At 59.6% G+C, this 55,251-nt stretch carries 57 protein-coding genes and 1 pseudogene (2 of these 58 running past the window's edge); 28 read left to right on the top strand and 30 right to left on the bottom strand.

Annotated features, from left to right (window positions below; all coding sequences use genetic code 11):
- Window positions 1–56 carry the 3' portion of an alpha/beta hydrolase gene (locus PY650_RS08670; RefSeq protein ID WP_133706014.1) on the top strand. Its footprint begins 622 nt before the window's first position, so the window shows 56 of its 678 coding nt (coding positions 623–678); its start codon lies off the left edge, out of view; the stop codon is at window positions 54–56.
- A 164-nt stretch (window positions 57–220) separates the two neighbouring features.
- Here PY650_RS08670 and PY650_RS08665 read toward each other — a convergent pair whose 3' ends face one another.
- Window positions 221–739, bottom strand: coding sequence for a GNAT family N-acetyltransferase (locus PY650_RS08665; protein ID WP_285878697.1), 519 nt, complete (start codon window positions 737–739; stop codon window positions 221–223).
- A gap of 171 nt (window positions 740–910) precedes the next feature.
- Entirely contained in the window at window positions 911–3,349 is a 2,439-nt protein-coding gene (locus PY650_RS08660; protein ID WP_432761505.1) for a caspase family protein, read from the bottom strand.
- Between the two features lie 285 nt (window positions 3,350–3,634).
- Between PY650_RS08660 and tyrS the strand changes: the two genes are divergently transcribed.
- Window positions 3,635–4,891 carry a tyrosine--tRNA ligase gene (tyrS, locus tag PY650_RS08655; protein WP_285878694.1) on the top strand — a complete coding sequence of 419 codons (1,257 nt, stop codon included), beginning with the start codon at window positions 3,635–3,637 and terminating at the stop codon, window positions 4,889–4,891.
- 203 nt (window positions 4,892–5,094) lie between these two features.
- On the top strand, window positions 5,095–5,421 hold the full coding sequence (locus PY650_RS08650) for a hypothetical protein (RefSeq protein ID WP_285878693.1): 327 nt from the start codon (window positions 5,095–5,097) through the stop codon (window positions 5,419–5,421).
- Window positions 5,422–5,528: 107 nt separating this feature from the next.
- Here the strand turns inward: PY650_RS08650 and PY650_RS08645 are convergent, their stop codons facing one another.
- A complete protein-coding gene (locus PY650_RS08645; RefSeq protein WP_285878692.1) occupies window positions 5,529–8,945 on the bottom strand; it encodes a YhdP family protein in 3,417 nt (1,138 codons plus the stop codon).
- Between the two features lie 145 nt (window positions 8,946–9,090).
- Here PY650_RS08645 and PY650_RS08640 point away from each other — a divergent pair, with 145 nt between their 5' ends.
- The 5 genes from PY650_RS08640 (at window position 9,091) to PY650_RS08620 (ending at window position 14,016) form a co-directional block, all read left to right on the top strand.
- Entirely contained in the window at window positions 9,091–9,558 is a 468-nt protein-coding gene (locus tag PY650_RS08640; protein ID WP_285878741.1) for a peroxiredoxin, read from the top strand.
- Window positions 9,558–10,400 (top strand): ferritin-like domain-containing protein, encoded by an 843-nt coding sequence (locus PY650_RS08635; protein WP_285878691.1) that lies wholly within the window; start codon window positions 9,558–9,560, stop codon window positions 10,398–10,400. Before PY650_RS08640 ends, PY650_RS08635 begins: the two co-directional genes overlap by 1 nt.
- A gap of 110 nt (window positions 10,401–10,510) precedes the next feature.
- Window positions 10,511–11,884: a peptidoglycan DD-metalloendopeptidase family protein gene (locus PY650_RS08630; RefSeq protein ID WP_432761504.1), complete on the top strand. Its 1,374-nt coding sequence runs from the start codon at window positions 10,511–10,513 to the stop codon at window positions 11,882–11,884.
- Between the two features lie 123 nt (window positions 11,885–12,007).
- Entirely contained in the window at window positions 12,008–13,579 is a 1,572-nt protein-coding gene (locus tag PY650_RS08625; protein WP_490390925.1) for a DEAD/DEAH box helicase, read from the top strand.
- A gap of 14 nt (window positions 13,580–13,593) precedes the next feature.
- Window positions 13,594–14,016, top strand: coding sequence for an NUDIX domain-containing protein (locus PY650_RS08620; protein ID WP_285878688.1), 423 nt, complete (start codon window positions 13,594–13,596; stop codon window positions 14,014–14,016).
- Between the two features lie 3 nt (window positions 14,017–14,019).
- On the opposite strand, the gene PY650_RS08615 is transcribed toward PY650_RS08620, so the two are convergent.
- The 7 genes from PY650_RS08615 to PY650_RS08585 all read right to left on the bottom strand — a co-directional run bounded on the left by PY650_RS08615 (window position 14,020) and on the right by PY650_RS08585 (window position 19,845).
- Window positions 14,020–14,340 carry a TfoX/Sxy family protein gene (locus tag PY650_RS08615; protein WP_285878687.1) on the bottom strand — a complete coding sequence of 107 codons (321 nt, stop codon included), beginning with the start codon at window positions 14,338–14,340 and terminating at the stop codon, window positions 14,020–14,022.
- Window positions 14,341–14,343: 3 nt separating this feature from the next.
- Complete coding sequence (locus PY650_RS08610; protein ID WP_285878686.1) at window positions 14,344–15,978, bottom strand: NTP transferase domain-containing protein; 1,635 nt, start codon at window positions 15,976–15,978, stop codon at window positions 14,344–14,346.
- Window positions 15,975–16,682 (bottom strand): XdhC family protein, encoded by a 708-nt coding sequence (locus PY650_RS08605; RefSeq protein WP_285878685.1) that lies wholly within the window; start codon window positions 16,680–16,682, stop codon window positions 15,975–15,977. The genes PY650_RS08610 and PY650_RS08605 overlap by 4 nt, the downstream gene beginning before the upstream one ends.
- Entirely contained in the window at window positions 16,682–17,011 is a 330-nt protein-coding gene (locus PY650_RS08600; protein ID WP_285878684.1) for an XdhC family protein, read from the bottom strand. Before PY650_RS08600 ends, PY650_RS08605 begins: the two co-directional genes overlap by 1 nt.
- Window positions 17,012–17,018: 7 nt before the next feature.
- The gene (locus PY650_RS08595; RefSeq protein WP_285878683.1) at window positions 17,019–18,266 is read right to left on the bottom strand and encodes a vWA domain-containing protein; all 1,248 of its coding nucleotides are present in this window, start codon (window positions 18,264–18,266) and stop codon (window positions 17,019–17,021) included.
- Window positions 18,267–18,270: 4 nt separating this feature from the next.
- Complete coding sequence (locus tag PY650_RS08590) at window positions 18,271–19,203, bottom strand: AAA family ATPase (protein WP_285878682.1); 933 nt, start codon at window positions 19,201–19,203, stop codon at window positions 18,271–18,273.
- A 123-nt stretch (window positions 19,204–19,326) separates the two neighbouring features.
- A complete protein-coding gene (locus PY650_RS08585) occupies window positions 19,327–19,845 on the bottom strand; it encodes a flavin reductase (protein WP_285878681.1) in 519 nt (172 codons plus the stop codon).
- Between the two features lie 144 nt (window positions 19,846–19,989).
- Between PY650_RS08585 and PY650_RS08580 the strand changes: the two genes are divergently transcribed.
- The 4 genes from PY650_RS08580 (at window position 19,990) to purB (ending at window position 23,762) form a co-directional block, all read left to right on the top strand.
- Window positions 19,990–21,072 carry a branched-chain amino acid ABC transporter substrate-binding protein gene (locus tag PY650_RS08580; protein ID WP_285878680.1) on the top strand — a complete coding sequence of 361 codons (1,083 nt, stop codon included), beginning with the start codon at window positions 19,990–19,992 and terminating at the stop codon, window positions 21,070–21,072.
- Window positions 21,073–21,165: 93 nt separating this feature from the next.
- Entirely contained in the window at window positions 21,166–21,852 is a 687-nt protein-coding gene (gene rpe, locus PY650_RS08575; RefSeq protein WP_285878679.1) for a ribulose-phosphate 3-epimerase, read from the top strand.
- Window positions 21,839–22,360 carry a hypothetical protein gene (locus PY650_RS08570; RefSeq protein ID WP_285878678.1) on the top strand — a complete coding sequence of 174 codons (522 nt, stop codon included), beginning with the start codon at window positions 21,839–21,841 and terminating at the stop codon, window positions 22,358–22,360. Before rpe ends, PY650_RS08570 begins: the two co-directional genes overlap by 14 nt.
- Before the next feature lie 100 nt (window positions 22,361–22,460).
- Window positions 22,461–23,762, top strand: a complete 1,302-nt coding sequence (purB, locus tag PY650_RS08565; protein WP_285878677.1) for an adenylosuccinate lyase — start codon at window positions 22,461–22,463, stop codon at window positions 23,760–23,762.
- A 12-nt stretch (window positions 23,763–23,774) separates the two neighbouring features.
- Here the strand turns inward: purB and PY650_RS08560 are convergent, their stop codons facing one another.
- Together PY650_RS08560 and PY650_RS08555 are read right to left on the bottom strand one after the other, a co-directional pair.
- Window positions 23,775–24,245: a low affinity iron permease family protein gene (locus PY650_RS08560; protein ID WP_285878676.1), complete on the bottom strand. Its 471-nt coding sequence runs from the start codon at window positions 24,243–24,245 to the stop codon at window positions 23,775–23,777.
- Between the two features lie 166 nt (window positions 24,246–24,411).
- Complete coding sequence (locus tag PY650_RS08555) at window positions 24,412–25,230, bottom strand: DUF2189 domain-containing protein (protein ID WP_285878675.1); 819 nt, start codon at window positions 25,228–25,230, stop codon at window positions 24,412–24,414.
- A 172-nt stretch (window positions 25,231–25,402) separates the two neighbouring features.
- On the opposite strand from PY650_RS08555, the gene PY650_RS08550 reads away from it, so the two are divergent.
- The 5 genes from PY650_RS08550 (at window position 25,403) to PY650_RS08530 (ending at window position 28,565) form a co-directional block, all read left to right on the top strand.
- The gene (locus PY650_RS08550) at window positions 25,403–25,957 is read left to right on the top strand and encodes an RBBP9/YdeN family alpha/beta hydrolase (protein ID WP_285878674.1); all 555 of its coding nucleotides are present in this window, start codon (window positions 25,403–25,405) and stop codon (window positions 25,955–25,957) included.
- A gap of 261 nt (window positions 25,958–26,218) precedes the next feature.
- Window positions 26,219–26,983: a phosphoribosylaminoimidazolesuccinocarboxamide synthase gene (purC, locus tag PY650_RS08545; RefSeq protein ID WP_015340039.1), complete on the top strand. Its 765-nt coding sequence runs from the start codon at window positions 26,219–26,221 to the stop codon at window positions 26,981–26,983.
- Between the two features lie 17 nt (window positions 26,984–27,000).
- A complete protein-coding gene (gene purS / locus PY650_RS08540; RefSeq protein ID WP_285878673.1) occupies window positions 27,001–27,243 on the top strand; it encodes a phosphoribosylformylglycinamidine synthase subunit PurS in 243 nt (80 codons plus the stop codon).
- Window positions 27,244–27,346: 103 nt separating this feature from the next.
- The gene (purQ, locus tag PY650_RS08535; RefSeq protein ID WP_285878671.1) at window positions 27,347–28,018 is read left to right on the top strand and encodes a phosphoribosylformylglycinamidine synthase subunit PurQ; all 672 of its coding nucleotides are present in this window, start codon (window positions 27,347–27,349) and stop codon (window positions 28,016–28,018) included.
- A 142-nt stretch (window positions 28,019–28,160) separates the two neighbouring features.
- Complete coding sequence (locus PY650_RS08530) at window positions 28,161–28,565, top strand: hypothetical protein (protein ID WP_285878670.1); 405 nt, start codon at window positions 28,161–28,163, stop codon at window positions 28,563–28,565.
- A 441-nt stretch (window positions 28,566–29,006) separates the two neighbouring features.
- On the opposite strand, the gene PY650_RS37105 is transcribed toward PY650_RS08530, so the two are convergent.
- On the bottom strand, window positions 29,007–29,309 hold the full coding sequence (locus PY650_RS37105; RefSeq protein WP_349644479.1) for a DUF1127 domain-containing protein: 303 nt from the start codon (window positions 29,307–29,309) through the stop codon (window positions 29,007–29,009).
- 42 nt (window positions 29,310–29,351) lie between these two features.
- On the opposite strand from PY650_RS37105, the gene PY650_RS08515 reads away from it, so the two are divergent.
- The 4 genes from PY650_RS08515 (at window position 29,352) to PY650_RS08500 (ending at window position 34,175) form a co-directional block, all read left to right on the top strand.
- Complete coding sequence (locus PY650_RS08515) at window positions 29,352–30,770, top strand: aminotransferase-like domain-containing protein (RefSeq protein ID WP_285878669.1); 1,419 nt, start codon at window positions 29,352–29,354, stop codon at window positions 30,768–30,770.
- A gap of 158 nt (window positions 30,771–30,928) precedes the next feature.
- Window positions 30,929–31,537, top strand: coding sequence for an acyloxyacyl hydrolase (locus PY650_RS08510; RefSeq protein WP_285878668.1), 609 nt, complete (start codon window positions 30,929–30,931; stop codon window positions 31,535–31,537).
- 155 nt (window positions 31,538–31,692) lie between these two features.
- Window positions 31,693–33,924 carry a phosphoribosylformylglycinamidine synthase subunit PurL gene (purL, locus tag PY650_RS08505; protein ID WP_285878667.1) on the top strand — a complete coding sequence of 744 codons (2,232 nt, stop codon included), beginning with the start codon at window positions 31,693–31,695 and terminating at the stop codon, window positions 33,922–33,924.
- 17 nt (window positions 33,925–33,941) lie between these two features.
- On the top strand, window positions 33,942–34,175 hold the full coding sequence (locus tag PY650_RS08500; protein ID WP_004108912.1) for a BolA family protein: 234 nt from the start codon (window positions 33,942–33,944) through the stop codon (window positions 34,173–34,175).
- Here the strand turns inward: PY650_RS08500 and PY650_RS08495 are convergent.
- Window positions 34,161–35,366, bottom strand: a complete 1,206-nt coding sequence (locus PY650_RS08495; protein ID WP_285878666.1) for a hypothetical protein — start codon at window positions 35,364–35,366, stop codon at window positions 34,161–34,163. The two genes, PY650_RS08500 and PY650_RS08495, sit on opposite strands and share 15 nt — an antisense overlap.
- Before the next feature lie 147 nt (window positions 35,367–35,513).
- Window positions 35,514–35,840, bottom strand: coding sequence for a hypothetical protein (locus PY650_RS08490; protein ID WP_285878665.1), 327 nt, complete (start codon window positions 35,838–35,840; stop codon window positions 35,514–35,516).
- Window positions 35,841–36,213: 373 nt separating this feature from the next.
- Between PY650_RS08490 and grxD the strand changes: the two genes are divergently transcribed.
- From grxD to PY650_RS08475, 3 genes and pseudogenes are all read left to right on the top strand, one after another.
- Window positions 36,214–36,549, top strand: a complete 336-nt coding sequence (gene grxD / locus PY650_RS08485; protein WP_285869682.1) for a Grx4 family monothiol glutaredoxin — start codon at window positions 36,214–36,216, stop codon at window positions 36,547–36,549.
- Window positions 36,550–36,688: 139 nt separating this feature from the next.
- Window positions 36,689–37,922: pseudogene (locus tag PY650_RS08480) on the top strand (multidrug effflux MFS transporter).
- A gap of 13 nt (window positions 37,923–37,935) precedes the next feature.
- Window positions 37,936–39,216 carry a multidrug effflux MFS transporter gene (locus tag PY650_RS08475; RefSeq protein ID WP_285878664.1) on the top strand — a complete coding sequence of 427 codons (1,281 nt, stop codon included), beginning with the start codon at window positions 37,936–37,938 and terminating at the stop codon, window positions 39,214–39,216.
- 100 nt (window positions 39,217–39,316) lie between these two features.
- Here PY650_RS08475 and PY650_RS08470 read toward each other — a convergent pair whose 3' ends face one another.
- From PY650_RS08470 to PY650_RS08440, 7 genes are all read right to left on the bottom strand, one after another.
- Window positions 39,317–40,234 (bottom strand): adenylate/guanylate cyclase domain-containing protein, encoded by a 918-nt coding sequence (locus PY650_RS08470; protein WP_285878663.1) that lies wholly within the window; start codon window positions 40,232–40,234, stop codon window positions 39,317–39,319.
- Between the two features lie 126 nt (window positions 40,235–40,360).
- Window positions 40,361–41,185: an inositol monophosphatase family protein gene (locus PY650_RS08465; protein ID WP_285878662.1), complete on the bottom strand. Its 825-nt coding sequence runs from the start codon at window positions 41,183–41,185 to the stop codon at window positions 40,361–40,363.
- Between the two features lie 14 nt (window positions 41,186–41,199).
- Window positions 41,200–42,030 carry an inositol monophosphatase family protein gene (locus tag PY650_RS08460; protein ID WP_285878661.1) on the bottom strand — a complete coding sequence of 277 codons (831 nt, stop codon included), beginning with the start codon at window positions 42,028–42,030 and terminating at the stop codon, window positions 41,200–41,202.
- An 89-nt stretch (window positions 42,031–42,119) separates the two neighbouring features.
- A complete protein-coding gene (gene ttcA, locus PY650_RS08455) occupies window positions 42,120–42,992 on the bottom strand; it encodes a tRNA 2-thiocytidine(32) synthetase TtcA (protein WP_285878660.1) in 873 nt (290 codons plus the stop codon).
- A 60-nt stretch (window positions 42,993–43,052) separates the two neighbouring features.
- Window positions 43,053–43,982, bottom strand: coding sequence for a glutaminase (locus PY650_RS08450; protein WP_285878659.1), 930 nt, complete (start codon window positions 43,980–43,982; stop codon window positions 43,053–43,055).
- A 71-nt stretch (window positions 43,983–44,053) separates the two neighbouring features.
- Window positions 44,054–44,671 carry a 30S ribosomal protein S4 gene (gene rpsD, locus PY650_RS08445; RefSeq protein ID WP_285878658.1) on the bottom strand — a complete coding sequence of 206 codons (618 nt, stop codon included), beginning with the start codon at window positions 44,669–44,671 and terminating at the stop codon, window positions 44,054–44,056.
- Window positions 44,672–44,766: 95 nt separating this feature from the next.
- Window positions 44,767–45,045 carry a hypothetical protein gene (locus PY650_RS08440; protein ID WP_285878657.1) on the bottom strand — a complete coding sequence of 93 codons (279 nt, stop codon included), beginning with the start codon at window positions 45,043–45,045 and terminating at the stop codon, window positions 44,767–44,769.
- A gap of 81 nt (window positions 45,046–45,126) precedes the next feature.
- Between PY650_RS08440 and PY650_RS08435 the strand changes: the two genes are divergently transcribed.
- Window positions 45,127–45,327, top strand: a complete 201-nt coding sequence (locus PY650_RS08435; RefSeq protein ID WP_285878655.1) for a type II toxin-antitoxin system RelE/ParE family toxin — start codon at window positions 45,127–45,129, stop codon at window positions 45,325–45,327.
- On the top strand, window positions 45,327–45,704 hold the full coding sequence (locus PY650_RS08430) for an XRE family transcriptional regulator (RefSeq protein ID WP_285878654.1): 378 nt from the start codon (window positions 45,327–45,329) through the stop codon (window positions 45,702–45,704). The genes PY650_RS08435 and PY650_RS08430 overlap by 1 nt, the downstream gene beginning before the upstream one ends.
- Window positions 45,705–46,049: 345 nt before the next feature.
- Here the strand turns inward: PY650_RS08430 and PY650_RS08425 are convergent, their stop codons facing one another.
- The 6 genes from PY650_RS08425 to PY650_RS08400 form a co-directional block, all read right to left on the bottom strand.
- Complete coding sequence (locus tag PY650_RS08425; RefSeq protein ID WP_285878737.1) at window positions 46,050–47,567, bottom strand: helicase HerA domain-containing protein; 1,518 nt, start codon at window positions 47,565–47,567, stop codon at window positions 46,050–46,052.
- Between the two features lie 138 nt (window positions 47,568–47,705).
- Entirely contained in the window at window positions 47,706–48,851 is a 1,146-nt protein-coding gene (locus tag PY650_RS08420) for an alpha-hydroxy acid oxidase (RefSeq protein WP_285878653.1), read from the bottom strand.
- A gap of 87 nt (window positions 48,852–48,938) precedes the next feature.
- Entirely contained in the window at window positions 48,939–49,403 is a 465-nt protein-coding gene (locus PY650_RS08415) for a GNAT family N-acetyltransferase (protein ID WP_285878736.1), read from the bottom strand.
- A 2-nt stretch (window positions 49,404–49,405) separates the two neighbouring features.
- The gene (gene murI, locus PY650_RS08410; RefSeq protein ID WP_285878652.1) at window positions 49,406–50,206 is read right to left on the bottom strand and encodes a glutamate racemase; all 801 of its coding nucleotides are present in this window, start codon (window positions 50,204–50,206) and stop codon (window positions 49,406–49,408) included.
- On the bottom strand, window positions 50,187–51,029 hold the full coding sequence (locus PY650_RS08405; RefSeq protein ID WP_285878651.1) for an RNA methyltransferase: 843 nt from the start codon (window positions 51,027–51,029) through the stop codon (window positions 50,187–50,189). Before PY650_RS08405 ends, murI begins: the two co-directional genes overlap by 20 nt.
- Before the next feature lie 175 nt (window positions 51,030–51,204).
- A complete protein-coding gene (locus tag PY650_RS08400) occupies window positions 51,205–51,795 on the bottom strand; it encodes a hypothetical protein (RefSeq protein ID WP_285878650.1) in 591 nt (196 codons plus the stop codon).
- Between the two features lie 236 nt (window positions 51,796–52,031).
- On the opposite strand from PY650_RS08400, the gene PY650_RS08395 reads away from it, so the two are divergent.
- Both PY650_RS08395 and PY650_RS08390 read left to right on the top strand, forming a co-directional pair.
- Window positions 52,032–53,246: an NADP-dependent isocitrate dehydrogenase gene (locus PY650_RS08395; RefSeq protein WP_285878649.1), complete on the top strand. Its 1,215-nt coding sequence runs from the start codon at window positions 52,032–52,034 to the stop codon at window positions 53,244–53,246.
- Window positions 53,247–53,380: 134 nt separating this feature from the next.
- Window positions 53,381–54,007 (top strand): glutathione S-transferase family protein, encoded by a 627-nt coding sequence (locus PY650_RS08390; RefSeq protein ID WP_285878647.1) that lies wholly within the window; start codon window positions 53,381–53,383, stop codon window positions 54,005–54,007.
- Between the two features lie 46 nt (window positions 54,008–54,053).
- Here PY650_RS08390 and PY650_RS08385 read toward each other — a convergent pair whose 3' ends face one another.
- Both PY650_RS08385 and alaS read right to left on the bottom strand, forming a co-directional pair.
- Window positions 54,054–54,905 (bottom strand): AraC family transcriptional regulator, encoded by an 852-nt coding sequence (locus PY650_RS08385; protein WP_285878646.1) that lies wholly within the window; start codon window positions 54,903–54,905, stop codon window positions 54,054–54,056.
- A 138-nt stretch (window positions 54,906–55,043) separates the two neighbouring features.
- Window positions 55,044–55,251 carry the 3' end of an alanine--tRNA ligase gene (alaS, locus tag PY650_RS08380; RefSeq protein ID WP_285878645.1) on the bottom strand. 2,453 nt of this gene lie beyond the right edge of the window, so only the last 208 of its 2,661 coding nucleotides appear in the window; the start codon falls outside the window, past its right edge; the stop codon is at window positions 55,044–55,046.

Below are 55,251 nucleotides of genomic sequence, written 5' to 3'. Positions count from 1 at the left end.
ATCGTCGCCTGAACGGTGAATTGGTGCCGGAGCCGGCCGCCAAACGGATCAGGTGAAGATCCCCTTCTCCCTCGGGGAGAAGTGGCAAGAACGGCGGCTTGGAGGCTCGCCGCATCGCGGCGAGCGGCTGAGAGCACCACCAAGAGACCTCTCATCTTTCAATGGCGCCCCTCAACCGCAGCTTCGCTCCACCTTCTCCCGGTTCGGGCGAAGGTATGGGTTAGCGCGACATCTGAAAACTTGGACATACGATCCCGTCGATCAAAATCGAGGCGCGCGGCTGCATACCGATCTTGCGGAGAACGCGTTGCGAGGCGGCGTTTCTCGGATGCGTCAAGGCAATGAACTGGCGGGCGAAGCCGCGTTTGAAAAACCACTCCGCCAGCGCGCTTGCAATCTCGGTCGCATAGCCGTTTCCCCAGGCTTCCCGGCGGATGGAATAGCCAAGCTCGAATTCGCCGCGTTCGCGCTCCTGCTCAAACCGCGAAAAGCCAGCTCGGCCGATGAAACGGCCGTCGTCGCGCCTGAGCAGCTTGTATTTGGTCACGCCGTCGCGCGCTTGTTCGCCGAACCAGGTCTTCAGGCGTTCCTCGGCCTTCTCCAGGGTCCATGGGACGGCACCGGAAAGATAGCGCGTCGTTTCCAACGTCGAATGCAGCTGCCTGATCATTTCGGCATCACGCTCGTCCCACATCGTCAGAACGAGGCGCGGGGTTTCAAGTATGATGGTGTCGCTCATTTGCCCGCCTGTTTTTCTCGATAAATCTGAAGCACGCGCCAAGCGTGCGACCGTACCGGTTCGCATAAGTGCCAAACGCACAGCGTGATTTCAACAAGCGCGTCGGAGCGACAATCCTGATAGCGAAGGCCCGCCGGAGCGGGCCTTCAGATCATCGGCGGATATAATCGGTCATTTGCATGCAGGCTGGCCCGGAGCACCGCACGGCTTCTTTGGCGGAGGTTTCTGTGGCTGAGCAGCCGGAGGCTTCTGCGGCGCGGGCGTCGGTCTCACCTGCTGCTGCATGACCCTTGGCTGTGGTTGCGGCCTCGGTTGAGCCTGCGGTTGGGGTTGCGGCCTCGGTTGAGCCTGCGGTTGGGGTTGCGGCCTCGGTTGAGCCTGCGGCTTCGGAGCGGGCGGCGCCTTCGGCTGTGCAGCAACACGCGGCGCCGGCTTTGGTTGAGCAGCCGGCGGATTGGCTTGGCGTGGCGGTGCGGCAGCGACAGGAGGCTGGTTGCTGACCGGCGGCTTATTGACCGCTGCGGGTTTCGCCGGAACCTTGGCGACAGCAGCAGGCGCAGGCGGCTTCACGGTCTGGGCACGAACATTGGGCTTCGGCGTGCCAACAGCGGTATTCCGCTGAACGCTTGGTGCGGTCTGAGGTGCTGGAGCAATCTGATTTTGACCTTTCGCCGCAGGCGCGCTGCCGACGGGCGGCAGCGGTTGCCCTGTCGAACCGGGAATCGCGCGCGCTTTGGCATTTGCAGCTGGCTGTGCAGGTTGAGGAGCTACGGCCGGATTTTGCGCGGCATTGGGTGCTGCCTGAGGCGGTTGTGCCGGTTTGGCCTGAGGTGCTGCTTGATTGCTCGGCAGCTTGCCGGCCGGCGGCAGCGGCTGGCCGCTGGCACCTGGAAGCGCATGAGCGGCGTTCCCGCCCTGCGGCAGAACCGAAGGCGCCACCGCAGGTCCGGTTGCCGGCGCTGTTCTTGCTGCTGGCGCTGGATTTTGCTTCTGCTGAACCGCGGCCTTCTTCTGCACCGACGGCGGCAAGGCGACATGCAGGGCCGCAGCACCTGCGCCGGCGATGACGGCGGCGGCGCCGAGCTTCTGTCCCGTCGTCAGTCCCGGCGCAGCAGGTGCGGCCGGTGCAGCGCCGTTCTCGTTGACGGTCGTATTGTTGTTGACGACCGTGTTGTGGATGTTGTTGAAAATGATGTCATTTTGGGGCGGCGCCACATTGCGTGGGGGCTCGACCCAATCTTGAACCGGAACGAAGACCGGTGCCGGCAAAACGTAGATGTCGTCCGAATACTGCGGTGGCGCCAGCACGACGAAATCCGGTGGCGGCGGTGCCAGGAAGACGACGGGCGGCGGCGGCGCATAGCCGAAGTCGGAATCATCGAAATAAAGGTCACGCCGTTCGACATAGACGATTTCCGGCGGCGGCGGTGGCGGCACGTCGTATTCGATCACGGTAAACGACTGCGGCGGCTCAAGTGCCGCTTCGAAATGTTCGAGGCGACGGCGAGCATCCCAGACATGGGGACCGCGCGGATAACGTCTGAGATAGGACCAATAGGCCTCCGGCGTGTCCGCAGCCCAGGTCTCGCGCCAGGTAATAGCTTCGCGACGGGCGGCAATGATGGCGCGCACCCGCTTTGCCATGGCGTCGTGCGGATAGGCGGCGAGGAAGTCTTCGTAGCCCTCCATCGTGTCTCGGTCGAGCGCGGCAAAATAGGCATCCCGCTCGTTGAATTCGCGGATCGCCTTCGTCCGGATTGCAGCACTATCGTAGCTGGAGAGCTGAGCGGCTGGCGCATTGGGGCCGCGATCGAAGAAGGTGAAATCATTGTTGAATTTCGAGGCATCCCACGAAATCTGCGCGCCCTTGGTCAAATCGCTGACCCGCAGGCGTGTCCGATCGAACACGTCGCCGAGCGACAGACCGCCGGCACGGATCATCTCCGCCAGCGCATGCGCATAGGAACCATAGGGGCCCGGCTCCTGCGGCGCGACCGTACCGGGTGCCGCATTGAAGGCGATCAGCTGATTGGCGTCTGGCTCGACCAACGCCAGGCCGCTGGCCAGCGGTTGATTGGACTGCACGAATGGATTGGCTCTTGCCGCATCGAGCACGACGATGCTGCCGCGATTGTTGAGGGCGGCCAGCGATTTGGTGAAATCGCCCATCCGCACGGCCTGGAGCGGGACATCCGTGGCATTGGCGATTTGCGCATCCACAGGCACGAAATAATTGTCGCCCTGATACTGCACCCCGTAGCCAGCCAGATAGACGAAAACGACGGTATTGGGACCTGACGCATTCGCTTTCGTCAGAAAGTCCCTCATCGCATCGCGCAACCCGTTCTGATCGAGGTCGCGTGCGCCGATCACATCGAAGCCGGCGGCCTGCAGCGTTTGCGCAATCAGGCCGGCATCATTGGCTGACGTCGGCAAGGCGGCCGTCTGATAGGCAGCATTGCCCACCACGAGCGCTATTCTCTTTTCGGGGGAACCTTGGGCTTGGGCCGCACTTGAAACAGCGATACCGGCCAAAACCAACATCATGGCAAAGAATGCCCGGATCGTCTTTCTGAATGACGATCCCATTATCGACAGCAGAGGTGACATACCTGTTTCTTTCACGCAATACTCGGCATACACGACCCCAGAATAGAATATTAGGATTCGATTTAGGCGAATGCGCGGCAGGTTCTCGGCCGCCTCCGGGCGATGTTAAGGCCTATTCGCGACCACAAGCGCCTGCTTACAGATCCCGCTTCTGCCGAAACTTGCTATGCGTCCCACCAAAATGATGACGCGCCGGAAAATCGGTGCTAAAGGCGCCCGACGACATCCAACAACAGCGAATTCGCCGCGTCCTTTGGTGATGCGGCGCCCCGAGAGACCAAAATCATGGCTGAGTTCAAATCCGATTTCCTGCGCACCCTTAAAGAGCGCGGCTTTATCCATCAGATTTCCGATGAAGCCGGTCTCGACGCTCTCTTCGCCAAGGAAACCGTGACGGCCTATATCGGTTTCGATCCGACGGCACCGAGCCTGCATGCGGGCTCGCTGATCCAGATCATGATGCTGCATTGGCTGCAGGCGACCGGCCACCGCGCCGTGTCGCTGATGGGCGGCGGTACCGGCATGGTCGGCGATCCCTCCTTCAAGGAGGAATCGCGGCAGTTGATGACGATCGATACCATTGAAAGCAACATCGCCTCGATCAAGCGCGTCTTTTCGAACTACCTATCATACGGCGAAGGCCCCAAAGATGCGTTGATGATCAACAACGCCGAGTGGCTCCGGTCCCTCAATTACCTCGAGTTCCTGCGCGATGTCGGCCGGCACTTTTCGGTCAACCGCATGCTGTCCTTCGATAGCGTCAAGACTAGGCTTGACCGCGAGCAGTCGCTGTCCTTCCTCGAATTCAACTATATGATCCTTCAGGCCTATGATTTCGTCGAACTGGCCAAGCGCTACGATTGCCGCCTGCAGATGGGTGGTTCGGATCAATGGGGCAATATCGTCAACGGCATCGATCTTGGTCACCGCATGGGGACGCCGCAGCTTTTTGCCCTCACCTCGCCGCTGCTGACCACCGCTTCCGGCGCCAAGATGGGCAAGTCGGCCTCCGGTGCCGTCTGGCTGAACGCCGATTTGCTTTCGGCCTATGATTTCTGGCAGTACTGGCGCAACACCGAAGACGCGGACGTCTCCCGCTTCCTGAAGCTCTACACAACGTTGCCGATGGATGAGATCGCCCGGCTTTCGGCGCTTGCGGGCTCGGAGATCAACGAGGTCAAGAAGGTCCTGGCGACGGAAGTCACAGCTATCCTGCATGGCCGCGAAGCCGCCGAACTTGCCGCCGAGACAGCGCGCAAGACCTTCGAAGAAGGCGGCCTTTCCGAGAACCTGCCGTCCGTCGACGTCCCCGCCTCCGAGCTCGACGTTGGCATCGGCCTTTTGTCGCTGATCGTCCGTGCGGGCCTCGCCGGCTCGAACGGCGAAGCGCGCCGCCATGTTCAAGGCGGCGCTGTTCGCATCAACGATCAAGCAATCAGCGACGAACGCAAGGTGATCGGCAGCGGCGAAGTGACCTCTGACGGCGTCATCAAGCTGTCGCTCGGCAAGAAAAAGCACATCCTGATCCGCCCCGCGGCTTGAGCGGAGAAAAAGAAAAAAGACGAAGAGAAGCCGGCGCATCCCGCCGGCTTCTTTGCGCTTTCAGCACCAGCCGCGGCGAGATTCTAGCCGTTTGGCAACCCGCATTGACGCAATTGCAACGCCGCAGGCAATTTGATGCGCGGTCATGTCGGATCGCGACCCTCTCATTCGTCTTCTCTGAAGATCAACTCTGGAGGTGAGCCATGGACGAACTGCCGGTGATCAAAACAAGGCGCAAAGGCAGAAGCCTTACGCAGAGCATGCTGATTCCGACCGAGAAAATGGTGGTCGAGGCGCTAAGGGCCGCTCCTCCGGGCGAATTGTCCGACATTGGGGATATAAGACGCGTGCTCGCGAGACAATACGGGGCGGATGCCTGTTGCCCGGTAACCGTCCAGAAACACTTGGTGCAGATCAGTCAGGACGGAACGGCGCCGTTTTGGCGGGTTGTGGATCCCGATCGGCCATTTGCCCGGCGCATGATCGGTGGGCCGGAGCGCATACGCGAGCGGTTGGCGGGTGAAAAATGATCCGCCGTCTCCACGCAATAAATGCGCAGCGCCTCTGCCGAAATCGAACCGAGAGCGGAGCGACGATGATTGTGCAGTCGATTTCTGCCAAACCTGGCCGTGCTAACTTAAAATTCGAAGATCTGGCGGAACACGCCCGGCGCGATGATCGATAGCGGGTTGATCTGCAGGTTCGGCTTGTCGAAATTACCCGTAAGCCTGAATGTGATGCCGATCAAGCCGCGATCGCTGCCATTGCCGAGAATGAAACCAACGATTGGCACCTCCGCGAACAGCCGGTTGAGACCGTAGGCGGGCATGAAGGTGCCGGTCAGGTCCATATTGCCGTTCGCGTCCTTGACCGTGCCCTGGAAGGTCGCGCCCACCTGCACACCGCGGACCACACCGTTTTCTACCGCGAGAGCCCCGTTGCGCAGTACCAGTCGCGCAAAGCCCCGCTCGAAACTCTGCGAGCGCGTGTCGATATTCTCTTTGACCGCGGAATTCAGGCTCTGGCCGTTCCTGCCGCTCGGCGTCGATACGATGGTCGAGAGCTTCTTTTCGTCGATTATCGCAAAGTTGCGGATATCGAGCGATCCGTCCCAGGCATCCGGGCCCGTGGAGCGCAGCGACAAGTTCAGTAGGCCGCCTTTCAGGTGCTTGTAGAGGTCAGCAAATCGCGCCACGGCGCCGGCGTCGCCACTGGTGATGCGAATGGTGCCGCCGTCTCCGCCCTTGCTCATCTGGCTGACGACAGCCTCGCCGCTGCGGGTGAGGCCAGAAAAATCCGCTGCTATGATGCGGCTACCGACGATGGAATACACGCCCTTGAGATTGCTGATCGTCTCATCGTTGAAGCCGATAACTTTGTCGAGATTGGCGTGGATCACGGCGCCGGATCCATCACCCCTATCGTCGCCCTTGTTGCTCGACGATGTTTTCAGCCGCGCCAGCACCGGGCGCAGATCGACGGAACTTCCGGCAACGGAGATGTCGTAGCCACCGCTTTTGCCGCGCTTGACCGACAGCGCGAAATCGTCGAGCGCAGAAAGCTTGACGCTATCGAAACTTGCCGACGTCAGGCCGCCCCTGTTGATGACGAGATCGCCGCTGACCCCAAAACCATCGCCTTTAAGGACGAAATCTTTGAGTGTTGTCTGACTTTCCGGCCCGGAGGCCTCGAACTGGGCGCTGGCGGGAATGCCGCTGCCCTTTGACCAGCCGACCCACGGTACGGTCAGAGCCGCCTTGCCGAGGTCGACTTTGACGCCCTGGCTATCGTCATCGATGCGCGTGAGCTCAATCTTAATGGGACCGTCGATAATATCTTTGAGGCCGGGCAGGACCGCATTGCGCTGGGTATCGGTCAGCGTGGCGGTGATCACACGGCTGCGTTTGGCTGACGACTTATCGTCCGTCGGCTCGACCATATCGATCTGCGCGGGGATGCCATCGATCTGAACCTGGGCATTCAAATGCACGGATTGTGGGTCGGCATCGATTTCGCCGGTCAGATTGGAGATCTTGCGATTGTTCATCGGCTTTAGCAGATCGACGTCGTCGAGCTGCAAGTTCGCCTTCCAGACCGGCGGCGGCGGTTTCTGGTCGCTGATCAGGCCGATGGTGGCATCGACCTTGGCGACGATCTTGCCGTTGAAATTCTCTGGCTTGAATTCGGTTCGCTGCAGCACCTGCAAGGGCTTGTAAGTCAATAACTCGCCGATGGAATCGCCACTGCCTGCTATGTCCAGCTTTAGCTCGGCCATCAGCGGCTTGTCGTAGGTCGAGGGAATGGAGAAATTACTGTCGCTCAGCGTTATCGAACGCCCCGTCGGGAAATAGGACGTGCCCTTCAAGATATCGACGCTCATCGTCGGGCCCGTCAGATCGAAATGCGCTTTCGTATCGCGGATCGGCGGAATCTCGCCCGGCACGTCGAGGCGGGCGTTTTCGATATCGAAGGCGATATGCAGCTCGTTCTTTCCAAGTTGCAGTTTGCCAGTCTGCGCTGCCACCGCCAGTCGTCCGGCGGGAATGAAGACCGAGATGGCCCCATTGGTCACCGTACCGCCGAAAAGGTTCTTCTCCACCCAGGTCCGTGGCTTCGAAGCCATCCAGAACGGCCAAAGCTGTTTGATCGCGGCCGTATCGAGCTTGTCGGCACGACCGCCGAAGCTGATCTCAGGGGAACTGTCGCCAAGTTTCATATGCAGAGAGCCGAACAACGCACCGAGCGGCGTCGAGATGCCGAGATTGTCTAATTGCAGTTCCTTGGTCGCCGCCAGGAAGCGGCCCGTCGCCTGCCCGTCGAAGCTGACCGGCTGCTCGCCCGAGAGTGAGGACGCTGCCGTGGCGCCGTGGATCAGGAAGTCGATGCCGAAACCCTTGCCGGCATTGGCGTCGATCCGGTCCAGATCGATTAGTGCGCCGGAGAATGGCACCACCGTGCCGACGAATTGGGCTTTCGACGGCGCGATCTCGAGTGTTTGATGATCGAAGTTATAGGTGAAGTTGATGTTGGCCTGCGTCAGCTCTTGCTCGTCGTGGTCCATGTAAAGCGTGCCGGGCTGGACATCGATGGAGGCACTTACCTTTGGATCCTTGCCGGCGCCGCCGCGAACGGCAGTAACGGTCATGCCGGCGAAACTCATGATGCCTTGCCGCGGCGTGCCGTTCTGATCGTAGGCCATCGTCAGCGGCTTCAGGTCAAGATTGGTGAGCTTGGCGGTCAGCGATGAGCTGCGGCCGGCCTCCTGCTGGTCGGCGTGCACATCGAGCGTCGCGACGGAGCCGTTGACCGCCACCTGTCCATAAAGACGTAAGGACGTCGGCCCACTGCGTTCGAAGGTAAGACTGTCGACCACGAGCGAGATCGGATCGCCCTCCCGCCGCGCCAGCTTGACGGTAAATCCGGAAATTCTGACCGAGTTCGTGCCGCCGCGCTCGACGAAACGCTGCAGGAAATCGAGATTGTCGAAGGCTAAATCCAACCCCTGCGGCAGCGCATCGACACGCAGCGTCGTCAGATCGACGGGATCGCCCTGGGGCAGCAGCGATGTGTCGAGCGCGATGCCTTGTGCCGCCACAGAGGCAACCTCGACACGTCCTTCGACAAGAGCCAGGGGATCGAGCACCATGCTGACCGCCGACATCGTCGACAAATGCTTGCCGCTTTCCTGGTCCACTACATTGACGTCGCGGGCTTCAAGCTCAAGCCGCAGACTGGGCGTGAAACGCACCACGGTCGAACCGACTTCCGCCTTGTAGCGTGGGCCGATCGCTCGATCGAGCGCAAGCGCAGCCTTCTGTGACAAGGGCTGGTCGAATACGCCGCCCTCGATCGTGGCGATGACCGCGCCAAGCATCACGGCAAGAAAGGCGGTGAAGACAAGGGTAATGCGGCAGACATGCCAAACATGCGAGCGACTGCGACGGACAGGCTCGGGGACATGGACGATCAAAGGGTCGTCGACCTGAGCCGAAGGCAGGTGGTCGAGCGAGACGAGATCCTTTTTGCGGAATGTAACCTTTTCGCCTCGGATCACTCCCGTGCGTCCCTTTCGTATTTTGCAATTTTGTTGGTGACGCTGCGTCCTATGTGGACGGCATACCGGTGCAGTATATATGGCTGCAACTTAGTGTCATCCAAAATCCCGGCAAAAGAAAGGTTTTCCCGTGACCGAAATCCGTATGGTTGAATTGGGCATCGGCGACCAGGCCCCATATTTCGATCTTCCGCGTGACGGTGGCGGCCGTGTGCGCCTTATTGATTTTGCCGGCAAGCCATTGGTGCTTTTCTTCTATCCCAAGGATGATACGACCGCCTGCACCGCCGAATCGGTCTCCTTCACCGCGCTTGCGGCGGATTTCGAAAAGGCCGGCGCGGCCATACTCGGCATGTCACCGGATCCAGTCAGGAGCCATGACAAGTTCGTGAAGAAGCACGCCCTTTCCATCCCCCTTGCCGCCGATGAGGAGAAGGTTGCGGCGGAAGCCTATGGCGTCTGGCGGCAAAAGAGCATGTATGGCAGGACCTTCATGGGCGTCGTGCGCTCGACCTTTCTGATCGGAGCGGACGGTAAGATCGTCAAGATCTGGGACAAGGTCAAAGTGGCAGGCCATGCCGAAGACGTCTTGGCCGCGGTCAAGGAGCTCTGATGCCCGTGAGCATGCCGGTGGAAATCGAGGCCATCACCTCGCTTCGGGGCGGCGCAATCGCCGCCATCTGCTCGGCCGATCTCGACCGCAAGACGGCGCTTGCTCAGGTTTCGGCGACCCGCTGGTTTGGGCGCACCCTTTCGCTGCGCTCGCCGCTCGACCCGGCACTGCCCGTTCGACCAGGCCGGCCGGAAAAGCCGGAACTGGTTCCGCCGAAGCATATGGAGAAGCGCTCGCTGCATACGGTCAAGGGCCGTATCGCGCTGCTGCACGCGATCGCCCATATCGAGCTCAACGCTGTCGATCTGGCGCTCGATATCGTCGCGCGCTTCGCCACCGAGCCGGTGCCCCATTCGTTCTTTGATGGCTGGATGCAAGTTGCTTTCGAGGAGGCCAAGCATTTTCGCATGGTCCGGACACGCTTGCGCGATCTTGGCGCCGATTATGGCGATCTGCCCGCCCATGACGGCCTGTGGCAGGCCGCGCACGCAACCCGCAACGATCTCACGGCTCGCCTTGCCGTCGTGCCGCTAATCCTCGAAGCCCGCGGTCTCGACGTGACGCCGGCGCTACAAGCCAAAATGCGCGAGACGGGCGACATGGAGAGCGCTTCCGTCCTCGACGTCATTTACAATGATGAAAAGGGGCACGTTGCCGTCGGCGCAAAATGGTTCCGCTTTCTCTGCGCGCGTGAGCGGCGCGATCCCGCGCGCACGTTCCAGGACCTGGTACGCGCCAATTTCCGCGGTCAGCTGAAAGCGCCGTTTAACGATATTGCCCGTGCCGAAGCTGGTCTAACCCCCTCCTTCTATCGCTCGCTGACGTCCACAAGCAATACCTAACATACTAAACTATAAGAGTTTTTTTGTTTTCTAGGGGTGGAGTGGAAAGCAATCGTTAACCATAATTCCGTGTAATTCTTCAATGGATGCCAAGAGGTATCGATTGGGAGATGTCGGTGACAGCCAAGCCTCAGAACCGGGTTTTCGGCAAGCAGAAGCGGCAGCACACTATCATTGTGGCAAGCGGTGATAGCGTGCGTCACATGACCGTGCGCCCATGGATGACTGTGCTTGCCGTATGCCTGGTCGGTGTCTTTTCGATTGGCTATCTCCTCGCCACCTCCTATCTCGTGCTGCGCGATGACCTGATTGGCGCCACCATCGCCCGGCAGGCGCGCATGCAATATGACTACGAGGACCGTATTGCGGCGCTCCGCGCACAGGTCGACCGCGTGACGTCGCGTCAGCTTCTAGACCAGCAGGTGGTCGAGGAAAAAGTCGACAAGCTGATGAAACAACAGCAGGCTTTGTCTTCGCGCCACGGAAAACTCGATACGCTCCTCGACCGCGCCGAAAATTCCGGCCTGATGAGCAAGGATGCGCCTTCCGGTGCAAGTGCGGCAGCGGCCAAAGGCGACGACGCAGATAAGGGCGATCACGCGGAGCTGACGGGAGGGCTGAAATCGATCGAGAAGCTTCTGTCGAGCGGCCGGCCTGCCGACGCCACACCCGACAATTCCACCCTCGCCTATGTTCCGGCCCCTGAAACCGTTGCCGATCGGGCCGACCGTGTGTTCTCGAAGGTCACGTTGTCGCTCAAACATATTGAACAGGATCAACTGGCCCGCGTGCGGCATCTGACCAACGGCGCGTCCGAGACCGCCGATGATATCCAGTCAATCATGCAGAATGTCGGCGTCAAGGTTCCGACCGCAACGGCAAGCGCTGAAATCAAGGGTGATGATCCCGCAAATGACGATGGAGGCGTTGGCGGTCCCTATGTTGCGCCGGAGAAAGTCGATCAATTCGATCAGTCCATGGCCGATCTCGACACGGCTTTAACGCGCCTGGAGACCATACGTAGTGCCGCCGAAAGCCTGCCCTTCCGCAATCCTGCGCCGGGTAAGCTGATCACCAGCCCCTTCGGCAATCGCAAGGACCCTTTCTTCGGCAAGCTGGCGCTGCATACTGGCACCGATTTCCATTTCAATCCCGGAGAAAAGGTCAAAGCCACGGCCGCAGGCAGGATTGTCTCCGCGGCCTGGGCCGGCGGTTACGGCAACATGGTCGAGATCGACCATGGCGATGGCGTCTCCACACGTTACGGCCATATGGCGGAAATCCTGGTCAGACCCGGCGATATGGTCAAGACCGGCGACACCATCGGCCTTGCTGGCAGCACGGGACGTTCGACCGGGACGCATCTTCACTATGAAGTCCGCGAGAACGGCCACCCGATCGACCCGATGTATTTCATCAATGCGGGCACGAAGCTCGCGAGTTATATGAGTGGCCTTGGCACAATTTCACCGCGAGAATTGTGACAAACGAGCAACAAATCTGGCGCTAATCTAAAAATTGCGTTATCTATTGCTTTGAAGCTTTCTGAAGCGCCCGCTTTCCTTGACTTGGCGGGTATTTGGTTTTATGTCGCGCTGCATCGCGGCATGCTTGAGCGTGTCGACTCACGAGTGTTCGACCGAACCGGAACGGAAATAGTTTTCCCTTTGACAACATTTGCTGACCTTGGCCTGAGCCAAAAAGTCCTATCCGCGGTTACAGACGCGGGCTACACCACACCGACTCCGATCCAAGCCGGCGCAATTCCTTTTGCGCTGCAGCGTCGTGATATCTGCGGCATCGCGCAGACGGGTACCGGCAAGACCGCGTCCTTCGTCCTGCCGATGCTGACGCTTTTGGAAAAGGGCCGCGCCCGGGCGCGCATGCCACGCACCCTGATCCTTGAGCCGACGCGCGAACTCGCAGCACAGGTTGCCGAGAATTTCGAGAAATACGGCAAGAACCATCGCCTGAACATCGCTCTGCTGATTGGCGGCGTCTCCTTCGAAGATCAGGACCGCAAGCTGGAGCGCGGCGCCGACGTGCTGATCTGCACGCCCGGCCGCCTGCTCGACCATTTCGAGCGCGGCAAGCTGTTGATGAGCGCCGTCGAAATCTTCGTCATCGACGAAGCCGACCGCATGCTGGACATGGGCTTCATCCCGGATATCGAGCGCATCGCCAAGCTTATCCCCTTTACGCGCCAGACGCTGTTCTTCTCGGCCACGATGCCGGGCGAAATCCAGAAGCTTGCGGATCGCTTCCTGCAAAATCCGGAGCGCGTTGAAGTCGCCAAGCCGGCCTCGACGGCAAAGACGGTCACGCAGCGTTTCGTCGCCTCGCACGGCAAGGATTACGAGAAGCGCGCCACGCTGCGCGATCTCATCCGCTCTCAGACCGATTTGAAGAACGCCATCATCTTCTGCAATCGCAAGAAGGATGTCGCAGATCTTTTCCGATCGCTGGAACGCCACGGTTTCTCGGTCGGCGCGCTGCATGGCGATATGGATCAGCGTTCGCGCACGACGATGCTGCAGAATTTCCGAGACGGCAATATCCAGCTTCTCGTAGCCTCTGACGTCGCGGCACGCGGCCTTGATCTTCCCGATGTCGGCCACGTTTTCAATTTCGATGTTCCAATCCATTCGGAAGATTATGTTCACCGTATCGGCCGCACTGGCCGCGCCGGTCGCTCAGGTTCCGCGTTCACCATCGTGACGAAGCGCGATACCAAACATGCCGATGCAATCGAAAAGCTGATCGGCGAAAATGTCGAATGGCTGAATGGCGACCTGTCGTCGCTGCCGCCGGCAGAAGAAAGCCGGGACGACGACCGTTCCTCCCGTCGTCGCGATTCCAAGAGCAGAGGCCGCGATCGCAGCCGCGGAGGCCGTGGCGCCTCGAGTCATAAATCTGATATCGACGTCGAGGATAATGATGTCGATGTGATGGAAGCAGCACCAGCAAAGGCCGAAAGCGTGAGAAACGAGCGCAAGTCTGAGAGCAACAACAAGTCCAATAGCGGTTCTCGTAACAGCCACCGGCCCTTCCCCGCTGCCAACGACGACAATCGCGAGCGCCGCAATCGCTATCGCGATCAGGACGACGGCCCGACGCCGGTCGGCTTCGGCGACGATATCCCTGCTTTCATGCTGATTGTCGCCAACGCCAAGGGCTGATAGGGCCAGGCGGCATGGGGAAACCCGGCATCGACTTCCCAGGACTAGGAACCGGTCTTGCAATTTTGCGGGACGGTAAGCTGTTGCTCTACAAGCGCCTCAAGGCGCCGGAGGCTGGCTTCTGGAGCATCGTCGGCGGCAAGGTCGACCACATGGAGCCGGCCGAGGACGCGGCCATCCGCGAGGCTGAAGAGGAAAGCGGCCTTTCAATCGGCCATGTCGACCACCTTTGCACCACGGAAGTTATTGTCGAAGCCGACCGCCAGCACTGGATTTCCTTGATCTACGTCACCCAAGATTTTAAAGGGGAGGCGCGCCTCGTCGAGCCTGACAAGCTCTCCGATTTCGGATGGTTTGGCCGCAGCGAGCTACCGCAGCCGCTATCGGCTTTTGCGCATGCGGCGATTGCGCATCTGAGTGAAGACGCGTTCCGCTGAACCCTACTTTTCGGCCCTTACGGCCGCCTCATAAGCCAGCCTCACCCAGCGTGCCATGATATCCGGATCATCGAAAGCATCATCGGGGATCGACCAATAGGGCATATTGACGGGCTTGCCCTTCCTGCCTTCGTAGGCCCAGCGCCTGGCGCCGGCCGCCTCGAATTCCGCAGCGCTGACCTCGTCTGCTTTTAGCAGCATCTCGTCGCTCACTTCGACTGCGACGATACGGCCCATATGATAGACGCCCTTGCCGCCAAACATGCGCTTGATCGTTACCGGCCCAAGCGCCTGGAACATCTCTTCGATCTCGATATTATCCATGCCCTACCCCTTTAAAATGCCGCCGGCGGCCAACACGGCTTCGGGCGTGTCGACATCTAGATGCGCGGCATCGCCAATATCGACGTCGACGACGGAAAGTCCGGCGGTCTCGATGATATGCCGGGCGCCGACATCGCCTTCAAGCCGCATCACGGCGTCGAACACGGCGTGCGGCAGAATGACGGGATTGCCGCGCTTGCCGCGCGACACGGCGCGCACGATCGCCTGACCGTTCGCCCTGCGGAAGGCCGCAATCAGCGCCTTCAGGTCGTCGCTGGTAACACCCGGCATGTCGGCCAGCATGACCAATACGCCGTCAGCGCGTTGCGCAACCGCGGCGCTGACGCCGGCAACCAGCGAGCTTGCCATCCCGGACGCATAGTCCGGATTGTGGGCCTGCTCGACCGGCAGACCGGCAAGCGCCTGCTCGATCTCTTCGCGGCGATGGCCGGTGACCGCGACAACGGCGGCAGCTCCGCTTGCCAAAGCCGTGGCTGCGGAGCGGCGCACCAGGGGTTGGCCGTCGAACTCCGCCAAAAGCTTGTGCGGCCCACCCTCGCCCATGCGGCGTGCCTGGCCGGCGGCGAGAAGGACGACGGCAACAGAGATATGCGTCTCCGGTTTGACGATGATGTCGCGCGGTCTCGGCCGCGACTGAATTTCCATGAGAAGCCCCCCGACGCCCATGCCGCTGATGTCCTGCGGCGTCGGATTCTCGCCGGCGAGGATTCGATCCAGCACCCAGTCGAAACCATTTTCCTTCGGACTGCGGGCACAGCCGGGCGCGCCGACGACATAGACATCGCCGACCTTGCCGAGCACCAGCAGATTGCCGGGATCGACCGGCATGCCGACCTGGATGACGTCGCCGCCGGCAAGCCGGATGGCCTCAGGAATGACGTCGCCAGCGTCGATGACAGCTGATGCGCCAAAGACGACGACGAGTTTTGGCAATCGATCGGTCGCCCGCAGTGCATTGCCGATCGCTTCCGCGACCGCAGGCGCGCGATGGGCCACCCGCTCTTCTCGCTCCAGTGTGCTGCCGGCAAGCTGTAGCCGTTGCGAAAAAATGCGTGCCGTCTTGTCCATCACGGAGGTCTTCAGCGACGGCAATTCGGTCGCAACGAGCGATGCCGCATGCGGCTTGAAGGGCTTGACCTCGAAGACAATAGCTTGTTCCAGGATGTCAACGCCAGCGGCAACCTTTTGACCCGAAACCGCCAGCGGAATGATCTTGAAGGTCGCCACCATGTCGCCGCGGCGCACCGGCACATGATCGGCAAGACAGGCAAGCGTGATCGCCGGATCGACGCGGTTCAGCCGATCGACGGCGGCGCGGTTTGCGACGAACAGACCGTCGACCGCGCTATGAACATTGACGCGCCCAGTGGCCGCTTCGGAGAAGGTCAGATGATCCGGCGCAATCGCCCGGGCCAGCCGTGCGGCGGCTTCGTTTTCCATCAAATCGTCAAGTTCGATTCTTGCGGCGGTAACGCGGCTGATATTGGCGGCCGCGAGCCGATCGAGATCGCCGCGGTCAAGCACATGCCCCTTGGGAAGGCCGCCTTCGGGCAATCGGATCGAATGCGCGAGCACCGCACCTTCCGCCTCTGCCGTCATGAAATCACCGAAGATCATCGTTTGAAACCCTTCGGTGATGAAACATCGCGACCGCGCAGTGCCCCGATGATCTCCGCCAGGATGGCGACCGCGATTTCCGCCGGACTCGACGCGCCGATCGGAAGGCCGATAGGGGCGTGAATCCGCGCGAGATCGGCGTCTGCGAGACCCTGATCAATCAATCGCGCAAGCCGGCTCGCATGCGTCTTGCGACTGCCGAGCGCTCCGACGTAGAAACACCCGACCTTCAGCGCTTCGGCAATCGGGAAATCATCGATCTTCGGATCATGGGTGACTGCGACTAGGGCCGTATAGGCGTCGAGCGGCCGCTCCTTCAGGACATCCACCGGCCAGTCGGCAGTAAGATCGACGCCATCGAAACGCTCGGGCGTCGCAAAAGCGGTGCGCGGATCGATGATGCGGATGTCGAAGCCGGCGAGCCCCGCCATCTGAGCCAACACCTGGCTGATATGCACTGCGCCGATGACGACGATATGCGGCGGCGGCAGATGAACGTTGAGGAAGAAGCTCTGTTCACCGATCTCGACGGTCGCGGATTTTCCCGAGCGGAAGACGGAAGCGACGGCATCAGCAAGCGTACCGTCGACCGCGTCACCCTCGACGATCAGCCGGCCCGGTCCGCCCGAGAGGTCGGTGGCCAGGATCACCGCTTGGCGCGCGCGCCGCAGCGCGTTCAGTCTCGTCAGAATCTGACGGTCCATCAGTTGAGCCTCTCGACATAAACCCGAATGCGACCGCCGCAGGAGAGGCCGACGCGCCAGGCGGTTTCATCCGCCACGCCGAAGTCGAGCATACGGGCCTTGCCGCTTTCGATCACATCCAGCGCCTCGGTGATGACGGCGCCTTCCACACAACCGCCGGAGACCGAGCCGTGAAAATTGCCCTCGCTGTCGATGACGAGATGGCTACCCGTGGGGCGCGGCGCAGACCCCCAGGTATCGACGACGGTCGCCAGCGCCACCGTACGGCCGGCGGACGACCATTCCTCCGCAATAACAAGCGGATCCAGGCTTTCAGGTATGTTTGTCATGCGTGCCTCACAGCTTGGCGAGAAAACGGCGTGGATCATGGGCGCCGGCGCGACCGGCGCTAAGAGCCGATGCCAGGTCGGCCAGAGATAATAGATTGTGAACCGGACGGAATTCGTCAACATGCGGCAGCATGGCGCGAACGCCGCGGGCGCGTGGTTCGAAGCCCTCGAAGCGCAGGAGCGGATTGAGCCAGATCAATCGCCGGCAGGAGCGATGCAGCCTGTCCATCTCTGTTTTGAGGAGCTCCACCCCCTCCCGTTCCAGTCCATCGGTGATGAGGAGCACGATGGCGCCCTGCCCGAGAACGCGGCGTGCCCAAAGCCGGTTGAACTGCTTCAGCGTTTCGCCGATGCGCGTGCCGCCAGACCAGTCGTGGACGGCGGCGGCACATTCGTCGAGCGCTTCGTCCGGATCCTTGTGGCGCATGTGACGGGTCACATTGGTCAGGCGCGTGCCGAACAGGAATGTGTGCACGCGCCTGCGCTTCTCGGTCAAAACATGCAGGAAATGCAGGAAGATGCGGGAATATTGGCTCATCGAGCCGGAAATGTCCGCGAGTACGACCAATGGCGGCTGCATCTCCTTTGCCTCGCGATGGCGCGGCAGGATCAGTGTGCCTCCGGTGCGAAGTGCTGCCCGCATCGTCGCCCGCGGGTCGATCTTGGCGGGCACGTGCGATGCCAGGAAACGGCGGGTACGGACGCGGTCGAGTGGCAATTCCAGCCTCGCCAGCTCTTTCTTGGCGGCGGCGATCTCGGCGGCCGACATCTGCGCGAAATCCATGCGGCGCAGGAGTTCGTTACCCGATGCCGTAAACCGGGCGTCGATCTCGACATCCGGCGCCTCGCGCTGTGGCCGGCGATCGTCGCGGTCGCTAAGTAAGGCGTCGCTGGCGCGGGATTGGCCCGGTTTCGGCTTTTCCTTTTCACGGCTATCCGGCGCGACTGGCGACATCATCGCGATCATCTTCTGGAGAAGATCGCGTGAGCGCCAGAACAACCGGAAAGCCTCGTCGAAAACTGCAAGGTCTTCATGCCGTTTGACGAAGATGGACGACAGGGCGGCGTGAAACTCCTCGCGCGAGCCGATACCGATCGTCTCGACCGCTCCGATAGCGTCGGCGATGGCTGCCGGCCCGATCTTCAGGCCGGCCTTGCGAAGCGCGCGGGCAAAGAACACGATATTGTCGGCCAATCGGCCGTCACCGGGCGGTGACCGCATCGCTGTGATGCCGCCTTTCATTGCCGGTTCCATGGTCTCATCCCGTGGCAAGCAGTTCGGATTTCACCTCGTCGAGCACGCGGCTGCCCTCGCTGCCCTTTATGCGGGCGATATCGTCCTGGTATTTCAGCAGGGTGCCGAGCGTATCGGAAATCGTCTCGGGATCGAGCGCCAGCTTGTCCAGTTCGGTCAGCGCCGTCGCCCAATCGATGGTTTCGGCGACGCCTGGATTCTTGAAGAGGTCCAGCGTGCGCAGCTTCTGCACATAGCAGACGATCTGGCGCGACAGCGCCTCGTTGCAGCCGGGCACCTTGCGGCGGATGATGTCAAGCTCCTGTGCCGCTTCGGGGTAGTCGACCCAATGGTAAAGGCAGCGCCGCTTCAGGGCATCGTGCACCTCGCGGGTGCGGTTGGTGGTGATGATAACGATAGGTGGTTCGTCGGCGCGGATGGTACCGAGTTCGGGAACGGTCACCTGGAAATCGGAGAGGACTTCGAGCAGAAAAGCTTCGAACGCCTCGTCGGTACGGTCCAGTTCATCGATCAGGAATACCGGCGCACGGCCTCCCGCGCTTGACAAAGCCTGCAACACGGGCCTGCGGATGAGATAGCGCTCGGAAAATATATCGGCCTCGATACGGTCGCGGTCAGTGAGCCCTGACGCCTCGGCAAGGCGGATTTCCAGCATTTGCGCCGGATAATTCCATTCATAGACGGCAGAGGAAACGTCGAGACCTTCGTAGCATTGCAAGCGGATCAGCGGCCGGTCGAGCGCCTTCGACAGCACCTTGGCGATCTCGGTCTTGCCGACGCCGGCTTCTCCCTCGAGAAAGAGCGGCCGCTTCATTTTCAGCGCCAGAAACAAAACCGTGCCGAGCGCACGCCCGGCGAGATAGTCGTGGGTACCAAGCAGGGCAATCGTTTCGTCGATCGTGCCCGGCAGCGAGGGCGCGTGATGATGATCAGGCATATTGTCTCCCACAACTGGGCAGCGCGTGCCGTCGCACGCGCCAAGGACGCAGTAACACTTCGAACTGGCCCACAATCCATTCCTTAAGTCGGATCCGATCCAGGGAATTGCGCGCTAGCGAGGTTATAGCGTGCGATAGTCCCGGTTCATATAGAGCAGCGCCGGCTTTGTTTCACTGAAATGCACCGCCACCACTTCGCCGAAGATGATGTTATGGGTCGAAGCCCGTTTGACTTCAGTGACACGGCAATCGAAGGCAGCCAAGGCATCGGTAAGCACTGGCGCACCGGTCACCAGCGTATCGAATGTACCGGTGGCGAAGCGTTCCTCATTGGTCAAATTCGATTTGCCGGAAAAGGCGTCGGCGAGCATCTGGTGGTGGGCGCCAAGTGCATTCAGGGCGAAGATGCCGCTGTTGAAGAATATCTCATTTTTCGCATTCATGTTGTTAAGGCAGATCAGGATCGTGGCCGGATTGTCCGAGACTGAACAGGCGGCCGTGATCGTCACGCCGCGCCGCTCCTTGCCGAGCGCCGTAGTCACCAGCTGGACATGCCCCGCATAGCGGCTCATGGCGTCGCGATAGTGCGCCGGATCCATACGCTGCTTGTCTAGCACGATTGCTTTCCTCGTTTCTGTCATTTCTCGTTTTCGTTCAATATGGCGGCCACACGTTAGCTTTTCTACAATAGGATTATTGAAATCGGAGCGATTTCGCTGCTTTTTCTTTGACGGTAACTTCCAGGCGGATAAAAGGGCAAAGGAATTGTCCGGGATATATAATCTATGAACGTTCTGCGTCGCACATCGATCCTGATTTCGCTGCTTCTTGCAGCCGGCAGCAGCCAGGCCGCAGGCGTCAATATCGGCATCGTCGCGCCCCAGAATGGAAATTTTGCAGCGCTCGGCGCGCAAATCACCGCGGGCGCAAATTTCCAGATTCAGGCGCAGGCGGGTTCCGCAACCGTCGTGGACGAACCCTGCACGGAGGATGGCGGCCGTGCGGCGGCCGAGGCGCTGATCAGCGCCAAGGCGCAGGTCGCCATCGGCTTTCTCTGCAGTGAGACCTTGGCAGGCGCGCTGCCGCGGCTGAAGGATGCCGGCATCCCGGTCATCACGGTGTCCGTGCGTTCCCATATAGCGATGGAGGATGCGCTGAAGAACGGCTGGCCGTTTTTTCGCCTCGCCCCGATTGATGGCGCCGAGGCGGAGATGGTGGTCGACGCCATCCTGAAGCATTGGGCCGCCGAGCCGATGGCTCTCATTGAAGACGGTACGATCCACGGTCGCGAATTGGTGGAAGCGGTGCGTAATTCTCTGGAGGAGAAAGGTTTGAAACCGGTCTTCACGGACACGTTTCGCCCCGGCCAAGAGCAGCAGATCGCCCTTGTGCGCCGTTTGAAGAAGGCTGGCGCCACCCAGGTATTCATCGGCGGCGACCGCAGCGACGTTGCTGTCATCGCCCGCGATGCTCGAAATGAGAACATCCCATTGACGCTGATGGGCGGTGACGCGATGCGCGCCGCCAACCAGCCGGTGCCGCTCGCGGACGGCGTTTTGGCTGTCGCCCTCCCCGATTACGCCAGCTTGCCCGCGGCCCAGGCGACGGCCGAGACGATGCGCACGCACGGTTTGGAGCCTGATGGCTATATTCTGCCCGCTGCTGCTGCCGCGCTGATTGGCGGCCAGGCGGCCGAAAGCGCGAAAGCGGCGAACAAGCCGATCGCCGATAAATTGATTGGCACGGCTTTTCAGACGCCCATCGGCCCCATTACCTTCGGTCAGAACCATGAATTGACGGAAAACCCCTTCCGGCTAATGGAATGGCGTGGCAACGCATTTGTGCCGCTGACATCTCCGTCGAACTGATAGTGTCCGTGCAAGTCTAGCGGATTAGGTTGTTTGCCTGCCGAACCGGTGATAAGCCAAGCGCGAAAATTTCAGACGGAGTTTAGCCATCTCATGACCCTGCCGATTCGCATTGCTCCCTCCATCCTCGCGGCCGATTTCGCCAAGCTTGGTCAGGAAGTCAAAGATGTGACTGAAGCCGGGGCGGACTGGATCCATCTCGACGTCATGGACGGACATTTTGTCCCGAACATTTCCTTCGGCCCCGATGTCATCAAGTCGCTGCGCCCCTATACCGACGCGACCTTCGACTGCCATCTGATGATCTCGCCTGCCGATCCCTATCTTGAAGCCTTCGCCAAGGCCGGCTGCGATCGGATCACCGTCCATGCCGAATCTGGCCCGCATCTGCATCGCTCGCTGCAGGCCATTCGCCATCTCGGCAAGAAAGTCGGCGTAACCCTCAATCCGGCGACGCCGCTTTCGGTTCTGGAAAACGTGCTGGATGATATCGATCTGATCCTCATCATGTCGGTCAATCCCGGCTTCGGCGGCCAAAAATTCATTCCCGCTATGGCCGACAAGATCCGCAATGCGCGGTTGCTGATCGGGGACCGCCCGATCGAGCTCGAAGTCGATGGCGGCGTCACCGTCGATACGGCTCCGATCGTCACCGCCGCTGGCGCCAATGTCCTCGTCGCCGGATCGGCGATCTTCAAGGGCGCAGCCGTTGAAGCCTACCGGCAAACGGTTTTTGACCTGCGCGCCGCGGCGCAACGAGGTCGCGTTGGATCAAATTAAGCCGGCTGGCGCCATCGCGACGAGGTGGCGGCTGAGAGCGGCAGTCCCGTCTTATCGACAGCTCCTGTTCGGATCGCTCTGTTGGGGCGCTGCGATGGCAGGCGCCGGACTGTTGGCGCTCTATCTGCGCAACGGTCTTCTGACGAGCCACATGCCCGCTCTTATGACGGTCTATTTCCTAGGCGGGATGCTTGCCTTTCCACTCATGCTGCCGCTGGCGCGGCTGCTCGCGCGTCGCCGGTCACCCGAAGCGCGCTTTGCAGCTTTCTTCCTGACGCTGTCGCTGGGCACCGTCGCCATGACCGCCTTTCTATTCGCCATGGACTACCGCTGGTTTTACGCTCGCTGGCATGCGCCCTTCGGCACGCTCGTTTGGGCATTTCAATTTGTCTTTACCGGCGCCAGCGCCGTCTACCAGTTTGCCATTCTCGGCCTTGGCCTGTTTTTGCCGTTCGGCTTCATCGTCCTGGTAGCGGTTAGCCTCTATCTCGCCAGACATATGCGTTGAATCGAACGAAAGATTGAGCCAAGAAACATTGAGATTGCCTCCCGTCTTTGTTATGGGGCGCCGAGGATTTGTTTCCCCTTACCCAAGAAAGCTTGAGCCCATGATCCCGCGCTACTCCCGACCGGAAATGGTCGCCATCTGGTCGCCCGAAACGAAGTTCCGTATCTGGTTCGAGATCGAAGCCCATGCTTGCGACGCGCTGGCTGAACTTGGCGTCATCCCGAAATCCGCAGCGCAAACCATCTGGGAAAAGGGCGGCAAGGCAACTTTCGACGTTGCCCGCATCGATGAGATCGAATCCGTCACCAAGCATGATGTCATCGCCTTCCTGACCCATCTCGCCGAAATCGTCGGTCCCGACGCTCGCTTCGTGCACCAAGGCATGACCTCATCCGACGTGCTCGACACCTGCTTTAACGTCCAGCTGGTGCGTGCCACCGATATCCTGCTGGCCGATGTCGACAAGTTGCTGGAAGCGCTGAAGCGCCGCGCCTTCGAGCACAAGGACACCGTCACGATCGGCCGCTCGCATGGTATTCACGCCGAACCGACCACCTTCGGGGTCAAGCTGGCGCTTGCCTATGCCGAATTCGAGCGCTGCAAGCAGCGCCTGATCGCTGCGCGCGAGGAGGTTGCCACCTGCGCCATCTCCGGCGCCGTCGGCACCTTCGCCAATATCGACCCACGGGTCGAGGAACACGTCGCGGCCGCGCTGGGTTTGAAGCCGGAGCCGGTGTCGACGCAGGTCATTCCGCGTGACCGTCACGCCATGTTCTTCGCCACGCTCGGCGTCGTCGCCTCTTCGATCGAGCGTCTCTCGGTGGAAATTCGCCATCTGCAGCGCACCGAAGTGCTGGAGGCCGAGGAATATTTCTCCCCCGGCCAAAAGGGCTCGTCGGCCATGCCCCACAAGCGCAATCCGGTGCTGACCGAAAACCTGACTGGCCTTGCCCGCATGGTGCGCTCCTACGCCATGCCGGCGATGGAGAACGTGGCGCTCTGGCATGAGCGCGATATTTCCCACTCTTCCGTCGAGCGCATGATTGGCCCGGATGCTACGGTGACACTCGACTTCGCGCTTGCGCGGCTCACCAGCGTCGTTGACAAGCTCTTGGTCTATCCCGACAACATGATGAACAATCTGAACAAGTTCCGCGGGCTTGTTCATTCGCAGCGTGTGTTGCTGGCACTCACTCAGGCCGGCGTTTCCCGTGAAGATGCCTATCGTCTGGTCCAGCGTAACGCCATGAAGGTTTGGGAACAGGGCAAGGATTTCCTTGAGGAACTGCTCGCAGACCAGGAAGTTCGCAAAGCGCTGTCTGAGGAAGATATCCGCGAAAAGTTCGACTTGGGCTATCACACCAAGCACGTCGACACGATCTTCAAGCGCGTGTTTGGCTAAGGCCTGATCGGCCTATTGGTCCACATCTGAGGGGGCGGCGCCGGCGATGCGCCGCCCTTTCTGTTTGACGCGTGGCTTCCCGACGGTTTCATCCTCTTCGATGCTCCTAGCCGACTTGTTTCCACCGCGTTTGGCTGCTTTGGCCACCAATCGATCGAGATGTTTCAAATCTTCTTCGTCGAGGTTTTCGATACCGATGAAGCGGTTCTCGGCGGCGCTGGTCAGGATCAGTTCGTTAAGCTTGGCTTGAATGGCGCGGGTGTCGCGGGTTTGAGAGTTCTGCAACAGAAAGACCATCAGAAAGGTGACGATGGTCGTGCCGGTGTTGATGACCAGTTGCCAGTTTTCGGAATAATCGAAGATCGGTCCGGTGGTACCCCAGACAATCACCGACAGCAGTGCCAAAATAAAAACAGCCGGTTTTCCCGTCCACTCCGAGACGATGGCCGCAAAACGGGAGAAAATATGCCTGAGCTCTGCCATGATCCGCATCTCCGGCCGAGCTGCATGTCCGTAACGCACATGCAGAGATAAAAGCCTCGTTTGCCCGCATCTCCTCAAATCACCGGAATTGAGGGGATGCGTGCAAGGTGATGCCGATCAACGTTAAAGAGTGATTGGCGGTTCCACTCGATCGACTGGAACGGGATCAAGGCCGAAATTGGCTCTCGGCAGCCGGCGCCACGAGTTTGCGGTAAAGGTGCCATGTGGCATGCCCGAGAATAGGCATGATCACGGCGAGCCCCGCAAAAATCGGAATGGTACCGATGACGAGAAGCGCGGCCACGATCAGACCCCAGATGGCCACTGGCACAGGATTCATCAGGGTCGCGCGGATGCTGGCATCGATCGCCGCTACGGCGCCGACATCGCGGTCGAGCAGCAGCGGAAAGGTGATGACCGTTGTCGAAAGCACGATAAGCGCAAAGACGAAGCCAACGAGATTACCCCAGAGGATCATCCCCTTGCCCTCAGGCGTGGTCAATACGTTCGACATGAAGGATGTGAGCGTCGCCGGCACGCTGTCGCCGAAATAGGCGGTATAAATGGTCTGCGCCACCACCAGCCAAACGATGAAGAAGCCAAACAGCATGAGGCCGACCGCAATGATAGACGGCAAGGCCGGCGAAAAGCGCACGTCGAAAGCATGTCGCCAGGAGGTATCCAGCCCCATCTCCCGCCGTCGGCTGATCTCATAAAGGCCGATCGCCGCCAATGGTCCGAGAAGCGCGAAACCGGACATCAGCGGAAAGAGCAACGGCAGCAGATTTTCACCGGAACTCCAGACCACCAGCACTATACCCGCGATTGGATACATGAGACACAGGAATACGTAATGCGATGGTTTTTCGCTGAAATCGTCCAGGCCCAGTTTCAGGGCATCGACGAGATCGGCAATTCCGATCTTGCGGATAGTCGGACGCGTAAAGCTGTTGTTTGCACCGGCCATGACATGAAATGCCGCCATAGTATTCCTCCTCCTCAGCCAATATAAATCCAGCTGGCGGCACGAAAATGTCAGGCAGAAAGAGGCGCCGACATCATCAATTGCTACCGGCAGGCCAGGATGCTAGCAAATTTTGCCGCCATTGTCGCCTTTTCCCTTGACAGCCGCGTCCTCTCTTTCCACATCGGCGGCTATGAAAGCTTCCGACGCAGATATCCTCATCATCCCCGGCTACACCAACTCCGGTCCGGAACACTGGCAGACACGCTGGGAACAGAAACTGTCCACGGCGCGACGGGTGGAGCAGTCCGAATGGTCGAAGCCCGTGCGCGACGATTGGGTTGCCCGCATCGCCCAAGAAGTGAATGCCTCGAGCCGGCCGGCGGTGTTGGTGGCGCATTCACTTGGCGTGCCCTCGGTGATCCACGCGATCCCGCATTTCCGCAACAAGGTCGCCGGCGCCTTCTTTGTCGCCCCGCCCGACGTCGCCAATGCGAAGATCAGGCCGAAGCATCTGATGACCTTCGGTCCCTACCCGCGTGATCCCCTGCCTTTTCCGTCGATCACCATCGCCAGCCGCAACGATCCCTTCGGCACCTACGAGCACGCCGATGACATAGCCGGAACCTGGGGCTCGCTGCTGATCGACGCCGGCGAGGCTGGCCATATCAATGCCGATTCCGGCCATGGCCCCTGGCCGGAAGGCACGATGGTCTTTGCCAAGTTTCTCGGCAACCTCAAGCCATGATTGCGGCCAGGCGTGATACAATGGCTTAAGGCCGGCTCACTAGCCTGTGAAGTACCGAACGGCTTCATTCCACCGTCAAATAAAAGCCTGTAGAACATGAGAGGACAGGATCGCGATTCTCGCATTGGTATAGAACCAAAGCCGGAATTCCTAGGAAGGAGGCGCAGGCGGATTGTGAATTCGCTTCTTATCCGTTATGGGACGCCCACATATGATCCACTTGCGCTATCCCGAGAGCGCCAACCACAGAGAACAATACCGATGAACCGTCGCCGCCGTATTTACGAAGGCAAGGCCAAGATCCTTTACGAAGGGCCTGAGCCGGGCACGCTGATCCAGTTTTTCAAGGATGACGCCACCGCCTTCAACAAGAAGAAACACGAAGTCATCGATGGCAAGGGCGTTCTGAACAATCGTATTTGCGAGTATATTTTTAGCCATCTGAACAAGATCGGCATTCCCACGCACTTCATCCGCCGCCTCAACATGCGCGAGCAGTTGATCAAGGAAGTGGAGATGATTCCGCTCGAGATCGTCGTGCGCAATGTCGCGGCCGGCTCGCTCGCCAAACGCCTCGGTATCGAGGAAGGCGTCGTGCTGCCGCGCTCGATCATCGAGTTCTACTACAAGTCCGACGCGCTCGAAGACCCGATGGTCTCGGAAGAGCACATTACCGCTTTCGGCTGGGCCAATCCGGCCGAGCTCGATGACATCATGGCACTCGCGATCCGCGTCAACGATTTCATGACCGGCCTCTTCCTGGGCGTCGGCATCCAGCTCGTCGATTTCAAGATCGAATGCGGCCGGCTGTTCGAAGGCGACATGATGCGCATCATCCTCGCCGATGAGATCTCGCCGGACTCCTGCCGTCTCTGGGATATCGAAACGCACGAAAAGATGGACAAGGACCGTTTCCGCCGAGACATGGGCGGCCTGCTGGAAGCCTATTCCGAAGTCGCCCGCCGTCTCGGCATCATCAATGAAAACGAACCCGTGCGCGGCACGGGCCCGGTTCTCGTCAAGTAAGCGCAGGAAGGACAATCGTGATCAAGGCTCGTGTTACCGTCACGCTGAAAAACGGCGTTCTCGATCCGCAGGGCAAGGCCATCGAAGGCGCTCTCGGCGCTCTCGGCTTTGACGGCGTCCATCAGGTTCGCCAGGGCAAGGTTTTCGACCTGGAACTTGACGGCGCCGACAAGGCCAAGGCCGAAACCGAACTGAAAGCCATGTGCGAAAAGCTCCTCGCCAATACGGTGATTGAGAACTTCAGCATTTCGATCGACTGATTGTCCGTTTTCGCGAGCCATTATTCCCCTGCATGAGGCAATGGAGTAACGCTCATGAAGCACATTCTGCCGACCACCCATTGCCTATTGCGGGACCACAATCATGAAATCAGCAGTCGTTCAACTCCCCGGCCTCAATCGCGACCGTGACATGATCGCGGCGCTGACCAAGATTTCCGGCAACGCGCCCATCACGGTCTGGCAGACCGAAACCGAAATCCCCGATGTCGATCTGATCGTCATTCCCGGCGGTTTTTCCTATGGCGACTATCTGCGCTGCGGGGCGATCGCAGCTCGGATGCCGGTCATGCAGGCGATCAAGGAGAAGGCCGAAAAGGGCGTCAAGGTTCTCGGCGTCTGCAACGGCTTCCAGATTCTGCTGGAAGCCGGCATGTTGCCCGGTGCGCTGATGCGCAATGCCTCGCTGAAATTCGTCTGCCGCGAGATCAAGCTCGAGGTCGTCAACGCCGAAACGGATTTCACCCGCGCCTATGCCAAGGGTCAGGTGATCCGCTGCCCGGTCGCTCACCACGACGGCAACTATTTTGCCGACGCGCAGACGCTGGCGGCAATCGAAGGTAATGGCCAGGTGGTGTTGCGCTACGCCGAAGGCACCAACCCGAATGGCTCGATCAACGATATTGCCGCCGTCATCAACGCCAAGGGCAATGTGCTTGGCATGATGCCGCATCCGGAGAACCTGATCGAAGCGGCCCACGGTGGCTCTGACGGTCGCGGCCTCTTTGCCTCCGCCCTCGACGTGATTGCCGCCTGAGGCCGTATATTCACACCAATAGCAGGTTTGCATGCCGGACGGCGTTTTGTCCCAAACAAGGCGTCGGAAGGTTTTTTGTTCAAACCACCACAAGCTAAGAGCTCTAAGAGCTACCCTAACCGATTTATTGGAAGAGAGATTGATGCGCCCTCGCCTCGTTACCGGATTTTATAGTGCTGCCACTCTCGCGGTGCTTGGCCTCATCGTTACGTCCTGCGGGACGCCTGCTCCGACGGTAACGACCGATCAGCATAGCGCTTTGTCGACGATGGAGCGGGTCATGCTAAATGCCAATGCCTGCTGGTTCAAATCGGCCGATCCGGCTTTTGCGGGCTATCAGCTCGCCCCCGAGCTGAATTCCTACACCGGCCGTCCGCGCATTCTCGTGGTCGACAAGAAACATCCGACCGGCCGGCCGTCTCTCGTGGTCCAAGCCGAAGGCAATCCGGCGCAGTTGCAGGCATTCGGCCCGATGATGTCCGGCGCCTCCGGCGGCCGCATCACCGGCGACGTCAACCGCTGGGCCGCAGGCACGAAGGGCTGCTGAGGCGCAGCCAGCGTCGTCAACATAGCAGGCCCTGTCGGCTCGAAACTGGGATTTTGGCCACGTTGAAGAACGCTTGGTGAACCTTAGGGTTTGGCCGGTGCTTTGCGCACCTGATATACCGTGCCGCGTGATATCCCGAGATCGCGGGCAATCTTGCTGGTCCTTGGCCTTTTGGAGGCGAAGCAGGATTTCCGCGTAATCGATCTTCGGTGGGCGACCTTTGTATATGCCACCATTCCTGGCGGCGGCGATTCCTTCAGCCTGCCGTTCGCGCTGGAGGTTTGTTTCAAAATCCGCGAAAACGCCGACCATAACTTCGTCGGCGTCGATAAGCCCCGACGTAGGTCCGCGCCGATCACCGGGTCTTGACCCGCCCTCTGCGACCCCGCGTCCGGCCGTTGCTCAGCCAGATCTCGTGGCGATCGCTCGCACCCGGGCCGTTCAATCCCAGAATAACGATTTACTCACCTCGGTCATCGCCTCCCGACGGGTCAGGCCGATGTCGCGCAGCTCCTCGTCCGTTAGATATCGCAAAGTCCAGCGGCTTTCCCGCTTCTGCAGCCAAACTGCAAAAGCGTCGAATAGACCATGCCGCAAGCGCGATATTCGCGCGAAGATGGTCGGCGACCTTTCATCCACTATCGCGCCTTCAGTGATGTGAATTGTATCTATTGTATCCATTTCTCTGCTCGCTTGATCGTGATAATTGGGAGGTATCGAGCCAAACGACACAAATTGACTCATAATATTGACTCTATTGGCGAAGCAATCTAAGAAATTGTCATTATGACAAATTGGCTGCCTGACATATCCAGCGGTACCGGACCAGTTTACATCCGCGTCGCCGACTGCATCGAGAACGCCATCACCCATGGTGTATTGCCGCCGGGCACGAAACTGCCGCCGCAGCGCAATCTCGCCTACGATATCGGGGTGACGATTGGCACGGTCAGCCGCGCCTACGCGCTTGTGCATGAGCGCGGCCTCGTCGCTGGTGAGGTCGGCCGCGGCACCTATGTGCTCGAGCGCGCCAACGGCAAGCAGATCGAGCAGGTGGATCCGATCACGCAGGCGCTGGCCGGAACACGCGGTCTTGAGGCTCCCGGCGACAAAATCCGTTTCGACACGACGGCGGCGCCTGATATCGGCCAAGGCGAGGTTATCGGTCGGCTCTTCGCCGATATCAGCCGCGACCACCAGACGGAGATTTCCTCTTATTCGCGGAACTTCCCGGCAAACTGGTTTCGTGCCGGCCAGGTCTGGCTTGCGCGTAACGGCTGGCAGCCGGCAATCGAAACGATCGTGCCGACGCTTGGCGCCCACGCCGCCGCCATCGCCATTATCTCCGCCGTGACCTCCCCCGGTGACAAGATCGTGTTCGAGAACCTGACCTATACGCAGGTCAGCCGCGCCACTCGTCTTCTCGGCCGTCGCTCCGTGCTGGTAGAGTCCGACGAGCACGGTATTAACCCCGACGATTTCGAACGCCTCTGCCAGCAGCAGCATCCGCGCCTGGCATTCCTGATGCCGACGGCACACAACCCGACACTGGTGACCATGCCGGAGGCGCGCCGCCGCGCCATCGCCGCCATTGCGCGCCGCCACAGCGTTTGGCTGATTGAAGACGATCTCTATGGCGGCATGAGCGAAGATCACAATCCGTTGATGGCAGCTATTGCGCCGGAACGCACCTTCCTGGTCAGCGGCCTGTCAAAATCGGTGACTGCCGGCGTGCGCGGCGGCTGGGTCGCCTGCCCGCAGCATTTCGCCCAGCGTATCAAGGTCACCCACAAGATGACGACCGGCGGCCTGCCCTTCATCCTGGCTGAAATCTGTGCTCGGCTGGTGCTCGGCGGTCACGCGCTGGCGTTGCGTCGTCTGGCAGTCGAGGAAATCCGCGCTCGCGAGAAGTTGGCGCGCGAAGCGCTGTCGGGTTTTGAATTCACGTCGCATCCGCACGTCCCCTTCCTTTGGCTCAAACTGCCCGAGCCCTGGCTTTCCGGCACATTCAAGAATGCTGCCTTGGCCGAAGGCGTACTCGTTGATGATGAGGATGAGTTCAAAGCCGCCCGCACGGACAAGGCCTATCATCGCGTCCGCGTCGCGTTTTCCTCACCGCAGCGACGCGAAGAAGTCGCGAGTGGTTTCATGATATTGCGCCACCTTCTGGACAACGGCTCGACCGGCTACGACAGCCATATATGAGGGCTGTTTTAAGCCGTTTATGACGGCATTGTTGCAGTTTCACAGCAGTATTGTGGAAATGCACAGTCATGTAATTTCGCCGACTTTACCTCGACCCCAGCGACACCTACCACATGGTTAATGAATCGCGAATCGCTTGCCTTTTGGGGGGGTGGTGCATGGCTGATGACGGCATTTCTTGCGGCCGTTTTTGGGAATATGTGTTCACAGTTTTTGTAACGATTGCGGTAGTTTTTATCGCCGAGGAATCCGCCGCCGCGGATGCCCAAGTCGCCCCGAATACCAAAATATTCGACGAACTTCGCTTCGGCGCCAGCGGCTCCATCCAGACTGGCCATGACCACGAAGCCGGCGTCTTTCCGGAATTCGAAGTGCTCTTCAATCCTTTCGGCTACAATGCGACAGACGGTTGGAAAGATCAGCTTTTGCGCCCGCGCATTCATTTGGGCACCTCGATCGGCACCTCTCGTTCAGCAGCGACGCAAGTCTTTACTGGTCTGTCCTGGACGCTCACGCACAATAACGGCATCTTCACCGAAGCGGGCTTCGGTGGCGTTGTCCACACCGGAAATCTCGACGACTGGACTGGACGCGGCCCGATGCTCGGCTGTCGCGTGCTCTTCCACGAATATGCCGGGGTCGGCTATAATTTCGACGAGCATTGGAGCCTGATGGCGCAAGTGGCACATTCCTCGCACGCCAATCTCTGCGATGGACCGAATGCCGGCATGACGCGTGCCGGGCTGCTGGTTGGCTACAAGTTCTGATCGCCGAGCGGCCGTTGAAATCGATCCTGACCGTCGTTCAGCTATTGTGAATGCCGGTCATTTTCCTGTCGCACGGCAGGTTCACATGCGCTAAAGAGACCTCGATCCCCTGACCGGCCTTCAAACCCTTTACAGGCAAGGACCATCGAGCGCCCATGACCATTTCAAATTCGATCCAGATCACCCCCGAACTGATTGCCGCCCACGGCCTGAAGCCGGATGAGTATCAGCGCATTCTGGATCTGATCGGCCGCGAACCTTCCTTTACCGAACTTGGTATTTTCTCGGCCATGTGGAACGAGCACTGCTCGTACAAGTCCTCCAAGAAGTGGCTTCGCACTTTGCCGACCAAGGGGCCGCGTGTCATTCAGGGCCCCGGTGAGAATGCCGGCGTGGTCGATATCGATGACGGCGATTGCGTCGTCTTCAAGATGGAGAGCCACAATCACCCCTCCTACATCGAACCCTACCAAGGTGCGGCGACCGGCGTCGGCGGCATCCTGCGCGATGTCTTCACGATGGGCGCGCGTCCGATCGCGGCGATGAACGCCCTGCGTTTCGGCGAGCCGGATCATCCGAAGACCCGTCACCTGGTGTCCGGCGTTGTCGCCGGCGTCGGCGGCTACGGCAACTCGTTCGGTGTGCCGACCGTCGGCGGCGAAGTCGAATTCGATGCGCGCTACAACGGCAATATCCTCGTAAACGCGTTTGCGGCCGGCCTTGCCAAGTCCAATGCCATTTTCCTCTCGCAAGCCAAGGGCGTCGGCCTGCCTGTCGTCTATCTCGGTGCCAAGACCGGCCGTGACGGTGTCGGCGGCGCAACCATGGCCTCGGCGGAATTCGATCATTCGATCGAAGAAAAGCGACCGACCGTTCAAGTCGGCGACCCCTTTACTGAAAAGTGCCTGCTGGAGGCCTGCCTTGAACTGATGCAGACGGGCGCTGTCATCGCCATCCAGGACATGGGTGCCGCCGGCCTCACCTGCTCTGCCGTCGAAATGGGCGCCAAGGGCGACCTCGGCATCGAGCTCGATCTCGACAAGGTGCCGGTGCGTGAAGAGAAGATGACGGCCTATGAGATGATGCTCTCGGAGAGCCAGGAGCGCATGCTCATGGTGCTGCAGCCGGAAATGGAAGCGGTCGCCAAGGCGATCTTCGTCAAATGGGGTCTCGATTTTGCTATTGTCGGCAAGACGACGGACGATCTACGCTTCCGCGTCATCCACCAAGGCGAGGAAGTCGCCAACCTGCCGATTAAGGATCTCGGCGATCAGGCACCGGAATATGACCGGCCGTGGCGCGAACCCGACAAGCGCGCCGATCTGCCCGCCAAGCTCGTCGCCGCGCCTGAGGACTACGGCCAGGCGCTGTTGACGCTCGTCGGTTCGCCCAATCAATCCAGCCGTCGCTGGGTTTACGAACAATACGATACGCTCATTCAGGGCAACTCCCTGCAGCTTCCAGGCGGTGACGCCGGTGTCGTGCGCGTCGAAGGCCATCCGACCAAGGCGCTCGCATTCTCCTCCGACGTGACGCCGCGTTATGTCGAGGCCGATCCGTTCGAAGGCGGCAAGCAGGCTGTCGCGGAATGCTGGCGCAATATCACGGCGACAGGTGCCGAGCCGCTGGCGGCGACCGACAACCTGAATTTCGGCAATCCGGAAAAGCCTGAGATCATGGGCCAGTTCGTCGGCGCGATCAAAGGCATCGGCGAAGCCTGCCGGGCGCTGGATTTCCCGATCGTCTCGGGGAATGTCTCGCTCTATAACGAGACCAACGGCATCGCGATTTTGCCGACGCCGACGATCGCCGGTGTCGGGCTTCTGCCGGACTGGAAGGCGATGGCGCGCATCGGCTCGGCCTCGGAAGGCGATCGGATTATCATGTTGGGTGTCGACGGCAGCCATCTCGGCTCCTCGGCCTATCTGCGCGATGTTCTTGGCCTGGCGGACGGCCCGGCTCCGGAAGTCGACCTCTTCGCCGAACGTCGAAACGGCGATTTCGTTCGTTCGGCCATCCGCAACGGTCAGGTCACCGCGTGCCATGACATTTCCTCAGGTGGTCTTGTGCTGGCATTGGCTGAAATGGCGATGGCATCGGGCAAGGGTCTTCGCATCGATCTCGCTCAATCCCAGGGGCTGCCCCATGCCATCCTCTTCGGAGAGGATCAGGCGCGTTATGTCATCACGGTGCCCGCCGAGGTCGCCGATTTCGTCTGCATCAATGCCGAAAGCGCCGGCGTGCCCTTCCGTTGTCTCGGCACCGTCGGCGGCGATGCGCTGACTATTGACGGGCTGCTATCCGTTTCCGTTCGGCAGTTGCGCGAGGCGCATGAATCGTGGTTTCCTGCCTTCATGGATGGCAGTGCACTCGCCGCTGCCGAATAAAGTGAGGTAAATCACTAATGCCAATGAATCCCGGCGATATTGAAGACATGATCAAGGCCGGCATTCCCGGCGCCAAGGTGACGATTCGCGACCTGGCCGGGGATGGCGACCACTATGCGGCTGAAGTCGTGGCCGAAGCCTTCCGCGGCAAGAGCCGCGTGCAGCAACACCAGATGGTCTATGACGCGCTGAAGGGAAATATGGGCGGTGTACTCCACGCCCTGGCACTGCAGACGTCAGCGCCCGACTGACGAAACACGGGCAGTTTCTTCGTCATTGCCGGCCCCGATATTCAGGTCCGACATGGTGGCCTGGGCGGATGTTGCAAAGCTTGAAGCCGGCAATGGGCCGGCGGTCAAAAGCGTGAAATCGAATGGAGCTCGGATATCCGGTCCGAGCACATATTGTCTGTGCACGCGCAGGAAATCGCGTTTGATCTTGGCGTAATGGCGTGACGTCAGCATTTTCTTGAAGCGAATGAAGATAATCGTGGGCTGCGCTATGTCCGCATGTCCACAGGCGGCGGCGACCTTCGTCTTATAGAAGTGGATCGCATCGGTCAGGCAGTGGACATCCAGCCAGAAAATCTCCTGGCAGCGGGCTATCAGGCCGACACGCGAGCGAAGCACAGCGGCAGGCCGCAACAACGCGCATTGAAGGATAGCGCTGCCGAGTGTTGTGAACACCACCTGCCTGTCTTGGAACAATTCCGGCTCCCGTTCGAGCAGCAGCCCGATCACGTGGGCTGCGACGCTTGAACCCATGCTGTGCGACGAGATGACATATTCGTCGGCCGGCTCATCGAGCGCCTGGCGCGCACTGATGGCACAGGCCTCTATCAACTGCTCGGCACCGATCCCGTTCAATTTCGCCATGGCAACGGCCATTTCCCAGTCGGAAAAGAGGTGCAACGTATGCAGCCGCTCGGCCTGTGGCAGGACGATACGGATGAAAAAGGCCACCGCCAAGGGGATACTGCCGACATGGCTCCAAGACGGAAGTCCGAAGACAAAGGGCGAGAAGGCGATGGACAGGCTGAGCAATAGCCCAACCAGCATCAGCAGGAACGGAAAGACGAAGAATAGGCCGAACCGCCAGGCATGCCTGAAATAGCCCGTCAGGCCGCCGGAGAGTGCGATCTTGGCGGCGGCGAGATAGCCGTGCACCAGCCGCACAAAAAAAGGCCTGCCATTCAGCTTAGCGACCAGATCGTTGTGGTCGAGTATGTGGATTCGGCTCTGGGTTTCCCAGCCCGCTCCCTTGGCTTTGATGTCGAAATATGGCGCCCGGCCGAAATTTCGAAGCGCATCAACCGCGACTGAAAAATCCCACACGGCTGCACTTTGCTTTGCTGAGCGCTCGTAACGTGCCCGGTGCGCCGTGGCATCCAATGGTTCAAAGCCGGGGAAGTGAAGGACCACCCTCTTATTAATGCTCTTCATAATAATGTTCTTAGTTCCCGGCGCGATTTGGCGGCGTCATATAGAGTTAGGGTGCTGCCAACACCATGATCTCTCGGCCTTTTTATGGCGGCGCCTTGCGAAAATACGCTTTGACACTCCCACCTTGGGGTTAGGGGTTCTCTGTCGTCAGCAATCGCGCCCAGCATAAGGAGAAAGTTCGGAACAAGAATCGACCGGCGGAGCGGTCATGATTTTTTGGACAGGCGCGGCCTGAGCTTGTGCTGCCTGCGCCGCCTGAGCTTGTGTTACCGCCGGCGCTGTCGATGTGCGATAGCCAAAGGCGATGCTGAGAACCAATAGGATGACGCTGACCGTGATGGCGGTGTTCAGCGTCGATGCTCTGGGTGTACGGACATGTTCGTAATATTCCCGCTCGCCTTCACTCGTCTCGCTAACTCCGTAGAATTCGCGCTCCTCGCCGACCTGGCCGTCGGAATAGTGATGATGGCTCATCCTGCCCACTCCCTGAAAAAGCAATATTCACAAGGGACTGGTACTCACGGTGCCGCGTCCTGCGGCATGCCCCGACAAATCTCGCCACCGGTCTAACGACTCTTATGGCACGATACTAAGCGTCCCTTGCTTATTGCCTATGTGTGTTATTCAGCTTGCGCATTGAAGAAGCAAATTCAAAACGCACTGTTCAAGAAAAGTTGCTAATTCCAACCTTGCGCCATCATTCGGAACCAATGTTGCGCGAAAGCCCATTCATGCGATGAAAAACATCTTGGGTGCATTATGCGGCTGGAAATCGAACCATCACCTTGCTATTTAAGGGTGAGATTTGAAGCTGCGGACCTTGAACCCGCATGTGAAAGGACGAACCATGAGCGGCATTAACGAATTCATCGACAACGAAGTGAAGAACAACGACGTCGTTCTCTTCATGAAGGGCACCCCGCAGTTTCCGCAGTGTGGTTTCTCGGGCCAGGTAGTCCAAATCCTCGACTACATTGGCGTCGACTATAAGGGCATCAATGTTCTGGCAGATTCTGAAATTCGCCAGGGCATCAAGGACTATTCCAATTGGCCCACAATCCCCCAGCTCTATGTGAAGGGCGAGTTCGTCGGCGGTTGTGACATCGTGCGCGAAATGTTCCAGGCGGGCGAATTGCAGCAGCACTTCCAGGAACACGGTATCGCCGTTCGCGGCGCCGCCTGACCGGTCACCGGGCTCTTCCGTCCGGTTTCCATAGTCCAATTAAGTTGAAAGGCGCTGCCACCGGGTAGCGCCTTGACATGTTTATGGGAATAAAACCGTGACGACTACATCTCAGGCTATGTCCAGCGGGCAAATGCCTATGAATAAACGCGAGTTCATCGTACTTGCGGCCTTCATGATGGCGATCAACTCGCTGGCGATCGATATCATGATCCCCGCCCTTCAGCAGATCGGCTCTAGCCTCGGCGTCGAAAACGAGAATCACCGGCAATATGTGGTGACCGCCTATCTGATCGGCTTTGGCTCTGCGCAGCTTTTCTACGGTCCGCTATCGGATCGCTTCGGCCGTCGCATTCCGTTGTTGATTGGCCTCATTGTTTTCATCATCTCCGCCTTTGGCATTGCGCTCATACCGTCATTTGCCGGCCTGCTTGCACTGCGGTTTATCCAGGGACTCGGCTCGGCGGCGACCCGCGTCATCACCATCTCCATTGTCCGCGACATCTTCGGCGGTCGTCTGATGGCCGAGGTTATGTCGCTGATCATGATTGGTGTTCATGATCGTGCCGGTCATCGCGCCCGGCAGCGGCCAGATCATCATGTTGGTCAGCACTTGGCATATGATCTTTGTATTCATTGGCACTATGGCGACGCTTGTAGGCCTTTGGATGTATTTTCGGCTTCCCGAGACCCTGAAGCCGGAAAATGTCCGGCCCCTGACGGTCAGATCCGTATCGGCGGGTTTCCGCATTGTTCTGACGAACCGGGTCGCGCTCTGTTACACCCTTGCCAGCACGTTCCTGTTCGGGGCGCTGTTCGGCTTCATCAACTCGGCTCAACAGATCTACAGCGGCATTTACGGACTTGGCGTCTACACGCCCGTCGCCTTTGGCGGTGTGGCGGTATTCATGGCCCTGTCATCCTTCATCAATTCGCAGCTCGTCGGCCGTTTCGGCATGAGGCGGCTGTCGCACGCGGCCCTGATCGGCTTTTCCCTTGTCACCTTCGTCTGGCTGACGGTCCAGCTTTACGGCCCCGCGCCGATGCCCTTCCCGTTATTCATGGTCTTTTTCGCACTCGCGATGTTTCAGTTCGGTTTGATCGGCTCCAATTTCAACTCGCTCGCCATGGAGCCGCTCGGCCATGTTGCAGGGACAGCCTCCTCGGTGCTGGGGTTCATGAGCACGGTTGGCGGGGCATCGATCGGTGCTGGCATTGGCCAATATTTCAACGGTACGGCAACACCGATGGTCATCGGTTACTTCACCGTCTCTCTGATCGGGTTGATGTTCGTGCTGATTGCCGAAAAAGGTCGCCTCTTCCGTGCGCACAATGCGCCACCGCCGGCCGACCAATCCCTCGCTTTGCATTGACAGGCAAATCCAAATGATCCCGCCTCAAGAACATACGCTGGAGCAATCCGGCTCCGCCCGCATCGGCCTTGGCATCGCCGAGTTCATCATCATCATCGCTTTGATGACGGCCAGCATCTCGATGGGCATTGACAGCATGCTGCCGGCCCTGCCGAATATCGGCCAATCGCTGGCCGTCGCCAATCCCAACGACACGCAATTGGTAATCGGGGTCTATTTCCTTGGCTTCGGCATCTGCCAACTCTTTTTCGGGAGCCTGTCCGACGCCTATGGCCGGCGCAATATCCTGCTCGGTGGCCTTGTCTTTTACACCGTGACGCTTTTCGCCGCTGCGTGGAGCGGCAGCCTTACGACGCTCTTGGTGTTGCGCTTCATCCAGGGCGTCGGCGCCGCCGCCATTCGTATCACCACCTTGGCGATCGTGCGCGATTGCTTTGGCGGTCGTGAAATGGCGCGGGTGATGTCCTATGTCACCATCGTTTTCATGATCATGCCGATGGTCGCGCCGTCCGTCGGCCAATTGATCGTTGCGCATTCGAATTGGCAATGGATCTTCATCGCTCTCGGTATCGCGAGCGCCGCTCTGTTTCTGATCGCGTTCCTTCGCATGAAGGAGACGTTGCCCGACAATGAACGCCTGCCACTCTCCGTCATTTCGGTCATGTCCGGTTTCAAGACTGTGCTGACCAACCGCGTTACCTGCGGCTACATGCTCGGTTTGACACTCTTTACCGGTGTCATTTGTGCCTATGTCGTTTCGGTCCAGCAGGTGTTCGGCGAAGTCTATGGCCTCGGCGAATGGTTCCCGATTGCCTTTGCGGCCACTGCGGCGGGCACCGCGGTTGCGCAGTTCGCCAATGGCTATTTCGTTCGCAGCTTCGGCATGCGGCGCATCTCGCATGCCGCGATGATCATCTTCACCGTACTCGGCGCCCTCGGCTATGTCACTGGCTCCGCTGGTCTGCCGAGTTTTCTGTTCACCTATGTGCTGATCTCGGTGATGCTGATGATGTTTGCCGTAATCACCACCAATTTCATGGCCATCAGCCTGGAGCCGATGGGGCATCTGGCGGGTACGGCCGCCGCAATTACCAGCTCCGTCTCCACCACCGGCGGCGTAGTGCTCGGCGGCATCGTCGGGCAGATGTTCGATGGAACCGCCCAGCCACTGATTGCCGGCTTCACCATTTTCGGCGCCTTGACGATCGCTGCGACCTTATGGGCCGAAAAGGGAAAGCTATTCACACATCCAGGCGACAGCCCGCAGCTTGAGCCCGGCATGGGCCATGTTTGATTGGCGGCCTCTCGGCGTGGCGATCAAAGCATGTTATCGCAATGCCGCACAGCGGTTTTGCGATAACGACAGGACCGGGTCCGAGCGAATACGATGCGCTTTATACGTCGCCGCGCTCACGTGTGACCCAGCGGATACCTGCCAGGACCGCCAGAACCAATAGCGGCCATATCGCCCAGGGCGTCCCGTGCCATGACAAAAGGTTGATCCCGATGAGGCCGGCGCCGACCACTGCGAAAGTGGCGAGACGGCGATCGATTTGTGTGTTCGTTCGCGCCCACCGAAGCCCCGCCGCGATCGCGATACCAAGCACCGGCCACCCCGCCCAGAATTGGCCGTGCCATGTGAGAATATTGATGACCGCCAGACCCATTGCGACGACCGCAAACACGCCATAACCCCGCTCACCTCGTGCGGCTGCGACGATGGTCCTGGCTGTGCTAGGTGCTTGATCGCGGGCGCCTAGAGGACTTGTCGGTGGCGTGGCGGTTTGCTGAGCGCCTATCCGCACGGCATAACTCGGCACACCGCCGTCGATGTTCTTGACCTCGAGTTGGCCGAGAAAGTCGAAGCCAACAGCCACTTTATTGCGGACCTGGTCGTAGACCGTATTGGAAATCACGATGCCGCCGGCGACCGCACAGGCCTGAAGGCGCGCGGCGATGTTGACGCCGTCGCCATAGATGTCGTTGCCCTCGGCGATGACGTCGCCAAGGTTGAGGCCGATGCGAAAAAGCATCCGCGTGTCGGGGTCGCTGTTGGCGTTGTAGCCGGCAAGTTCGTTTTGAACGTCGATTGCCGCGCGCAAAGCCTCGACAACGCTAGGGAACTCGGCGAATACCCCGTCGCCCCAGGTGTTGATCACCCGACCGCCATGCGCTTCGATCAAGCGCGCCATGGCATCACGATACCGCTTCAGTGTTGCGAGCGTGCCTTCCTCGTCATTGCGCATCAAGCGCGTATAGTCTTGAACGTCGGCAGAGAAGATGGTGGTCAGCTTGCGGCTCGTTTCGGACATCGATCTTATCCCAGCCGGAAAATCCCGCCGAAGGGACGGGGCACAGCGCGTGAGTGACGATACCGTTTCACTCACGACTTTCCAAGTAGCTTCGCAAGGCCTGCTGTCTATCCAATCGTCGTCGCTTCAGACTGTGAAGACCTCGCGCCGCAACAATTCCCAAGAAGCCTTGTCCGGAGTAATCAGCAAGCCGCCGTCGATGTGATGGGGTAGGTAGGGCGAACCGTCGAAGCGCTTGGCGTAAGCGCCCGCCTCCTGTGAAATCAGGGTACCGGCCAAATGATCCCAAGGCATCAGCTTGTTATACATGAGATAATGGACATGCCCGCCGGCGAAGGTGCGATATTCGTGGGCGGCGCAGCGGTAGTTGGTGAGAAAGCGCACCTTGGCGAGATTGCCCATGATTTCGGCGCGTTTCCCGTTCGGCAAGTAGCCAGTGGACGCCATGCCGACCATTTCTTCCAGCGCAACCGGTATCGCCACGGAGAGGCGCAGCGCCTCGCCATCCGGCCGCCGGAGCCAAGCCCCACCACCTTTTTCCGCCAGCACCCAATCGTCGCCCATCGGATCGAAAATGATGCCGGCCACCGTCTCACCCTTAACGACCACCGATGCCATAACGCCGAATGCGGGAACACCGGAAGCGAAATTGAAGGTGCCGTCGACGGGATCGACGATGACGGCGAGATCAGCTCCCTGCAGCCTATGCAGCAGCGCAGGATCGGCTGCCACCGATTCCTCGCCGATAAAGAGCGCCTCCGGCCAAAGCGTCGACACCTCGGCCTTGATCAGCCGTTCGGCCTGTTCATCCGCTTCGGTCACAAGGTCGGTCGCCTCGGTCTTGGCGCGGACATCGTTGCTGCCAAGCCGGCGGAAGCGCGGCAAGATTTCTGTCTGCGCTGCGCGACGCAAGAGGTCGGCAAGGATCGTAACGTCAACGGGCGATGTCATAATGCAGTCCTTTCCTATCGGGCACCAACAATCTCGCGGCGGATGATTCGCCAGCTTTCTTCATCCGGCGCCGAAATAATGCCGCCCGTCGTCTCACCGGGACGATAGGGCGTGCCGTCAAATTTCGCTGTAAAGCCGCCGGCCTCCTGGTGCACAAGTACGCCGGCAAGATGATCCCAGGGCATCAGTTTCGCGTGGCCAATGAAGTGGATCTTGCCCGATGCGACCAACCAATATTCATAGGCCGAGCAATTCAGCGACAAAGGCATGCGTATTTTCGACATATTGGCGCTGATTAGCGAGCGATAGGGCTCGTCCATATAGCTCCACGCCATCGAGCCCACCATCTCGCTCAATGGCGCCGCCGGGGCAACTGCGAGCCGGCTCACCTGCCCTCCCCGCCGCCGCTGGTAGGTGCCGGCGCCGCGCATGGAAGTCACAGTGTCGCCTAGCACTGGATCATGGATGATGCCGGCTACGGTCAAGCCCTTGGCGAGAACGGCGAGAATCGTAGCGAAGGCCGGCAGTCCGGATGCAAAATTGAGAGTGCCGTCCACAGGATCGATGACAAAGGCCAGATCCGCGTCTGCTAGCGCCGGCACGACCGACCTATCGGCCTCGTAGGCTTCCTCTCCCACGACCAACGCCGCTGGAAAGCGCGCTTTCAGCGCCGCTGTAATGTGCCTCTCCGCCAATAGATCGGCCTCCGTCACCAGATCGATGGCCGAGGTCTTTTCGGAAACGTCGCCAACGCCAAGATTGCGGAAGCGTGGCAGGATTTCATGCGCGGCGGCCTCGGCTATGGTCGCCATCAGATATTCGAAATCTGTATCGGAGAAGGTCATCGGTGGCCTTTGTCTGAAGAGAAGCTTCCTCTTATGCCCGATTCGATGAAGCGGATGTGGCAACACCGATGAAATCCGACCGGCGCCGCTCAGGGGCTTTGCGTCATCAACGCGGCAAAGTCGAAAAGCTTGGGGTCGAGAAGGTGTGACGGGTTCACATGCGCCAGCGCTCGCAGCATCGCATCCTTACGGCCGGGCATGCGGCGTTCGATATCGGCGAGCATTTCCTTCATCGCATTGCGCTGCAGACCGTCCTGCGAGCCGCAGAGGTCGCAGGGGATAATCGGGAACTGCATGGCGGCTGCAAATTTGGCGAGATCGTCTTCGGCGGCATAGGCGAGCGGACGCAGCACCATCAGGTCACCCTCATCATTGAGGAGCTTCGCCGGCATGGCGGCCAGCCGGCCGCCGTGGAAAAAATTCATGAAGAAGGTTTCGAGGATATCCTCGCGATGATGACCGAGCACCAGGGCGTCGCAACCCTCTTCACGGGCAATGCGATAGAGGTTGCCGCGACGCAGGCGTGAACAGAGCGAGCAATAGGTTGCACCCTCCGGCACCTTTTCCTTCACGATCGAATAAGTGTCGCGATATTCGATCCGATGTTCGACGCCGATCTTTCTCAGATACTGCGGCAGGACATGTTTTGGAAAATTCGGCTGGCCTTGGTCGAGATTGCAGGCAATCAGCTCGACCGGCAGTAGCCCGCGCCATTTGAGATCGAGCAGGATCGACAGCAAACCATAGGAATCCTTGCCGCCGGAAAGGCCGACCAGCCAGCGCTTCTGGCCCTTCAGCATCTGGAAATCGTCCAGCGCCTGGCGCACCTGGCGCAACAACCGTTTACGCAGCTTGTTGAAGGAGACCGACCGCGGTGCATCGGCAAACAAGGGATGGGCGCTGCCGCTGCCATCCTCGGCTTCAAAATCGAGCTCGTCCGCCACTGTCGTTGCGATATTCATCTTGTCATCCTTCAGGCTTTACCACGCTGATAGCAGAAAGCGCGGCAGCAAGACACCATATCAATCGCCGAAGACCGACCATCCGGTACGCGCCGCCAGCATTTCCAGCGCCACCGCGCCAAGCTGCGAATTGCCGACCTTGTTCAGCCCTGGTGACCAGACTGCGATCGAGCCGATGCCCGGCGCGACAGCCAATATGCCGCCGCCGACGCCACTCTTGCCGGGCAAGCCGACATGATAGGCGAAATCGCCGGAACCGTCATAGTGACCACAGGTCAGCATCAGCGCATTGATGCGTCGCGCCCGCTTCGGCGAAACGACGGAATGGCCGGTGATCGGGTTGGTGCCGCGAGCGGCGAGATAGAGCCCCGCTTTGGCCAGTTGCTCGCAACTCATCGACAGGGCGCATTGATGAAAATAGACGCCGAGCACATGTTCGACGGGATGATTGAGATTGTTATAGGCGCGCATGAAATTCGCGAGCGCAATGTTGCGAAAACCGGTCTGCGTCTCAGAGCGCGCCACCTTGTCGTCAATGGTGATCGACTCGTCATCGGCGACATAGCGCACGAAACGCAACAACTCGCCGATCGCCTCTCGCGGCGCATGACCGGAGAGCACGACATCGCTGACAGCGATGGCGCCGGCATTGACGAAGGGATTGCGGGGAATTCCCTGCTCGCGCTCCAGCTGGACGATGGAGTTGAAGGCAGTTCCGGAAGGTTCGCGCCCGACCCGCTTCCATAGGCTCTCACCCACCTTGCCAAGCGCCAAGGTCAGCATGAAGACCTTGGAGATGCTCTGGATGGAAAAAGGAATGTCGGCATCGCCGACGCTGCGGACATTGCCGTCGACCGTAGCGATCGCCATGCCGAACTGCTTCGCATCGACCTTGGCGAGCTCCGGAATATAGTCTGCCACCTTGCCTTCGCCGAGACGCGGCAAAAGCTCTGCATGGATGCTGTCGAGAATTGCCTGCAAATCGGTCATCGGACCCTCCAAAGACAAAAAAGCCGCTCGAAAGGAGCGGCTTTTCCATTCGTAGGAAAGATATCCGCAGATTAACGCGAATAGAATTCGACCACCAGATGCGGTTCCATGACGACCGGGTACGGTACATCGCCGAGGGCCGGGACGCGGGCGAAGGTCGCAACCATCTTGTTATGGTCGACTTCGACGTATTCCGGAACGTCGCGCTCCGCCAGAGAAACCGATTCCAGAACGGTTACGAGCTGCTTGGACTTTTCGCGAACTTCGATAACGTCGCCAGCCTTGCAGCGGTAGGAACCGACGTTGACGCGAACGCCGTTAACCGTGACGTGGCCATGGTTGACGAACTGACGGGCAGCGAAGACGGTCGGAACGAACTTGGCGCGGTAGACGATCGCGTCGAGGCGCGATTCCAGCAGGCCGATCAGGTTTTCCGAGGTGTCGCCCTTGCGGCGGTTGGCTTCGTCGAAGATAGCACGGAACTGCTTTTCACGCAGGTCGCCGTAGTAGCCCTTCAGCTTCTGCTTTGCGCGCAGCTGCACGCCGAAGTCGGAGAGCTTGCCCTTGCGGCGCTGGCCGTGCTGGCCCGGGCCGTATTCGCGACGGTTGACCGGGGACTTCGGACGGCCCCAGATGTTTTCGCCCATACGGCGGTCAATTTTGTACTTGGACGATTCGCGCTTGCTCATCGCATTTCCTTTCAAAGTGTTATAGCGGCCCGTTACCGAACCGCGAAGGAAACACGCCCTCCTCTGAGCTCCGTCTTCGAGCTCTGACAGGTCTCTCACGTTAGCGAACGGACGAAACCACGGGACATGTCAAATGAAACACCGGACATTTCTGCCCGGCGTTGGCGCGGTCTGTAAGGGGTCGTCATGAAAATGTCAACAGCGCGATGGTGAGAACTGCGGTTTCGTTCAGCGCCATCTGTTTTGCGCCAGCTTTCCGGCGCGTCCGGCAGTGATGGCATCACCTCAGGCTCGGATGTCGCTTTTCGAAACTGCACGTCAGCTTCGTTAGCCGACATCTGAACAGGGATACCGTTGGCATCGATGGCAAGCACGCCGACGATATCGGCGGGCGCGGAGACTTCGGCTTCAACGCCCCCCTAGACATTTACCCCTTAATGGTTCGGACTACAAACATGAAGGAGCTTCGGTTTGATGCGGCTGATGGAGTTTGGAGGGCCGCCTTTGCATTCGATCCGGAAAGAAAAGCCGTTATTCTTGTCGCCGGAGACAAGTCGGGTACGAATGAAAAGAAGTTTTATAAGAAACTGATCAATACTGCTGATAAGCGTTACAAGGCGCATTTGAAAGAGTTGGAGAAGAAGGAGAAAGAGTGATGGCTAAATCAGCAAAAGACGTTTTTGCCGAAACGATGACTCCCGAGATGATCGAGGCGTCCGATCTACGGGCTAAGGAATTGCTCGAGGAATATGACACGCTTCAAAAGCTGCGGAAGGCGCTCGACCTGACCCAGGAGCATATCGGACAGAAGATGGGTAAAAAGCAGGTTTCGGTTGCGCAGATTGAAAAGCGCTCTGATTTTCTCCTTTCAACGCTCCGGGACTACGTGGAGGCTCTCGGTGGAGAGCTAGAGCTGGTCGTAAAGTTCAAGGACCATGCTCCTGTTCGCTTGGCGGGTATCGGCGAAAAGATTTTTCGGAAGTTCCATGAAGGGAGAGCCGCTCCCGCCGTATTGCAGCTTAGCACCTGGTGACGATGGCAGCGGACAGCGATCCGCTCCGTTTTCTGAACGCCCCCGCTCCCTGCAACGACGTTACACACGACATTGGCTGTCAGTAAGCGCTCAAGAACGACGTCGGATGCAAAAAACGTCGATACTTTCTCATGGCGCGTTCCGAGGGGAGGCCTGTCGGTGGCTGATGCGTATACCCGAAATTGCTCGTTTAATTCAATTGGGTAAGCCGCTTTCAGTGGTCTGCGCGGCTGGAACCAGAACTTCCCCCCTCACCGGCTCGGACGCCCCTCGGCTTTCCCTATATCGCTGTATTCTTTCACGTGCGGCCATTCAATCGGCGTATCCAGAGTCAACGAGTGCTGCCTATTCCGCCGCCGCCTGATCTGCGCCATCGGCGTCAGGCGCGTTGGCGTCACCCGGCGCGGTCTGGCAACCCATATCCGGAAAAGCAACGATGCGCTTGCCGGAAAAATCCGTGTGGACGACGACGCTGCCCTGTTCTTCGAAATAGCCGAGCAAGCGCCGGGCGCGGCGGGCGGAATGGGTTCCGTAGGCACGCGCGATCCGGGCATCGGATGGGCATGGCTCGCCACAGACGGCGGCCTTTGCGAGCATCAGGAAAACGCCCTGCAGATCGTCGGTAACGCCGGAGGAAAGCGATAGCGCGGTTACCCAGGCGTCCGTCGCCATCGTCGCCTCGTCGGCGCCGGAGCGTGCGATCGCCACACGGCGGCGGAATTCCGGCAGCGATGTCGGTGCGCCCGGCACGCGACGCATGCGCAACCGCACGAGGAATTCCTGATAGAGCACCGAATCCGTGCGGAAGGCAGAGGCCGGGTCGTCGAGGATTTCCGAGAGCACAGCACTCACACGCGCCTCGCGATCCTCAGTCGATAGTTCCGGCTGGCTGACTTTTGGTTCAGTCTGTGTCGCGCTAGCGGCGGGAGCGGAGCGAGAGAGCTCCGCCAAAATATCCGTCGTCGGGCGTGGCGCGGGCGCAGCGCGGCGAACGACCGGCCGCGAGAACTCCTCCGGATCCGGCGTAAAAATCAGATCTTCGATATCTTGCGGCGCATCCGGCAGCGGCATCAGCTTCGGACTGGAGGAGCGTGCGGAGGTTTCGACCGTACCGATGGTGATCGGCAGCGGTCGACGCGACAGTGCCGGTCCTAGCGCGACGAAATTGCCCCGCTTCAAGTCGCGGAACATTTCCGCCTGTCGCCGGTCCATGCCGAGCAGATCGGCCGCTCGGGCCATGTCGATGTCGAGGAAGGTGCGGCCCATCAGGAAATTCGAGGCTTCGGCGGCGACGTTCTTGGCGAGCTTGGCCAGGCGCTGCGTGGCGATGACGCCTGCAAGCCCACGCTTGCGGCCACGACACATCAGGTTGGTCATGGCGCCGAGCGACATTTTGCGTGCATCTTCGGAGACGTCGCCTCCGACGGAAGGGGCAAACATCTGCGCCTCGTCCACAACGACCAACACCGGATACCAATATTCGCGATCGGCATCGAACATGCCGTTGAGGAAGGCGGCGGCAGCACGCATCTGCTGCTCGATGTCGAGCCCTTCCAGTGTCAGCACGCAGGAGACGCGATGCTGGCGGATGCGGTTCGCGATGCCGGCAAGCTCCGCCTCCGTGCGCTCGCCGTCGACCACCACATGGCCGAACTTGTCGGCCAGCGTGACGAAATCGCCCTCGGGATCGATGATGACCTGCTGCACCCACTGCGCCGACTGCTCCAACAAGCGGCGCAACAGATGCGATTTTCCGGAGCCGGAATTGCCCTGCACGAGGAGGCGCGTTGCCATCAGTTCCTCGATATCGAGTTGGGCGCTAGTCCCGCCGGACGCCGTTCCCATGTCGATGCCGACCTGCAATGCACTACCCCTTTTGACGAGACTCAAATGTGAAGGCGCCCATCTTTCAGAAACTGGGCGCCCCCGTCTATCAAAGTTTTCGCCGGCTTTCGCGGACGGAGTTTGAAAACCCACAGGGGAATGCGGCCATCGACCGCTCTACCTGAAACGCAAATTGGCACGCGAAAGCTGGTCGACCGAGGTGCATCCCATCAGCTTCATATCTCGCTCGATTTCGGCGCGCAGATGCCGCAGTGCGCTCTCCACACCTTTCTGACCGGCAGCGGCCAGCGGATAGAGATAAAAGCGGCCGACACCGACGGCTTTGGCGCCGAGCGACAGGGCCTTCAGGACATGCGTGCCACGCTGGATGCCGCCGTCCATCATCACATCGATCCGGTCGCCTACGGCATCGACGATCTCCGCCAGTTGATCGAACGCGGAGCGCGAACCATCCAACTGACGGCCGCCATGGTTCGAAAGCACGATCCCCGTGCACCCGATCTCGACGGCTCGCTTGGCATCCTCCACGGACATTATACCCTTAAGGCAGAATTGCCCGTTCCAATGGCGTACCATCTCGGCCACATCGTCCCAATTCATCGATGGATCAAGCATCTCGGTGAAATACCTGCCGATCGACATGGCGCCTCCGCTCATGTCCACATGTTCATCAAGCTGCGGCAGGCGGAATTTCTCGTGCGTGAGATAGTTTAGCGCCCAGGTGGGTTTAATGGCGAATTGGGAGAGGCCGGCCAGGTTGAGCTTAAACGGAATGGAGAAACCGGTGCGAAGATCACGCTCACGATTGCCGCCGGTAATGCTGTCGACCGTCAGCATCATCACGTTGACGCCAGCATCCTTGGCCCGCTCCATCATCGCCCGGTTCAGCCCGCGATCCCTGTGGAAGTAGAACTGGTAGACCTGCGGGCCAGGATATTTCCTGCGGATTTCCTCGAGACTGACGGTACCGAGCGAAGAAACGCCGAACATGGTGCCGAGCGAGGATGCTGCGGCTGCAACGGCATTCTCGCCTTGATGATGGAACAGTCGCTGCAACGCCGTCGGCGAGCAGTAAAAGGGTGTGGCGAGCTTTTGTCCCATGACGGTGACAGACATATCGATCTCGCTGACGCCGCGCAGGACATTCGGAACGAGATCACAGCTTTCGAAACTCGACGTGTTTCGCCGCAACGTCACCTCGTCGTCGGCTGCGCCGTCGATATAGTTGAAGATCGGGCCAGGAAGACGCTTTTTCGCAAGCAGGCGAAAATCATGGAAGTTGTGGCATTCACGCAGACGCATGGCTTGCCTCGACAACAAAGCAGCAATCATTCTCAAAAGACATCAAATATCGCCCCCCAATATCGCGCCGCTCAGTCCGATCTTGAACTATAGCCGGTGCAGCCGCGCTTCCCATTTGTAGAGCACATCCGGCTCCTTTTCCTCATTGCCTGCTCCATCCGACTCGTCAACCACGAAGAAGCCGTGCTTCTCGTAAAAGCGGCGCGCCTGCTCATTTCTCTGGAACGTCCAGAGCGAGAGCACCGGATAGGCCAATTTGGCGACATCAAGTAGGCGGCTGCCGATACCTTGCCCTTGCGCCTCGGGCAGAACGTAGAGCTGATCGATCCAATCTTCGAGAAAGGCGATGACGCCGACGAGGCGACCACCCTCTTGCGCACCCCAGATGTGGCAGTCCTTGAAAACCACCGCGCTCCAGAAGCCGATATCTTCGTCCGGCGTATGAAGTCCGGCAAGCGTCGGCAGCCGCTCGTTGAAGGAGGCACGATGGACGGCTGCAGCGGCCGGCATGTCAGCGAGATCGAGTTTACGCAACGAAACCTTGGAAGTCATCATCAAGCCTTGAGCCCAAAACCTTGCATCAGCCGCCGTGTCGGAAAATCAGGCATCCCGGACGTGAAAACGGCGAAATCGAAATTGTCTGGATGCACAGCGTCGGCGGCCTGCGGCACGAGACTGCGGGCGCGGCGCGCGATCGCTTCGGCCGGATCGAGCCAATCAACCGGCCACGGCGCAAGCCGGCGGAAAATGTTGGCCATGAAGGGATAATGTGTACAGGCCAGGACAACGATATCGGTCTTGCGCCCTTCCTTCTCCACGAAACATTGATCGATTTCGGAGAGTACGGCGTTGTCGGAAACGATATCACCCCGAATATATGCCTCTGCCATGCGCGCCAGATTTCCCGAGCCGACCAGCCGGACATGGCATTGCGTCGCGAAGGATTGGATCAGATCACGCGTATAGGCGCGCTTGACGGTGCCCGGCGTCGCCAGCACCGAAACCAGACCGGAGCGCGTCCGCTCCGCCGCCGGTTTGATTGCCGGCACGGTACCGACGAAGGTCATCTGCGGAAAGGCGGCACGCAGATCAGCGCCTGCGAGCGTGAAGGCCGTATTGCAGGCGATAATGCAGACTTCTGGATCGTGCTGCGTGAGCAGCCTCGCAAAGAGGCTGATGATACGCTCGCGCAACGCCTGTTCCTCCCAGCCGCCATAGGGGAAGCCGGCATCGTCGGCGACATAGATGAAACCGCGCTCCGGCATCAAAACCCGCGCCTCGCGCAATACGGTCAGCCCACCAATGCCCGAATCGAAGACGAGAATGGGTTTCAGCTCATTCGCCGTTGCTGTCATCGCGAGTGGTTTCCTTCGGTACGGCGGGGGACCTTTGATGCGAACCGCTGCCGCGCGGAGATTTTCGCGAGAAGCGGTCGAGAGAGGAGATCACACCACGCAGGACGCTGATTTCTTGTTCCGTAAACGCCCGGCGCGACAGGACTGCGCGCAGATTGTCGACCATTTTCGGCTTTTTCCCGGCAGGATGGAAATAGTTGCGCGCATCCAATGCTTCTTCCAGTTGGTCGAACAGACCGAAGAGCTGTTCCTTCGTGGAGGGCTTCTGCTCTACCGCCTGGAAGGGCACCGCAGCGAGATCCTCCATGCCGGATTTCATCCACTCGTAGGACATAAGCAACACTGCCTGCGCGATGTTGAGCGACGCGAAGGCGGGGTTGACGGGAAAGGTCACGATCTCGTCGGCGAGCGCCACTTCTTCGTTGGTCAGCCCCCAGCGCTCGCGGCCGAAGAGAATGCCGGTGCCCTCGCCAGCCTTGAATTTGGCCCGTAGCGTTTCGGCGGCCGCGACCGGTGAGCGCACCGGCTTATACCCGTCGCGTACGCGTGCGGTGGTCGCATAAACGAAATTGAGATCGGCAATCGCCTGCTCCAATGTGTCGTAGACTTTGGTCGCCTCGATGATGTGGTCGGCCTTCGAGGCGGTAGCCTGCGCCCTTTCATTCGGCCAGCCGTCGCGTGGATTGACGAGGCGCAGCTCCGCCAGGCCGAAATTTGCCATGGCGCGCGCCACCATGCCGATATTCGCGCCCATCTGCGGCTCGACCAGAATGATGGAAGGCCCTTCTGCCAGAAGTTGACGCTCGCTGTTGGTGCCTGCCATGAACTCATATCCCCATGCGATAAACATGCCGCGCAAATAAGGGCCGAAATAGCGGCGCAGGCTTCAATCGGCAAGGGCGAAGTCCGCTATGGCGCGCCGATCAGAAGAGCTCATGCGGCGCTCAGCGATCACACCGGTGTCCCGAAAGATAAGACGCGCGCCAAACATGACTTGATCATTGCTGCGGCTGATCCTGCTGCGGCGCTTGCTCCGATGGCAGTTGTTGTTGCTGCTTCACAATGTCCTGCATGATCGCCTTCAGCGAATTGGTTTGACCTGCATCGTCGACCGTGATGATGTCGTCGATGACAGGCTTGCCGGCTTCCTGGACGACTTCGAAGCGGACCGTCGTCGTTGCCTGGTAATCGGCGTCCGTGCCCATGCATGTCGACTTCTTGAAAGTTGCAACGACCTCCGTCGTGCCGCCCTTCGGCGTCTGCGGGACGATGTTCACCTCCTTGAGCGGACAGGCATCCTGGCCACCGACAATGACATCGTAGTCGAAGGGCGAAATGCCGTCCTCGTCAGCGGCCGGGAACTGTGCGGCTGCCTGATATTTCGCAACAAAATCCTTGCTGTAGAGGTCCTTCAGCTTGCCCTCGTCGAAAATATCCTGCCAGTCGCTGTCACCACCGGCCCAATTGGAAACGGTCGCATCCATCACCACCTTGACTGGCGACATAGCGTCGGCTGCCGAAGCTGAGTTGGCGCTGAGCGAGAGCGGAAGGAAAACGGCAAGAAGCGCGGCAGCGGCAATTTTCTGCATGATAAATATCCGTAGTGATCGGCGAAGCATGCGCGCGACATTAGTCGCATCCGTCGCTTTGGCAATGGCCCGGTCTTTAAAAGCTTAGCGTCGCGATGAGGCGGACGTGACAAGCAAAAACGCCGTTTCGAAGCCTCTATCGGCTTTGCGATCGACACTTGCGGTGCTATAGCCCTGCGGACTTCACATCACTCACAGGGACATCCGGTCCCCATCAGCTTAAACGAGGCAGAAGCATGAAGAAGATCAAGGTCGCTAACCCCGTTGCCGATCTCGATGGCGACGAAATGACTCGCATCATCTGGCAGCTCATCAAAGAAAAACTGATCTTCCCCTACCTCGATATCGATATCGATTATTACGATCTGTCGGTCGAGAATCGCGATGCGACCAACGACCAGGTCACCGTTGACGCCGCCAACGCCATCAAGAAGTACGGCGTCGGCATCAAGTGCGCCACGATCACGCCAGATGAAGCCCGCGTGAAGGAATTCAACCTCAAGGAAATGTGGAAGAGCCCGAACGGCACGATCCGCAACATCCTCGGCGGCGTCATCTTCCGCGAGCCGATCATCTGCAAGAACGTACCGCGCCTCGTTCCGGGTTGGACGCAGCCGATCGTCGTCGGCCGCCACGCCTTCGGCGACCAGTATCGCGCGACCGACTTCAAGTTCCCGGGCAAGGGCAAGCTGACCATCAAGTTCGTTGGCGAAGACGGCCAGGTCATCGAAAAGGAAGTCTTCAACGCTCCGGGCGCCGGCGTTGCCATGGCGATGTACAACCTCGACGAATCGATCCGCGAATTCGCCCGCGCCTCGATGATGTACGGCCTGATGCGCAAGTGGCCGGTCTATCTCTCGACCAAGAACACCATCCTCAAGGCCTATGACGGCCGCTTCAAGGATATCTTCGAGGAAGTCTATCAGAACGAGTTCAAGGCGCAGTTCGTCGAAGCCGGCATCACCTACGAGCACCGCCTGATCGATGACATGGTCGCGTCCGCACTGAAGTGGTCCGGCGGCTACGTCTGGGCTTGCAAAAACTACGACGGCGACGTTCAGTCCGATACGGTTGCCCAGGGCTTCGGTTCGCTCGGCCTGATGACCTCGGTTCTGTTGACGCCGGACGGCAAGACGGTCGAAGCCGAAGCTGCACACGGCACGGTGACCCGCCATTATCGTCAGCACCAGAAGGGTCAGGAAACCTCGACCAACTCGATCGCCTCGATCTTCGCCTGGACCCGCGGCCTCGCACACCGCGCCAAGCTCGACGACAATGCCGAACTTGCCAAGTTCGCTTCCACGCTCGAGAAGGTCTGCGTCGACACGGTCGAAGCCGGCTACATGACGAAGGACCTGGCGCTGCTGATCGGTCCCGACCAGCCGTGGCTCTCCACCACCGCCTTCCTCGACAAAATCGACGAGAACCTCAAGCAGGCCATGGCTGCCTAAATCCGAGGCTCCATCAAGTCTCAAGCAAACGGTTTCAAGCAAACCCGGCCTCAACGCCGGGTTTTCTTTTGTCGTGCGGAGGCTTGCTGCCATGCGTTGCCGGTGGCAAAAATATGGGCAAAGAGGAGGAGCACATGACCGAGCAACTCGTTTTCTACACCAACCCGATGTCGCGCGGACGCATTGCCCGCTGGATGCTGGAAGAGATCGGCGAACCCTACCGCACCGAGTATCTGGAATTCGGTACGACGATGAAGGCGCCCGACTATCTCTCTGTCAATCCGATGGGCAAGGTTCCGGCGATCAGGCATGGCGACACCGTCGTGACCGAATGTGCCGCCATCTGCGCCTATATGGCCGAAGCCTTTCCGCAGGCCGGTCTCGGCCCGACGGCAGTGGAACGCGGCAGCTATTTCCGATGGATGTTCTTTGCTGCCGGACCGATGGAAATGGCCGTCGTCAATCGTCTCCTCGGTTTCGAAGTTCCACCCGAGCGTCTGCGCATGACGGGCTGCGGCAGCTTCGCCAATGTCATGGATACGCTGGAACAGGCGGTCACGGCCTCGCCTTATATCGCCGGCGACCGCTTCACGGCCGCCGACGTCTATGTCGGCTCGCATATCGGCTACGGGCTCAATTTCAACACCATCGAAAAGCGGCCTGCTTTCATCGACTATTGGTCCCGCGTCAGCGACCGCGACGCCTATCGGCGCGGCAACGAATTGGACAATGCAGCAATGCCAAAACAAGCGAATACTTGAAAAGACGATGGGTTAGAGCCGGATTCTGAAGTGAGACATCATGCCGCTATTGTAGCGGCATATGGATTTCCGTCAGCAATTCTGTTGGCGGCACGTCGCGTGGATTGTTGAGATATTCCTCGAACATCACGGCGTCGCGCAGCTGCCGGCCGGAGGCTGGAAGCCATTCAGCATAGAGCCATTGATAGGCCTTGTGCATGTCGGCATAGGGGCCTTTGTGCCGTAGCACAGCATACTCGCCGCCATCGATTGTCCGCCGTTCCAACGGCGGCGCGGCGGCGATCTCGTCGCCCGCATTGACGCAGGCGTAGGAGCGCAACCGGTCGGCGGCAACGAGATCGGGATCGTCGAGATAGACGCCGATCATCCGCATCTGCGGCCAGGCAAGGCCGCGGGCATAGATTGTGCCGAAGAGTGTTTCGAAGGCCTGGCCGATCTGCATGTAGGGGCCGCGATGGGCAACGCCGACAAGCGAGATCGAGGAGATGGTGCGAAGCGTGACGTCGAACATGAGCGTGATCCTTCCTTGGGTACTGGGTGTGAAGATCCTATGGCTTCCCTCATTGCGATATCGCGCCGGTGGCATGCCATAGACGGATTTGAAGATGCGATTGAATGACTGAAGATTGGGACAGCCCGACCGCTTTGCGATGTCGCCGACAGATAGGCGGGTGTTGACGAGATCGCCGGCGGCACGGTGAAGCCGCAGCCGCTTGACGGTGGCCGCCGCCGTCTCGCCATAGATCGCCCGGTAGATCCTATGCCAGTGGTAGCTGGACATGCAGGCGATCTCGGCAAGCTTTTCCATGTCGAGCTCATCATCCAGATGCTCGTGGATATAGGCAGACACCCGCCGCAGTCGGGTCTCGTAAAGCGTCCAGGCTGTACCGCCACCCATGTCGAACCTCATGCAAACCGATCGGCCTCAAAAGACCATATCTCGATTTGACAAATCCTGCTGACTTCGACGCACAAACGAAAAGCGGCGGAGGCCATTGGCTCCCGCCGCTTCTGAAATCGGAATGAAATCTTGCCGTTAACCGGCCAGAGCCGCAGCAACCGCCTCGATCGCTTCCCCGGCCCTGGCGCCATCCGGGCCACCGGCCTGCGCCATGTCGGGACGACCGCCCCCACCCTTGCCGCCAAGAGCCGCGGACGCGATGCGGACGAGATCGACAGCGCTGAGGCGGCTGGTCAAATCTTCCGTGACCGCAACGACGGCGCTGGCCTTGCCATCGTCAGAG

It is taken from the genome of Martinezella calliandrae, assembly GCF_030272695.1.
GTDB classification, from domain to species: domain Bacteria; phylum Pseudomonadota; class Alphaproteobacteria; order Rhizobiales; family Rhizobiaceae; genus Rhizobium; species Rhizobium calliandrae.
The sequence above is the reverse complement of the archived record's forward strand: the minus strand, read 5'-3'. Positions and strand labels throughout refer to the sequence as shown.

Excerpts from the sequence above, each read along its gene's own strand:
- PY650_RS08625 (WP_490390925.1), top strand. The coding sequence starts at position 12,008 with ATGCTTGAGCGTGTCGACTCACGAGTGTTCGACCGAACCGGAACGGAA.
- PY650_RS08390 (WP_285878647.1), top strand. The coding sequence starts at position 53,381 with ATGACCGAGCAACTCGTTTTCTACACCAACCCGATGTCGCGCGGACGC.
- murI (WP_285878652.1), bottom strand. The coding sequence starts at position 50,206 with ATGACAGCAACGGCGAATGAGCTGAAACCCATTCTCGTCTTCGATTCG.
- purL (WP_285878667.1), top strand. The coding sequence starts at position 31,693 with ATGACCATTTCAAATTCGATCCAGATCACCCCCGAACTGATTGCCGCC.
- PY650_RS08500 (WP_004108912.1), top strand. The coding sequence starts at position 33,942 with ATGCCAATGAATCCCGGCGATATTGAAGACATGATCAAGGCCGGCATT.
- PY650_RS08620 (WP_285878688.1), top strand. The coding sequence starts at position 13,594 with ATGGGGAAACCCGGCATCGACTTCCCAGGACTAGGAACCGGTCTTGCA.
- PY650_RS08490 (WP_285878665.1), bottom strand. The coding sequence starts at position 35,840 with ATGAGCCATCATCACTATTCCGACGGCCAGGTCGGCGAGGAGCGCGAA.
- PY650_RS08640 (WP_285878741.1), top strand. The coding sequence starts at position 9,091 with ATGGTTGAATTGGGCATCGGCGACCAGGCCCCATATTTCGATCTTCCG.
- PY650_RS08515 (WP_285878669.1), top strand. The coding sequence starts at position 29,352 with ATGACAAATTGGCTGCCTGACATATCCAGCGGTACCGGACCAGTTTAC.
- PY650_RS08430 (WP_285878654.1), top strand. The coding sequence starts at position 45,327 with ATGGCTAAATCAGCAAAAGACGTTTTTGCCGAAACGATGACTCCCGAG.
- PY650_RS08405 (WP_285878651.1), bottom strand. The coding sequence starts at position 51,029 with ATGGCAGGCACCAACAGCGAGCGTCAACTTCTGGCAGAAGGGCCTTCC.
- PY650_RS08595 (WP_285878683.1), bottom strand. The coding sequence starts at position 18,266 with ATGGAACCGGCAATGAAAGGCGGCATCACAGCGATGCGGTCACCGCCC.
- PY650_RS08495 (WP_285878666.1), bottom strand. The coding sequence starts at position 35,366 with ATGAAGAGCATTAATAAGAGGGTGGTCCTTCACTTCCCCGGCTTTGAA.
- PY650_RS08470 (WP_285878663.1), bottom strand. The coding sequence starts at position 40,234 with ATGTCCGAAACGAGCCGCAAGCTGACCACCATCTTCTCTGCCGACGTT.
- tyrS (WP_285878694.1), top strand. The coding sequence starts at position 3,635 with ATGGCTGAGTTCAAATCCGATTTCCTGCGCACCCTTAAAGAGCGCGGC.
- purQ (WP_285878671.1), top strand. The coding sequence starts at position 27,347 with ATGAAATCAGCAGTCGTTCAACTCCCCGGCCTCAATCGCGACCGTGAC.
- PY650_RS08435 (WP_285878655.1), top strand. The coding sequence starts at position 45,127 with ATGAAGGAGCTTCGGTTTGATGCGGCTGATGGAGTTTGGAGGGCCGCC.
- purC (WP_015340039.1), top strand. The coding sequence starts at position 26,219 with ATGAACCGTCGCCGCCGTATTTACGAAGGCAAGGCCAAGATCCTTTAC.
- PY650_RS08460 (WP_285878661.1), bottom strand. The coding sequence starts at position 42,030 with ATGACCTTCTCCGATACAGATTTCGAATATCTGATGGCGACCATAGCC.
- PY650_RS08615 (WP_285878687.1), bottom strand. The coding sequence starts at position 14,340 with ATGGATAATATCGAGATCGAAGAGATGTTCCAGGCGCTTGGGCCGGTA.
- PY650_RS08605 (WP_285878685.1), bottom strand. The coding sequence starts at position 16,682 with ATGGACCGTCAGATTCTGACGAGACTGAACGCGCTGCGGCGCGCGCGC.
- PY650_RS08530 (WP_285878670.1), top strand. The coding sequence starts at position 28,161 with ATGCGCCCTCGCCTCGTTACCGGATTTTATAGTGCTGCCACTCTCGCG.
- PY650_RS08665 (WP_285878697.1), bottom strand. The coding sequence starts at position 739 with ATGAGCGACACCATCATACTTGAAACCCCGCGCCTCGTTCTGACGATG.
- PY650_RS08475 (WP_285878664.1), top strand. The coding sequence starts at position 37,936 with ATGATCCCGCCTCAAGAACATACGCTGGAGCAATCCGGCTCCGCCCGC.
- PY650_RS08600 (WP_285878684.1), bottom strand. The coding sequence starts at position 17,011 with ATGACAAACATACCTGAAAGCCTGGATCCGCTTGTTATTGCGGAGGAA.
- PY650_RS08630 (WP_432761504.1), top strand. The coding sequence starts at position 10,511 with ATGTCGGTGACAGCCAAGCCTCAGAACCGGGTTTTCGGCAAGCAGAAG.
- PY650_RS08450 (WP_285878659.1), bottom strand. The coding sequence starts at position 43,982 with ATGACCGATTTGCAGGCAATTCTCGACAGCATCCATGCAGAGCTTTTG.
- PY650_RS08650 (WP_285878693.1), top strand. The coding sequence starts at position 5,095 with ATGGACGAACTGCCGGTGATCAAAACAAGGCGCAAAGGCAGAAGCCTT.
- PY650_RS08635 (WP_285878691.1), top strand. The coding sequence starts at position 9,558 with ATGCCCGTGAGCATGCCGGTGGAAATCGAGGCCATCACCTCGCTTCGG.
- rpsD (WP_285878658.1), bottom strand. The coding sequence starts at position 44,671 with ATGAGCAAGCGCGAATCGTCCAAGTACAAAATTGACCGCCGTATGGGC.
- PY650_RS08465 (WP_285878662.1), bottom strand. The coding sequence starts at position 41,185 with ATGACATCGCCCGTTGACGTTACGATCCTTGCCGACCTCTTGCGTCGC.
- PY650_RS08420 (WP_285878653.1), bottom strand. The coding sequence starts at position 48,851 with ATGCGTCTGCGTGAATGCCACAACTTCCATGATTTTCGCCTGCTTGCG.
- rpe (WP_285878679.1), top strand. The coding sequence starts at position 21,166 with ATGACCCTGCCGATTCGCATTGCTCCCTCCATCCTCGCGGCCGATTTC.
- PY650_RS08590 (WP_285878682.1), bottom strand. The coding sequence starts at position 19,203 with ATGCCTGATCATCATCACGCGCCCTCGCTGCCGGGCACGATCGACGAA.
- PY650_RS08560 (WP_285878676.1), bottom strand. The coding sequence starts at position 24,245 with ATGGCAGAGCTCAGGCATATTTTCTCCCGTTTTGCGGCCATCGTCTCG.
- PY650_RS08610 (WP_285878686.1), bottom strand. The coding sequence starts at position 15,978 with ATGATCTTCGGTGATTTCATGACGGCAGAGGCGGAAGGTGCGGTGCTC.
- PY650_RS08385 (WP_285878646.1), bottom strand. The coding sequence starts at position 54,905 with ATGGGTGGCGGTACAGCCTGGACGCTTTACGAGACCCGACTGCGGCGG.
- PY650_RS08395 (WP_285878649.1), top strand. The coding sequence starts at position 52,032 with ATGAAGAAGATCAAGGTCGCTAACCCCGTTGCCGATCTCGATGGCGAC.
- PY650_RS08400 (WP_285878650.1), bottom strand. The coding sequence starts at position 51,795 with ATGCAGAAAATTGCCGCTGCCGCGCTTCTTGCCGTTTTCCTTCCGCTC.
- PY650_RS08550 (WP_285878674.1), top strand. The coding sequence starts at position 25,403 with ATGAAAGCTTCCGACGCAGATATCCTCATCATCCCCGGCTACACCAAC.
- PY650_RS37105 (WP_349644479.1), bottom strand. The coding sequence starts at position 29,309 with ATGAGTCAATTTGTGTCGTTTGGCTCGATACCTCCCAATTATCACGAT.
- PY650_RS08585 (WP_285878681.1), bottom strand. The coding sequence starts at position 19,845 with ATGACAGAAACGAGGAAAGCAATCGTGCTAGACAAGCAGCGTATGGAT.
- purB (WP_285878677.1), top strand. The coding sequence starts at position 22,461 with ATGATCCCGCGCTACTCCCGACCGGAAATGGTCGCCATCTGGTCGCCC.
- grxD (WP_285869682.1), top strand. The coding sequence starts at position 36,214 with ATGAGCGGCATTAACGAATTCATCGACAACGAAGTGAAGAACAACGAC.
- ttcA (WP_285878660.1), bottom strand. The coding sequence starts at position 42,992 with ATGAATATCGCAACGACAGTGGCGGACGAGCTCGATTTTGAAGCCGAG.
- PY650_RS08660 (WP_432761505.1), bottom strand. The coding sequence starts at position 3,349 with ATGTCACCTCTGCTGTCGATAATGGGATCGTCATTCAGAAAGACGATC.
- PY650_RS08555 (WP_285878675.1), bottom strand. The coding sequence starts at position 25,230 with ATGGCGGCATTTCATGTCATGGCCGGTGCAAACAACAGCTTTACGCGT.
- PY650_RS08510 (WP_285878668.1), top strand. The coding sequence starts at position 30,929 with ATGGCTGATGACGGCATTTCTTGCGGCCGTTTTTGGGAATATGTGTTC.
- PY650_RS08580 (WP_285878680.1), top strand. The coding sequence starts at position 19,990 with ATGAACGTTCTGCGTCGCACATCGATCCTGATTTCGCTGCTTCTTGCA.
- PY650_RS08415 (WP_285878736.1), bottom strand. The coding sequence starts at position 49,403 with ATGACTTCCAAGGTTTCGTTGCGTAAACTCGATCTCGCTGACATGCCG.